Here is a 57165-nt window from a genome sequence, read left to right as displayed (position 1 = left end):
CCGCGAAGGGTTATCAGCAGTTCTTTCTATCTTGGTTCCAGAAGAACATCTTCAGTTTGAAGGACAGACTAAGGACAAACTAGGAAGTCCACTAGCTCGTCCAATCGTTGACAGTATTGTTGCTGAAAAACTGACCTTCTTCCTTATGGAAAATGGGGAATTAGCTTCAAATCTGATTCGTAAAGCTATCAAGGCGCGTGATGCCCGTGAAGCAGCACGAAAAGCGCGTGATGAGAGCCGAAATGGCAAGAAAAACAAAAAAGATAAGGGCTTACTTTCTGGTAAATTAACGCCAGCCCAGTCTAAAAATCCAGCTAAGAATGAACTCTACCTAGTCGAGGGTGATTCTGCCGGTGGATCTGCCAAACAAGGACGTGATCGTAAGTTTCAGGCTATTTTGCCTCTTCGTGGTAAGGTCATCAATACAGCCAAGGCAAAGATGGCGGATATCCTCAAAAACGAAGAAATCAACACCATGATTTATACCATCGGAGCTGGTGTGGGGGCAGACTTCTCTCTTGAAGATGCCAACTATGACAAGATTATTATCATGACCGATGCGGACACCGACGGTGCCCACATTCAAACCCTTCTCTTAACGTTTTTCTACCGTTACATGCGTCCACTAGTTGAGGCAGGACATGTCTATATCGCCCTTCCTCCTCTTTACAAGATGTCCAAAGGTAAAGGTAAGAAAGAAGAAGTGGCATACGCTTGGACGGACGGAGAGCTAGAAGAACTCCGCAAGCAATTCGGCAAAGGTGCCACCCTTCAACGCTACAAGGGTCTTGGTGAAATGAATGCGGACCAGCTCTGGGAAACAACCATGAATCCAGAGACTCGAACTCTCATTCGTGTCACGATCGAAGATTTAGCACGCGCAGAACGGCGTGTCAATGTCTTAATGGGTGATAAGGTCGAGCCACGTCGTAAGTGGATTGAAGATAATGTCAAGTTTACGCTGGAAGAAGCGACAGTGTTTTAAAAACTATAAAGAAATACAAATGGAGGACCAAATATGTCTGAAAATCTTAGTGAAGAGCAAGTGAAAGAAGCACTTGAAAGTGGTTATGCGCAATCTGAAGCCTTATTAAACGATAAAGATGAATTAGATGATTTTTTGTATCATTTAGAGCAAAAAATTAAGGAAATACCAAATGTTGGTGAACAATTATCGATGGTTCCAGTTATGATTTCCTTAGTGAAGAATTATGTTCAAGGCAAATATACGACTGTTCCTTATGGAACTATTTTGGCTATTTTAAGTGCATTAATTTATCTTTTATCTCAGATAGATTTTATTCCAGATTTCTTACCAGGTATAGGCTACTTGGATGATATCGCAGTAGTTGGATTTTGTATAACAATGGTTAAAACGGATATCGAGTCTTATGATGTATGGCGTCAAGCTCAAGGGTTAATTTAATTAAATCATTCTTCTAAATAATTTTTGCTCTCTAAAAGAGGTATACATCATGATAAGTGTTTTGTTCGATACTCCTTTTCTTGTGATAGTCCTGGTACTAGGCGCAGTTATGTATATGATTGCTAAACCAGGAAAACCTGAGAAAATTCGCTTTCTTGAATTCTTATTATTAACTATAGTAACCACAGGTGTCTTTTTATTTGATAATCCTTTAAGGTCTAATCCTTATGCAGGTTTGCTCTTCTATGTTTTTGACTTTTATATTTTCACACCAGTGAGCCTTGCTTTTGGATTCACAGCTATTTATAAGAGCAATAAACATATCAAACATTATCCTAGTGGTTACTCAAAATTTCTTAAGATAAATGCCTGGTTTTTAGCAATATTTTCGATTATTAACTTCCTCTTTTTAATGCTGACTGAAGAAATGGGAATTATGTTGCTGCTACCACTTTTTGGAATCAGTTCAATTATCCAATTTATAGTCGGAGAGCTTGAAAGAAAAAGAGTTCAGAAACTTCTTAAGCAAAGAAATGAAGATGCTGTTATTCAGAACATAGAGACCACTGAGGAAGAACTACATGAGAACTGACCAGGAAATACTTGGACTGATTTTAGAAACAGCTGAAAAGTTACAGGTCAATGCTGTGGCAATATCTGGTTCACGAATTGATACAAAAGCACCAAAAGATGAATTTCAAGACTATGATCTTGTCTATGTCGTAGATGACATAGACAATCTAACGAGTGACCTTGCTTGGTTGGACCAGTTTGGCACACGTATCATTGAGCAACATAATATCCTAGGCAACCGTCGTCTCTATCTCATGCTATTTGAAGATGGCAATCGGATTGATTTAACCCTTTGCCCCAAAGACCACATTCAAGAGTGGGTAGAAAGCGAAGCGGATTTCACGGTGATAGAGGATCCTAAGGGCTTGTTTGTGCCTCATTCTCCCAGTCCAGAGCGCTTCTGGACAAGTCCAGCTAGTGAGACGGATTTTGAAAAATCTTATAATGAATTTTGGTGGGTGTCAGCCTACGTGGTTAAAGGAATTTGTCGCAAGCAAATCATCTATGCAACGGACCATCTCTACGGTATTTGCCAACAAGAACTCTTGAAAATCTTAGCTTGGCAGGTCGCAAGTGATAGAGGAACAGTCGACATCGGTAAAAATTACAAGTACCTCTTTAACTACTTGCTTTCTGAGAAGGAGAATGAATTCTTAGCTCTGCTTGAGTTTTCAAGTGTAGAGAAACTTACTCAGTCATTGTTTGCTACGATGGAACTTTTCCACCGAGAAGCTCAATATCTTGCTCAAAAGATGGGATTTAAGTATGAAAAAGAAGTGGCTGAGAAGATGATTGACTATGCTAAGGAGAAGTTGAAATAGTTTCAGAGACACTTACAAGATGAACAAATTCTTCGGTTTATAATAGCTATTGAGGTGAAATAGTATGTTTGATTTCATGTTTGGAATATTTGCTATGTTATTCCCATTTCTTCCAATTGTGTCCATAATCTTATCAATATATATTGCCTTACAAAATAATAAACTTGGCAAAAGATTTTATGGATTATTTTTTCCTGTAATTATCACCATATGTAATATTTGGTTGTTTCCCATAGATCGGACAGATATGTTTCATGATGCTTTAAGGTTTTATTTTTTTCTAATTGATTTTTGTTTACCTATGCTTATTTCTTCCACAATCTATCACTCAATACGCTTACATTATTTATACAAATCAATCAAGTGGGGAGTCTCCCCTATAAGTATCTGTTATTTATTCGGTTTAATTTTTCATTATCTTAACACAATGCATTGGGAGGAGCTATTTCGAGGGAAAAAGTTTGTATTTGATATCTTGCTGATATCAACTGCTATAATTTCTTATTTACCTTGTCTATATTTGTACATTCTTCAAATAAGAAAGAACAACCTATAGGGAATAGTTGCTTTTGGTTAATCTAAATAAATGACTTAAATAGTATCTAAAGATATTTTTCTCAATACCAATTTTAATGTAAAAATCTACTCAACATTTTTTGAAAGGAGTTGAACACGCCCTAAATACTGTGTGAAAACTCCTGACGCATCTTTTAAAACGTATTTTAAACTACAGAAAGGATAGTTTGGTTACTAGAGGTAACTGAACACGGGACTAAGACTTAGGAAAAAAGATAAATCGTCTAGGGTTCATCGAACCCTGCATCGATTTCCTATTTTTCTACAGAAATTTTCGGCAGGCCGAATCGTCCCTTTGTATCTTATATGAGTAATATCCAAAATATGTCCTTAGAGGACATCATGGGAGAGCGCTTTGGTCGCTACTCCAAATACATCATTCAAGACCGGGCTTTGCCAGACATTAGGGATGGATTGAAGCCGGTTCAACGCCGTATTCTTTATTCTATGAATAAGGATGGCAATACCTTTGATAAGAGCTACCGTAAGTCGGCCAAGTCAGTCGGGAACATCATGGGTAATTTCCACCCACACGGAGATTCTTCTATCTATGATGCCATGGTCCGTATGTCTCAGGACTGGAAAAACCGTGAGATTTTAGTTGAAATGCACGGTAACAATGGTTCTATGGACGGAGATCCACCTGCGGCTATGCGTTATACGGAAGCTCGTTTATCAGAGATTGCAGGCTACCTTCTTCAAGATATCGATAAAAAGACAGTTCCCTTTGCTTGGAACTTTGACGATACCGAGAAAGAGCCAACTGTCTTACCAGCAGCCTTTCCAAACCTTCTAGTCAATGGTTCAACAGGTATTTCAGCTGGTTATGCCACAGATATTCCACCGCATAATTTGGCTGAAGTTATTGATGCGACAGTCTACATGATTGATCACCCAACTGCCAAGGTTGATAAGTTGATGGAATTCTTGCCTGGACCAGACTTCCCTACAGGAGCCATTATTCAAGGACGAGACGAGATCAAAAAGGCCTATGAAACTGGTAAGGGGCGCGTGGTTGTTCGTTCCAAGACTGAAATTGAGAAGTTAAAAGGTGGTAAGGAACAAATCGTTATCACTGAGATTCCTTATGAGATTAATAAGGCTAACTTGGTCAAGAAAATTGATGAAGTCCGTGTCAATAACAAGGTGGCAGGTATCGCTGAGGTTCGAGATGAGTCTGACCGTGACGGTCTTCGCATTGCTATCGAACTCAAGAAAGATGCGAACACTGAGCTTGTTCTCAACTACCTTTTCAAGTATACTGACTTGCAAATCAACTACAACTTTAATATGGTTGCGATTGACAATTTCACCCCTCGTCAGGTTGGAATTGTGCCTATCTTATCTAGCTATATTGCTCACCGTCGTGAGGTCATCTTGGCACGTTCTCGCTTTGACAAGGAAAAGGCTGAAAAACGTCTCCATATCGTGGAAGGTTTGATTCGTGTCATCTCTATTTTAGATGAAGTCATTGCTCTAATCCGTGCTTCTGAGAACAAGGCTGATGCCAAGGAAAACCTCAAGGTCAGTTATGATTTTACTGAAGAGCAGGCTGAAGCTATTGTTACCTTGCAATTGTATCGTTTGACCAACACAGACGTGGTTGTCTTGCAGGAAGAAGAAGCAGAACTTCGCGAAAAAATTGCTATGCTGGCGGCTATCATTGGTGACGAACGGACTATGTACAATCTCATGAAAAAAGAACTTCGTGAGGTCAAGAGACAGTTTGCGACACCTCGTTTGAGTTCTTTAGAAGATACAGCAAAAGTGATTGAGATTGATACAGCTAGTTTGATCGCTGAAGAAGATACCTATGTCAGTGTGACCAAGGCTGGCTATATCAAGCGTACTAGCCCTCGTTCTTTCTCAGCTTCAACGTTAGAGGAAATTGGTAAACGGGATGATGACCGATTGCTATTTATCCAATCTGTTAAGACAACTCAACATCTCTTAATCTTTACGACACTAGGAAATGTTATCTACCGTCCTGTCCATGAATTAGCAGATATTCGTTGGAAGGATATCGGGGAGCACTTGAGCCAAACGATTACCAACTTTGAAACCAATGAAGAAGTGCTATACGTAGAAGTGGTGGATCAGTTTGATGATGCGACGACCTACTTTGCAGCGACTCGCCTTGGACAAATCAAACGTGTCGAACGCAAAGAATTCTCTCCATGGAGAACCTATCGTTCTAAATCTGTCAAGTATGCCAAGTTGAAAGACGATAGTGACCAGATTGTAGCTGTTGCACCAATCAAACTTGATGATGTTTTGTTGATTAGTAAAAATGGATATGCCCTTCGCTTTAATATCGAAGAGGTTCCAGTTGTTGGAGCCAAAGCTGCAGGTGTTAAAGCTATGAATCTGAAAGCAGATGATGAGCTTAAAGCTGCCTTTATCTGCAATACTTCATCCTTCTATCTGTTAACGCAACGTGGAAGCTTGAAACGTGTATCAACAGAGGAAATTCCAGCAACCAGTCGTGCTAATCGTGGTCTTCAAGTTCTGAGAGAATTGAAGAGTAAACCACATCGCGTCTTCTTGGCCGGTGCAGTTTCTGAACAAGGATTTGTTGGAGATCTCTTTAGCACCGAAGTGGAAGATGGCGAACAAACTCTTGTTATCCAATCAAATAATGGAACGATTTACGAAACAATTCTGCAAGATTTGAATCTATCAGAGCGCACAAGCAATGGAAGCTTTATCTCAGATACTATTTCAGACGAGGAAGTTTTTGATGCCTACCTCAAAGAAGTCTTTAAAGAAGAAAAAGATAATTAAGAAGAAAATCAGTCCTAGTGACTGATTTTTTATAAATAAAATTTTCAGAAAATTACAAATAATACTTGAATTTTTAGGAGAATAGTGTAGAATAGAACACAAAGCTTGATTAGAATAAAGGAGATTGTCATGACAGTTACGATCGATTGGGAAAATCTCGGTTTTTCCTATATGAAACTACCTTATCGTTATATCGCTTATTTTAAAAATGGACAATGGACCCAAGGAGAATTAACAGAAGATGCAACCTTGCATATTTCAGAATCATCTCCAAGCCTTCACTATGGACAGCAAGCATTTGAAGGATTGAAAGCCTATCGTACAAAGGATGGCAGTATTCAACTCTTCCGTCCAGATGAAAATGCTAAACGACTCCAACGTACCTGCGACCGTCTCTTGATGCCCCAAGTGCCAACAGAAATGTTTGTAGAGGCTTGTAAGTCAGTAGTTCGAGCTAATGAAGAATACGTACCACCTTACGGAACTGGTGGAACCCTTTATCTTCGTCCGCTCTTGATTGGTGTCGGAGATATCATCGGGGTAAAACCAGCCGAGGAGTATATTTTTACCATCTTTGCTATGCCAGTTGGAAATTACTTTAAGGGTGGATTGGTTCCAACAAACTTCTTGATTCAAGATGAGTTTGACCGTGCTGCACCAAATGGGACAGGAGCTGCCAAGGTCGGTGGTAACTATGCCGCTAGTCTTTTGCCAGGAAAAATGGCTAAATCCCGTCATTTCTCAGATGTTATTTATCTAGATCCCTCAACCCACACCAAGATTGAAGAAGTCGGTTCAGCAAACTTCTTTGGAATTACAGCTGATAATGAGTTTGTAACCCCATTGAGTCCGTCAATTTTGCCATCGATTACCAAGTATTCATTGCTTTACTTGGCAGAGCATCGTTTAGGCTTGAAACCTGTCGAGGGGGATGTACCAATTGATAGTCTGGATCGATTTGTAGAAGCAGGTGCCTGTGGAACAGCAGCGGTAATTTCACCTATTGGGGGAATCCAACACGGTGATGATTTCCATGTTTTCTACAGTGAAACAGAGGTTGGTCCAGTGACTCGTAAACTATACGATGAATTGACAGGTATCCAATTTGGTGACATTGAAGCACCAGAAGGTTGGATTGTAAAAGTAGATTAAAAATTATTAAAGGAGATCTTTATGAAAACGAAAAAGTGGATGTTAACAGCAGGAGTGGTCCTGAGTACAGCAGTTCTTCTTGTGGCTTGTGGTAAAGCTGATAAGGAAGCAGATGCACCTACAACCTTCTCTTATGTCTATGGAGTAGACCCATCATCTTTGGACTACAGTATCGCAACTCGTACTTCAACAACTGATATCATTGGTAACGTTGTTGATGGATTGTTGGAAAACGACGAATATGGAAATTTGGTTCCTTCACTAGCTGAGGATTGGAGTGTCTCACAAGACGGTTTGACCTATACTTATAAACTTCGTAAAGGAGTTAAATGGTACACGTCAGAAGGTGAAGAATACGCTGAAGTAACAGCGCATGACTTTGTTACAGGACTAAAACACGTAGCAGATGGTAAATCAGACGGTGTCACTCTTATTCAAAACTCAATTAAGGGCTTGAATGAATATATGACTGGTGAGACTAATGACTTCTCTACAGTTGGGGTTAAGGCATTGGATGACTACACAGTCCAGTATACTCTTAATGCACCTGAAAGTTTCTGGAATTCGAAAGTGACTTCAGCAACCATGTTGCCGGTAAACGAGGAATTCCTCAAAGCTTCAGGTAAGAACTACGGAGCAGTAAGTCCATCTGGAATTCTTTATAACGGTCCGTATATCCTGAAGACATTGACTTCAAAATCTTTAATCGAATACGAAAAGAACCCAAATTATTGGGATAAAGAGAAGGTTAAAATTGAGAAAGTGAAATTGACCTACTATGATGGTTCAGACCAAGAATCATTAATCCGTAGCTTCTCTTCAGGTGTTTATACAACAGCTCGTATCTTCCCAAGTAGCTCAAACTTTGCTTCTACATTGGAACAATACGGAGATAAAATCACATACAGTCCACAGGATTCAACTAGTTACTACTTTACCTTTAACGTAAACCGTCAATCTTACAATAAGACTGCGAAAACAAGTGAAGAACAGAAAACTTCTACAAAAGAAGCGATGTTGAACAAGGACTTCCGTCAAGCAATCAACTTTGCCTTCAACCGTCATTCATATGCTGCACAACTCAATGGTGAAGATGGTGCGGACAAGATCATTCGTAACAGTCTAGTTCCAGATAACTTTGTACAATCTGGTGGTAAAAACTTTGGTGATATCGCTCAAAAAGAATTGGTCAACTATGGAGACCAATGGAAAGGCGTTGAGCTTGTAGACGGAAAAGATACCATCTACAATCCAGACAAAGCCAAAGCTTCATTCGAAAAAGCTAAGAAAGAATTGGAAGCAAAAGGTGTAACCTTCCCAATTCATTTGGATGTTCCGGTTGAACAAACAGATACCATTGCCGTTCAACAAAGCAATTCCTTTAAACAATCAATCGAATCAACTCTTGGTTCTGAAAATGTCGTGATTGATGTCCTTCAGATGACCGATAACGAAAAGGAAAGCATTACATCGCAGGCGCGTGTTCCAGCTCAAAAAGACTATGACTTGAACAGTACTGGATGGGCTCCAAGCTACCAAGACCCAGCAAGTTATCTTAATATCATGGATCCTAAGACAGGTTCTGCTATGAAACACCTTGGTATTACGAAAGGTAAAGACAAGGAAGTAGTAGCTCAACTTGGTCTGGACGAATATAAGAAACTCTTGGATGATGCAGTTTCTGAGACAAACGATTTGGATAAGAGATATGAAAAATATGCTAAAGCTCAAGCATGGCTCACTGATAGTTCTCTCTTGATGCCAACCGCTTCATCAGGTGGTTCACCAGTTGTCAGCAACGTCGTTCCTTTCTCTAAACCATACTCACAAGTAGGTATTAAGGGTGATCCATATATCTTCAAGGGAATGAAATTACAAAAAGAAATTGTATCTGCTAAAGAATATCAAGCAGCTCTTGAAAAATGGCAAAAAGAAAAATTGGAATCAAACAGTAAATACCAAAAAGAACTAGAAAGTCATGTCAAATAAAACAGACTAGTATTTTTGGAATAAAGGGGCCTATATGGAATGGATTAAACTAATAGGGATAGTTATCATTGTGGTTGGTTTTATCTATAAATTGGATACCATCGCAACGGTAGTCTTAGCTAGTTTAGTTACAGCTCTAGTTTCTGGAGTTTCTCTTGTTGAGTTCTTGGAAATTTTAGGAAGAGAATTTAGCAATCAACGAGTTCTTACGATTTTTATGGTAACCTTGCCACTGGTTGGTTTATCTGAAACTTTTGGCCTCAAGCAACGTTCGATTGACTTAATTCAAAAGATTAAAGGACTGACCGTAGGAAGTTTTTATACAATTTATTTCTTTTTTCGGGAACTCGACGGGTTCTTTGCCATTCGTCTAGGAGGGCAGCCGCAGTTTGTAAGGCCTCTGGTTCAACCCATGGGACAAGCAGCGGCAGAGTCACAATTAGGTAGAAAATTAACGGAGCAGGAGAGCGAAGCGCTAAAAGCGCGTGCAGCAGCAAATGATAATTTTGCAAATTTCTTTGCTCAGAACACTTTCGTTGGTGCAGGTGGTGTCCTCTTAGTTGGGGGCACTCTGGACCAATTAGGTTACGAAAGTAATTATGCAGGGATCGCTTCGGCTTCTCTTATTGTTGCAGGAATTGCCTTACTTGTGGTAGGGATTTACAATTACTTATTTGATAGAAAACTGCTAGCGAATAAGCTTAGTAAAGGAAAAGATGAATGACCAATCTAGCAAGACAGTTATTAGAGTTAACCTATATTGTGATTGGTTGTCAATTTCTTCACACGGCCTATTGTAGCTATAAAGACAAAACAAACCCAGTTCGCTTTGGAACAGCTGGGTTTTGGGTTTTATTGGGTATCAGTTTTATCGGTGGCTCTTATCTACCTTCTATCTGTATTGGAATTATCGTAGTGCTCTTAGCCCTACTAACACTCTTTAAACAGGTTCGTATCGGAACCTTGCCGTCTCTGGATGAAGTAAAGGCAAATATTGAAGCTAAACGGTTGAAGAATAAAATTTTTATTCCGGTCATGTTGATGGCTTTGATTGCTTTAGTATTAGCAAAAATGATCCCTGAGTTTAGTAAGATTGCTATCAGTCTTGCAGCATTTTTAGCAACCATTTCTCTTTTATTGATTACTAAGAGTTCTCCTAAAAGCTTATTATCAGAAAACAATCGCATGGTTCAGCAAGTCTCAACTAGTGGGATTGTTCCCCAACTTTTAGGAGCTTTGGGGGCTATTTTTACTGTAGCTGGAGTTGGAGATTTAATGTCACATCTGATAAGTGGTTTTGTGCCTTCGGGGAGTCGGTTGATGGGTGTAGTGGCTTATGTGTTGGGAATGGTTCTATTTTCAATGATTATGGGAAATGCCTTTGCGGCCTTTACTGTCATTACTGCTGGAATTGGTGTTCCCTTTGTATTTTCCTTGGGAGCAGATCCAATCGTGGCGGGTGCTCTTGCTATGACAGCAGGTTGTTGTGGGACTCTATTAACCCCAATGGCTGCCAATTTCAATACTCTACCTGTAGCCCTTTTGGATATGAAAGATCCAAATGGCGTTATCAAAGCACAAGTAGGAGTAGCTATTGTCATGATTATCATACATGTATTTCTGATGTACTTTTTGGCATTTTAGTAAAGGAAATAAAATGAAAATATTAGTTACAGGATTTGATCCTTTTGGTGGTGAAAAGGTCAATCCAGCTCTAGAAGCAGTTAAATCACTACCGTCTGAAATCAATGGTGCAGAGCTTCATTGGGCAGTAATCCCAACGGTCTTTTATAAATCAGCAGAGGTTTTAGAAGCAGAAATAAATCGATACCATCCAGATGTTGTGCTTTGTATCGGACAAGCAGGAGGAAGAGCGAGTTTGACTCCTGAGAGAGTTGCTATCAATCAAGATGATGCTAGAATTCCTGATAACCAAGGAAATCAACCGATTGACACACCCATTCGCCTAGATGGAGAAGCTGCCTATTTTAGCACACTCCCTATCAAAGCAATGGTACAAGCTATAAAAAAAGAAGGGCTGCCTGCAGCAGTATCCAATACAGCTGGAACCTTTGTTTGCAATCATCTGATGTATCAGGCACTCTATTTAGCGAATAAGAAATTTCCCAATATGCTAGCAGGATTTATGCATATTCCCTATATGACAGAACAAGTGGTAAATAAGCCTAGTACTGCATCCATGTGCTTAAGAGATATTGTCCGAGGTATCGAAGTTGCTATTGCTGCTATCGTGGACCATAAAGATAAAGATTTGAAATTGGTCGGAGGGACGACTCACTAATAATTCAATTTTCAAATTAAAAAATATTCCTTAAACTCTCTGTCAAGATAAGCATGATAGAGAGTTTTTTCTTGCTAGATTAGGGAATTTCTTGTAAAATAGATAAAGTGAAAAGAGGTATGGTATGAGCAAAAAAGATAAAAAAATTGAGATTCAATTGTCAGATGCTAAAGTAGTAGTTGGAAAAGATAAGTACGCTGGTTACACATTAACAATTGGTAAAAAGTTAATCGGTGAAATTGCCGAACTAGATGACCAATTTGCAATCATAAAGAATGGAAATGTCGATAGTTTTTACAAGAATCTTGAAAAAGCTGTGGAAATATTGATTGAGAACTATAATTTAGCAAAATAATGCTTGTTTTTTGCAAATTTTCATGATATAATAGTTTTCGTTGATTGTCGGAGAGATAGCGAAGAGGCTAAACGCGGCGGACTGTAAATCCGCTCCTTCGGGTTCGGGGGTTCGAATCCCTCTCTCTCCATATCATCAATGGGGTATAGCCAAGCGGTAAGGCAAGGGACTTTGACTCCCTCATGCGTTGGTTCGAATCCAGCTACCCCAGTTCTTAGGTAATAAATTCAAGATAAAAAGAAAAATATCTTAGGGTATTTTATTTTTATAATTGAAGGACGTTCGAGATGTTCATGTCGTTGCGGGTGCTTAGGAAAAAAATTATAAGTATGTCAAGTTAAAAAGACTTGATTGTTGGAGGATTTTTTAGATGAATGAATTTGAAGATTTGCTAAATAGCGTTAGCCAAGTTGAACCTGGTGATGTTGTTAGTGCTGAAGTATTGACAGTTGATGCTAATCAAGCTAACGTTGCAATCTCTGGAACTGGTGTTGAAGGTGTCTTGACTCTTCGCGAATTGACAAACGATCGCGATGCAGATATCAATGACTTTGTAAAAGTAGGTGAAGTATTTGATGTTCTTGTACTTCGTCAAGTAGTTGGTAAAGATACTGATACAGTAACATACCTTGTATCTAAAAAACGCCTTGAAGCTCGCAAAGCATGGGACAAACTTGTAGGACGCGAAGAAGAAGTTGTTACAGTTAAAGGAACTCGCGCTGTTAAAGGTGGACTTTCAGTAGAATTTGAAGGTTTGCGTGGATTTATCCCAGCTTCAATGTTGGATACTCGTTTCGTACGTAACACTGAGCGTTTTGTAGGTCAAGAATTTGAAGCTAAAATCAAAGAAGTTGACCCTAAAGAAAACCGCTTCATCCTTTCACGTCGTGAAGTTGTAGAAGCAGCTACTGCAGCAGCTCGTGCAGAAGTTTTCGGTAAATTGGCTGCTGGTGATGTAGTAACTGGTAAAGTTGCTCGTATCACAAGCTTCGGTGCTTTCATCGACCTTGGTGGTGTTGATGGATTGGTTCACTTGACTGAATTGTCACACGAACGTAACGTTTCACCAAAATCAGTTGTAACTGTTGGTGAAGAAGTTGAAGTTAAAATCCTTGACCTTAACGAAGAAGAAGGACGTGTATCACTTTCACTTAAAGCAACAACACCTGGACCATGGGATGGCGTTGAGCAAAAATTGGCTAAAGGTGACGTTGTAGAAGGTACAGTTAAACGTTTGACTGACTTCGGTGCATTTGTTGAAGTATTGCCAGGTATCGATGGACTTGTTCACGTATCACAAATTTCACACAAACGTATTGAAAATCCAAAAGAAGCTCTTACAGTTGGTCAAGAAGTTACTGTTAAAGTTCTTGATGTTAATGCTGATGCAGAACGTGTATCACTTTCTATCAAAGCTCTTGAAGAGCGTCCAGCTCAAGAAGAAGGACAAAACGAAGAAAAACGTGCTCCACGTCCACGTCGTCCAAAACGTCAAGAAAAACGTGACTTTGAACTTCCTGAAACTCAAACAGGATTCTCAATGGCTGACTTGTTCGGAGACATCGAACTTTAATCAATCAGAACTAATTATAAATCCTTTGTTGTAAAACAAGGGATTTTTCTTTTTTCAACTAGTATTTTTTGATATAATGGATTTATGTTACATTCCGAAAAAAAATCAATTTACCAAATTGTAAATGAACAACTCTCTAGTCTTTTAGAAGGTGAGACCAATGTGTTGGCTAATCTATCAAATGCCAGTGCTCTCTTAAAAATGAACTTTCCTCGTACTGTCTTTGCAGGTTTCTATTTATATGACGGAAATGAGCTTATTTTAGGCCCTTTTCAGGGTGGAGTCTCATGTGTTAGAATTGCGCTCGGAAAAGGAGTTTGCGGTGAGTCAGCGGCTGGCCGTCAAACAGTCATCGTTGGTGATGTCAAGACTTATCCAAACTATATTTCTTGTGATAGTAGTGCTCGTAGCGAGATCGTACTTCCAATGGTAAAAAATGGACAGCTTCTAGGTGTATTAGATTTGGACTCATCTCATATTGATGATTATGATGAAATGGATCAGAAGTATTTAGAAGAGTTTGTGTCCATTTTACTAGATAAGACAGAATGGAAATTTTCAATGTTTGAGGAGAAGGCATAATGTATCAGGCGCTTTATCGAAAATATAGAAGTCAAAATTTTTCACAGTTAGTAGGCCAGGAAGTTGTTGCTAGAACTCTTAAACAGGCTGTAGAACAGGATAAGATTAGTCACGCCTATCTCTTTTCAGGGCCTCGTGGAACTGGTAAGACTAGTGTGGCTAAGATTTTTGCTAAGGCTATGAACTGCCCTAATCAAGTAGGGGGAGAACCTTGTAATAACTGTTATATCTGTCAAGCTGTTACGGATGGAAGTTTAGAAGACGTTATCGAAATGGATGCTGCTTCTAATAATGGTGTTGATGAAATTCGTGATATTCGTGATAAATCAACCTATGCTCCAAGTATAGCTCAGTATAAGGTTTATATCATTGATGAGGTTCATATGCTTTCGACAGGTGCCTTTAATGCCCTTTTGAAAACACTGGAAGAACCAACTCCAAATGTAGTCTTTATTTTGGCAACGACTGAGCTTCATAAAATTCCTGCAACTATTTTGTCTCGTGTTCAACGATTTGAGTTCAAGTCCATTAAGACTCAGGATATTCGAGATCATATCTTCCAGATTTTAGAAAAAGAAGGGATTGATTACGAAACAGAAGCTGTTGAAATTATTGCTCGACGAGCTGAAGGTGGGATGCGGGATGCCTTGTCAATTCTAGACCAGGCATTAAGCTTAACCCAAGAAGCTACATTGACAACAGCAGTCTCAGAAGAAATCACTGGTACCATTAGTTTAAGTGCCTTGGATCATTACGTAGCTGCTTTAGCTCAAAAGGATGTACCGGGTTCTCTTCAAAATCTTGATTTGATTTTTGAGAATGGAAAGAGCATGACACGTTTTGTAGTCGATTTGCTGCAATATCTACGTGATATCTTAATTGTTCAAGCAGGTGGAGAAAATACACATCATAGTGATGCATTTGAGAGAAACTTAGCTCTTCCGCAGGATGTCTTGTTTGAGATGATTAGTCTTGCTACTAAAAGTCTAGCTGATATTAAGGCTAGCCTACAACCTAAAATTTATGCCGAAATGATGACTATTCGTTTAGCAGAAATTGATTCTCAACCAGAACTTTCAGGTGAGGTGGCTGAGGAATTGTCTTCTCTTCGAGAAGAAGTTGCACGATTGAAACAAGCTCTTGCAAATGTTGGTTCTAATCCCAAACAAACTGTTTCTACACCAAGTCGTCCGACTAACAGTAAATCAATCTATCGTGTAGACCGAAATAAGGTGCAGTCTATTCTTCAAGAAGCAGTAGAAAATCCAGACTTAGCCCGTCAAAACTTAATCCGTCTTCAGAATGCTTGGGGAGAAGTCATTGAAAGCTTATCTGGTCCAGATAAGGCACTTTTAGCTGGTTCAAATCCTGTAGCAGCTAATGAACATCATGCTATTCTCGCCTTTGAATCGAATTTCAATGCTGGTCAAACCATGAAGCGGGATAACTTAAATCTGATGTTTGGCAATATTCTTAGTCAAGCAGCTGGCTTTTCTCCAGAAATTTTGGCTATTTCACAGGAAGAATGGAAGGAAGTTCGAGCTGCATTTTCAAGCAGAGCTAAAGGTTCTCAAGAACAAGTCAATAAGGAAGAATCCGAAGAGTCCATACTTCCTCAAGGCTTTGAATTTTTAGCAGATAAAGTGACTATAGCTGAAGATTAAAGGAAATTGGTGGTAAAAGACTATGAACAGACAACAATTTATTATCATGGCCTTATTTACTGCTGCTGAGACTTATTTCTTTAATGAATCCATCATGGAGCAACGGTATATCGTGGCCTTGCTTTGGGCTATTTTGATCCTGAGAAATTTTCGCGTGAGTTATATCATGGGTAAAATTGTGAGCGCTATAGATGATCATTTTCAAGGAAAGAAGTAGCTCCTAGCTTCTAGACAAAATCAAAGCCTTTTAGGCTTTTTTTTGTTATACTATTAAGGTATATTTATTGACATTTTACTGTGTTTTTCTAGGGATTTAAAAAGGTTAAATTTCAGGTAAATACAGTAAAAAGGATGAAAAGAAAGGAACAATCATGTCAGTATTAGAGATCAAAGATCTTCACGTTGAAATTGAAGGAAAAGAAATTTTAAAAGGGGTCAATCTGACTCTTAAAACAGGAGAAATTGCAGCCATCATGGGACCAAATGGTACCGGTAAGTCTACTCTTTCAGCTGCTATTATGGGGAACCCAAACTATGAAGTCACTAAAGGTGAAGTCTTGTTTGACGGTGTAAACATCCTTGAATTGGAAGTGGATGAACGTGCGCGTATGGGACTTTTCCTTGCCATGCAATATCCATCAGAAATTCCTGGGATTACCAATGCTGAGTTTCTTCGCGCAGCTATGAATGCTGGTAAAGAAGATGGTGAGAAGATTTCAGTTCGTGAATTTATCACTAAGTTAGACGAAAAAATGGAATTGCTCAACATGAAAGAAGAAATGGCAGAGCGTTACCTCAACGAAGGTTTCTCAGGTGGTGAGAAAAAACGTAACGAAATTCTTCAACTCTTGATGTTGGAACCAACTTTTGCCCTCTTAGATGAGATTGACTCTGGTCTAGATATTGATGCCCTTAAAGTTGTCTCTAAAGGTGTGAATGCTATGCGTGGTGAAGGTTTTGGTGCTATGATCATTACTCACTACCAACGTCTTTTGAACTACATCACACCAGACGTGGTACACGTTATGATGGAAGGTCGTGTTGTTCTTTCTGGTGGTCCAGAATTGGCTGCACGCTTGGAACGTGAAGGATACGCGAAACTAGCTGAAGAACTTGGCTATGACTACAAGGAAGAATTGTAATTCCCTCGTATCTTTTAGGAGAAGTAAATGACTAAAGAAACTATTAAACTTTTTTCAGAAATGCACGCTGAACCAAGCTGGTTGTCAGACCTCCGTCAAAAAGCTTTTGATAAGATTGAGAGTTTGGAATTACCAGTTATTGAGCGTGTCAAATTTCACCGTTGGAATCTTGGTGATGGTACCATCACAGAAAGTGAACCATCAGCAAATGTTCCTGATTTCACTGCTTTAGATAATCACTTGAAATTGGTGCAGGTTGGAACTCAAACTGTTTTCGAACAAATTCCAGTTGAGTTGGCTGAACAAGGAGTGGTCTTTACAGACTTCCATTCGGCTTTAGAAGAAATTCCAGAACTCGTAGAAGAATTTTTCATGTCATCAGTAAAATACGACGATGACAAATTGGCAGCCTACCACACAGCTTACTTTAACAGTGGTGCTGTTCTCTATATTCCAGACAATGTCGAAATCACAGAACCAATCGAAGGAATTTTCTACCAAGACAGTGATAGTGATGTGCCATTTAACAAGCACATTCTGATCATTGCAGGTAAAAACTCTAAAATCAGCTACCTCGAACGTTTAGAATCACGCGGTGAGGGTAGTGCTAAGGCGACTGCTAATATCACAGTTGAAGTGATTGCACGTTCTGGTGCTCAAGTGAAGTTTGCGGCGATTGACCGTCTTGGTGAGAATGTCACTGCTTACATTAGCCGTCGTGGTAAATTAGGCAACGATGCAAGTATTGACTGGGCTATCGGTGTTATGAACGAAGGAAATGTTGTTGCTGACTTTGATAGTGACCTATTTGGAAATGGTAGCCATGCAGACCTCAAGGTCGTAGCTCTTTCAAGTGGTCGTCAGGTACAGGGGATTGATACTCGAGTAACTAACTATGGTTGCAACTCTATCGGTAATATCCTTCAACATGGAGTAATTCTTGAAAAAGCAACTTTGACTTTCAATGGTATTGGCCACATCATCAAGGGTGCTAAGGGAGCAGATGCTCAGCAAGAAAGTCGTGTTCTCATGCTTTCAGACCAAGCGCGTTCCGATGCCAACCCAATTCTTTTGATTGATGAAAATGATGTCACTGCAGGACACGCAGCGTCTATCGGACAAGTTGATCCAGAAGATATGTACTACCTCATGAGCCGTGGATTGGACATGGCAACTGCAGAACGTTTAGTTGTTCGTGGTTTCCTTGGATCTGTAATCGTTGAGATTCCTGTCAAGGAAGTTCGTGATGAAATGATTGCGACGATCGAAGAAAAATTGTCAAAACGCTAAGGGGAATCCTATGTTAGATGCAGAAGCTATTCGCAAGGATTTTCCAATTTTAGATCAGATTGTTAATGACGAACCTCTGGTTTATTTGGATAATGCTGCGACGACACAAAAACCACTAGCTGTTCTGGAAACCCTTAACCGCTACTATGAACAGGACAATGCCAATGTCCACCGAGGGGTTCATACTTTGGCAGAGCGTGCGACAGCATCTTATGAAGCTGCTCGCGAAACCATTCGCAAGTTCATCAACGCAGGTTCGACAAAGGAAGTACTCTTCACTAGAGGAACTACGACTAGTCTCAACTGGGTGGCACGTTTCGCTGAGGAAATCTTGACTGAGGGAGATCAGGTCTTGATTTCAGTCATGGAACACCATTCCAATATTATTCCATGGCAGGAAGCTTGCCGAAAGACTGGGGCAGAGCTTGTTTATGTCTATCTCAAAGATGGAGCTCTGGATATGGATGACTTGCGTACTAAATTGACTGAAAAAGTTAAATTTGTTTCACTAGCTCACGCATCAAACGTTCTTGGAGTGGTTAATCCTATCAAAGAAATCACTCAATTGGCTCACCAAGTTGGAGCCATTATGGTGGTGGATGGCGCTCAGTCTACGCCTCATATGAAGATTGATGTCCAGGACTTGGATGTGGACTTCTTCGCCTTTTCAGGTCACAAGATGGCTGGTCCGACTGGTATTGGTGTTCTTTACGGTAAAGAAAAGTATCTGGAACAAATGTCACCAGTTGAATTTGGCGGTGAGATGATTGATTTTGTTTACGAGCAATCTGCTAGCTGGAAGGAGTTACCTTGGAAATTCGAGGCTGGAACTCCTAATATGGCTGGTGCTATTGGACTTGCAGCTGCCGTGGATTATCTTGAAAAGATTGGTATGGACGTCATTGATGCCCATGAACAAGATTTGATTGCATATGTCTTTCCAAAATTACAGGCAATTGAAGGATTGACCATTTACGGTTCGCAAGATTTGGCTCAACGTTCAGGTGTCATTGCCTTTAACCTAGGTGACCTTCATCCTCACGACCTTGCGACAGCTCTGGATTATGAAGGGGTAGCAGTTCGTGCGGGTCACCATTGTGCCCAACCATTGCTCCAGTATTTGGAAGTCCCTGCAACAGCTCGTGCAAGTTTTTATATCTACAATACCAAGGCTGATTGCGACAAGCTGGTCGATGCCTTACAAAAGACAAAGGAGTTTTTCAATGGCACTTTCTAAACTAGATAGCCTTTATATGGCAGTGGTAGCAGACCATTCGAAAAATCCCCATCACCAAGGGAAGTTAGAAGACGCTGAGCAAATCAGTCTCAACAATCCAACCTGTGGGGATGTCATTAACCTCTCTGTCAAGTTTGATGCTAATAATCGTTTGGAAGATATCGCTTTTCTAAACTCTGGTTGTACCATCTCAACTGCCTCTGCTAGTATGATGACGGATGCAGTTTTAGGTAAGACCAAGCAAGAAATTTTAGAACTTGCGACCATTTTTTCTGAAATGGTTCAAGGTCAAAAGGATGAGCGTCAAGATCAACTTGGAGATGCAGCTTTCTTATCAGGAGTTGCCAAATTCCCTCAACGAATCAAATGCGCAACCCTAGCTTGGAATGCCCTTAAAAAAACAATTGAAGACCAAGAAAACAAATAAGACAAGCTTTCTTTGTCTTATAAATCATTAGAAATAAAGAATGAAAGAAAGGATATTATGGCTGAAGAAAGAGTAGAACCAAAACCAATTGATCTTGGTGAATATAAATTTGGTTTCCATGACGATGTAGAGCCTGTCCTATCGACAGGAAAAGGATTGAATGAAGATGTCATTCGTGAACTATCAGCTGCTAAGGGAGAACCTGAGTGGATGTTGGAATTCCGTTTGAAATCTTATGAAACCTTCAAAAAAATGCCCATGCAAACTTGGGGAGCAGACTTGTCAGAGATTGACTTTGATGACTTGATCTACTACCAAAAACCTTCTGATAAACCAGCCCGTTCTTGGGATGATGTACCTGAAAAGATTAAAGAAACCTTTGAACGGATTGGGATTCCTGAAGCTGAGCGTGCTTATCTAGCTGGAGCTTCTGCCCAGTATGAGTCCGAAGTAGTTTACCATAACATGAAGGAAGAATTTGAGAAGTTAGGAATTATCTTTACAGATACAGATTCTGCCCTCAAGGAATACCCAGACTTGTTTAAACAATACTTCGCTAAGTTAGTACCGCCGACAGATAACAAGTTGGCCGCCCTCAACTCAGCAGTATGGTCTGGTGGAACCTTTATCTATGTACCAAAAGGTGTCAAGGTAGATATTCCGCTTCAAACTTATTTCCGTATCAATAACGAAAATACTGGACAGTTTGAACGTACCTTAATCATCGTTGATGAGGGAGCAAGTGTTCACTACGTAGAAGGATGTACAGCGCCAACTTATTCAAGCAACAGCTTGCACGCTGCTATTGTAGAAATCTTTGCTTTGGACGGAGCTTATATGCGTTATACGACTATTCAAAATTGGTCAGATAACGTTTATAACCTAGTAACAAAACGTGCCAAAGCGTTGAAAGATGCGACAGTTGAGTGGATTGATGGAAACTTGGGTGCCAAAACGACTATGAAATATCCATCTGTTTACCTAGATGGAGAAGGAGCGCGTGGTACCATGCTTTCGATTGCCTTTGCCAATGCAGGGCAACACCAAGATACTGGTGCCAAAATGATCCACAACGCTCCACATACGAGCTCGTCTATTGTCTCTAAATCCATCGCTAAAGGTGGAGGTAAGGTAGACTACCGTGGACAAGTAACCTTTAATAAAAACTCTAAGAAATCTGTTTCTCACATCGAGTGTGACACCATTATCATGGATGACTTGTCAGCATCAGATACCATTCCATTTAATGAAATCCACAACTCGCAAGTTGCACTGGAGCACGAAGCCAAGGTATCTAAGATTTCTGAAGAGCAACTCTATTACCTCATGAGCCGTGGTCTGTCAGAATCTGAAGCAACTGAGATGATTGTCATGGGATTTGTAGAGCCCTTCACCAAAGAACTTCCAATGGAATACGCAGTTGAGCTCAACCGCTTGATTAGCTACGAAATGGAAGGATCAGTTGGATAATCATTATAAAAAAAACTGAGCAAATATTACATTTGTTCAGTTTTTTTAGATACAATTTTATAAATATTCACAAAATACATTATCTGTGGTAAAATAAAACAATTATTGTTAGTGGAGATGAAGAATGAATATTTTTAGAATAAAAGACTTCAGTCTAAGTAAAACAGAAATGCATCGTCATTTGAAATTATGGGATTTAATTCTTTAAGGAATTGGGGCCATGGTGGGAACTGGTGTTTTTACCATTACAGGAACAGCTGCAGCAACACTAGCAGGACCTGCTCTTGTGGTATCTATCGTGATTTCTGCGATCTGTGTGTCCTTTATGCTTCAATACACTCTTGAAACTTGGATAGCATTTGTATTAGCCTTAGTAGTAGGAGTTATTACTTACTTTACTTATGGCTATAAAAACTCTACACTATCAAAAAATTAATAAAGAAAAAATCGCGATTTCTCGCGATTTTTTATAATTTTTCATTTACAAATCGAACGAAACGATTCCACCATACTTTTAAGAAGAAGGCTTTCTCTACATTTTTATCAGCAACCATTTCAAAGGTCGGTTTGTCAGTAGTGATATAACCTTGACCGACTATGTCTTTGTCATCGTAAGTCAGATGTCCAATGACTGTACCTGCTTCTAGAGGAGCAACATGCTCAGTAGCATCAGGTGTGTATGTAACACTTGATTCCGCTCGACTACCAAGACGTTGAACGATTTTTATATCTTCTTTAGCGACTGCTGTAACCGTATCTTGCTTCCCGTCATAAACTGGAGATTTACTATCTTGGTAGCTTTCCCCCTGCTTAACGATTGTTTGGAGAGCAAAATTAGATGAGATATAGTCCAGAAGAGCTGAAGTTGCTGTGAAACGAGCGTAAGGATTGGTATCTTGGTTGTCAGCGTTGAGGACAACTGTAATAATACGCATTCCTTTTTCTACAGTTGTTCCAACAAAGGATGCTCCTGCCTTATCAGTAGTTCCAGTTTTTAGGCCGTCAATTCCCCCACGGTAGGCAGGCATACCATCTAACATTGAGTTTGTAGAATGAATAGTCATTCCTGCAAAAGTGGAAGAAGGTTTCTTTGTGATTTCTAAGACCTGAGGATACTTGAGGATGAGGTTGCGAGCAACGACAGCAACATCATAAGCGCTCAATTTATTTTCATCATCTTTCTTAGAACCAGGATAGATATTATTCCCAAGAGTTTCATTGTTAAGACCAGTTGTATTGACGAGGGTAGCATCTTGAATCCCCCATTCCAGTAGTTTGGCCTTCATCATATCAACGAAGTCTTTTTCAGAGCCAGCAATTTTTTCAGCTAGGGCAATGGCTGCACTGTTAGCACTGGATACCAGAGTAGCTTCTAGCAATTCTTCAACAGTGTAGTTACGAGCTTCCATGGGAACGTTACTTGCTTCGGAGTTGGTTGTAAGCTGGTAGGGGTAATCTGAAATTTCCACTGGGGTAGAAAGGGTGATTTTGCCTTGCTCTAGAGCTTCATATACTAGGTAAACAGTAAGTAGTTTACTGATAGAGGCAATTTCAACCGGTTGGGTCGCATCTTTTTCATATAAAATCTTACCACTGTTAGCCTCAACAGCGATGGCGTGTTTTGCAGCGACATCAAAATCTTGAGCAAAAACAGTAGTAGCAGAACCAAATGAAATAAGCGTGATAAATGTTAAAAATAATTTCTTCATAGTAACTTTATTCTATCATAAAGACAAAAAATATTCTTGTTTTTATAATGTAGGTTATCAATCTTTTTGGAAATATGGTAAAATAGGAAAAAGAGGAGGTGGCTTATGTTTCGGAGAAATAAATTATTCTTCTGGACCACTGAGATATTATTAATAACCCTTATTTTCTACTTATGGCGAGAAATGGGTGCTATTATTACACCGTTTGTAAGTGTCGTAAATACAATCATGATTCCCTTTTTACTAGGTGGATTTCTATACTACTTAACAAATCCAATCGTCATCTTTTTGGAGAAGGAATGTAAAATTAATCGAATCATTGGTATTTTGTTAACACTTTGTGTTCTCTTTGGAACCATAGTGATAGCTGTCGTCTATCTCTTGCCGATTTTAATCAATCAGTTGAGTAGCTTGATTAATTCTAGCCAAGATATCTATTCTCGAATCCAAGATTTAGTGATAGAATTATCGAAATATCCTACTTTCCAAGAGCTAGATATTCAACAAACAATCCAACAATTAAATCTTTCTTATGTCGATATTTTACAAAATATCTTAAATAGTGTGACAAATAGTGTGGGGAGTGTCCTTTCAGCTTTGGTAAGCACTGTTTTAATTATCATTATGACACCGGTTTTCTTGATTTATTTCCTTTTAGATGGTCATAAATTCTTACCGATGCTAGAAAGAACTATTTTAAAGCGAGACAAACTTAATATATCTGGTTTAATAACAAACTTGAATGAGACTATTTCCCGTTACATAAGTGGAGTATCAATCGATGCATTTATTATCGGGTGTTTGGCTTTTATCGGTTATAGTGTGATTGGCTTAAAATATGCTTTAGTTTTTGCTATTTTCTCAGGTTTAGCAAATTTGATTCCTTATGTTGGACCGAGTATTGGACTAATTCCGATGATTATTTCAAATCTGTTTACGGATCCTCAAAAGATGATTATAGCAGTTATCTATATGCTGATTATCCAACAAGTAGACGGGAATATCCTATACCCTCGTATTGTTGGTGGAGTCATGAAAGTTCATCCGATTACAATTCTCGTGCTATTATTGTTGTCAAGTAATATCTATGGTGTCGTAGGTATGATCGTTGCCGTTCCTACCTACTCAATTCTCAAAGAAATTTCCAAATTCCTAGTCCGACTTTATGAAAAACATAAAGAAGTACAAGAAGTGGGAGAAAAATAAAGATTTTAAAAAGAAACGGATTCATCTGTTTCTTTTTTTATCAATAAATCGACAACTTATAGTAAGAATAAGAATAATTAATAAAAACTTTGTAAAACACTTGCAATTTAGCTAAAATTTGATAAAATAGTAAGGAAAGTTAGACTGTATTGCCTACTGTCTATCTATAAAATATATTTTATTGGAGGCTTTTACTCAAATGGCAAAAGAAAAATACGATCGTAGTAAACCACACGTTAACATTGGTACTATCGGACACGTTGACCACGGTAAAACTACCCTAACTGCAGCTATCACAACTGTTTTGGCACGTCGCTTGCCTTCAGCAGTTAACCAACCTAAAGACTATGCGTCTATCGATGCTGCTCCAGAAGAACGCGAACGCGGTATCACTATCAACACTGCGCACGTTGAGTACGAAACTGAAAAACGTCACTATGCTCACATCGACGCTCCAGGACACGCGGACTACGTTAAAAACATGATCACTGGTGCCGCTCAAATGGACGGAGCTATCCTTGTAGTAGCTTCAACTGACGGACCAATGCCACAAACTCGTGAGCACATCCTTCTTTCACGTCAGGTTGGTGTTAAACACCTTATCGTCTTCATGAACAAGATCGACTTGGTTGACGATGAAGAATTGCTTGAATTGGTTGAAATGGAAATCCGTGACCTTCTTTCAGAATACGACTTCCCAGGTGACGATCTTCCAGTTATCCAAGGTTCAGCTCTTAAAGCTCTTGAAGGTGACTCTAAATACGAAGACATCATCATGGAATTGATGAACACTGTTGATGAGTACATTCCAGAACCAGAACGTGATACTGACAAACCATTGCTTCTTCCAGTCGAGGACGTATTCTCAATCACTGGACGTGGTACAGTTGCTTCAGGACGTATCGACCGTGGTACTGTTCGTGTCAACGACGAAATCGAAATCGTTGGTATCAAAGAAGAAACTTCAAAAGCAGTTGTTACTGGTGTTGAAATGTTCCGTAAACAACTTGACGAAGGTCTTGCAGGAGATAACGTAGGTGTCCTTCTTCGTGGTGTTCAACGTGACGAAATCGAACGTGGACAAGTTATCGCTAAACCAGGTTCAATCAACCCACACACTAAATTCAAAGGTGAAGTTTACATCCTTACTAAAGAAGAAGGTGGACGTCACACTCCATTCTTCAACAACTACCGCCCACAATTCTACTTCCGTACTACTGACGTTACAGGTTCAATCGAACTTCCAGCAGGTACTGAAATGGTAATGCCAGGTGATAACGTGACAATCGACGTTGAGTTGATCCACCCAATCGCCGTAGAACAAGGTACTACATTCTCTATCCGTGAGGGTGGACGTACTGTTGGTTCAGGTATGGTTACAGAAATCGAAGCTTAATTCGATTTAGTTCCCAGAAGAACAATTATTTAAGTCAGACATTAAAAGAATCTTGCTATGCAAGATTCTTTTTTTCTAGTTATACAAAGAGAAAATAAGACAGTATGGTAGTTGATTACGAATATAGAAACTTAATTAAATAATTACCTTATTTATTAACGAATGTATATCCGAGTTTTTCAGAATAAATTTTTATTAGGTTAAAAAGCTTTTCACAAATGCCTGTTTTTTTGATAGAATAGAAGGAAGAAAAAAAGAAATGAGTTCGTCATGTCAAAAGGATTTTTAGTCTCTTTAGAGGGGCCAGAGGGAGCTGGTAAAACGAGTGTGCTTGAAGCTATCCTTCCTTTGTTAGAAGAAAAGAATATTGAGTTTTTAACAACACGTGAGCCAGGTGGTGTTTTGATTGGTGAGAAGATTCGAGAAGTCATTTTAGATCCTAGTCATACTCAGATGGATCCAAAGACAGAGTTGCTTCTCTATATTGCAAGTCGTAGACAGCACCTAGTAGAGAAGGTCTTGCCAGCACTTGCAGCTGGAAAATTGGTCATCATGGATCGTTTTATTGATAGTTCAGTTGCTTATCAAGGCTTTGGTCGTGGTTTGAATATTGAAGCTATTGACTGGCTCAATCAATTTGCGACAGATGGACTCAAGCCAGATTTGACACTTTATTTTGATATTGAAGTGGAGAAGGGGCTTGAAAGAATCGCGGCAAACAGCGATCGCGAAGTCAACCGTTTGGACTTGGAAGGTTTAGACCTACACAGAAAAGTTCGTAAAGGCTATCTTTCCCTTCTTGAGAAAGAAGGTGAGCGTATTGTAAAAATCGATGCGAGTTTACCACTAAATCAAGTGGTTGAAAATACTAAACAAGTTTTATTTGACAGAATGGGGCTGACAGAATGAATCAAGAGCAATTAAAAGCTTGTCAACCCCAGCAATTTGACCGTTTTGTTCACATCTTAGAACAAAGACAGCTGAATCATGCCTATCTCTTTTCAGGGTATTTCGGAAGCATGGAGATGGCCTTATTTCTGTCTAAGAGTTTGTTCTGTACAGAAAAACAGGGTGTCTTACCTTGCGAGTCTTGCCGAAATTGTAAGTTGATTGATCAGGAAGAATTTCCTGATGTCACCATTATTCGTCCGATGAATCAAATCATTAAAACGGAACGAATCCGAGAATTAGTTGGCCAATTTTCTCAATCAGGAATCGAAAATCAACGTCAGGTTTTTATTATTGAACAAGCAGAAAAAATGCATGCCAATGCCACCAATTCATTACTAAAGGTCATTGAAGAACCGCAAAGTGAAACCTATATTTTCTTTTTAACCAATGATCAAGAGCAGATGTTACCAACTATTCGAAGTCGGACACAGATTTTTCAATTTAAGAAACAAGTCGAAAGCCTTAGGAATCAACTTGAACAAGCAGGATTGGTCAAAAATAAAGCAAGGCTTTTAGCTGAGTTTAGTCAATCGCAAGCAGAAGCCGAAAAACTGACAAATCAAACAAGTTTTTGGACTCTACTTGAAGAAAGTGAACGATTCTATTCTTGGTTAGATGCTGGGAAAAAGGAATCTTATTTACAGGTTGCAAAATTAGCTAGTTTAGCAGATGACAAAGAAAAACAAGACCAAGTCTTTAGAATTTTAGAAGTTTTAGCAGGCCAAGAGATTCAAAAAAATGTAGCACGTACAATATTGCAAAAACTTCTCGAAGCCAGAAAAATGTGGAAAGCAAATGTGTCTTTCCAGAATTCTTTGGAATACCTAGTTTTACAATAAAATGAACATGAAAACAGAAAAAGAAAGGGCTGTTCATGAACAAGAAAGAATTATTTGATGCCTTAGATGATTTTTCTCAACAGTTGTTGGCAACCTTGGCAGATGTCGAAGCCATCAAAAAAAATCTCAAGAGTGTTGTAGAAGAGAATACAGCTCTTCGTTTAGAGAACGATAAACTGAGAGAGCGCTTGAGTGAGGAAGAAGAAACAGCTCCAACTAAGACCAAGCATGTTAGAGAAAACGTGAGCCGAATCTATGACGACGGTTTTCATGTGTGTCGCGATTTTTACGGCCAACGTCGTGAACAAGATGCAGAATGTATGTTTTGTGATGAATTGTTGTTTAGGGAGTAAGCATGCAGATTCAAAAAAGTTTTAAAGGTCAGTCACCTTATGGTAAGTTATATCTTGTCGCAACTCCAATTGGGAATCTAGAGGATATGACTTTTCGTGCTATTCAGACTTTGGAAGAAGTGGACTGGATTGCTGCCGAGGATACTCGTAATACTGGTCTATTGCTGAAGCATTTCGATATTTCAACCAAACAAATCAGTTTTCATGAGCATAATGCCAAGGAAAAGATTCCAGATTTGATTGGTTTCTTGAAAACAGGACAAAGTATTGCTCAAGTTTCTGATGCGGGTTTACCAAGTATTTCAGACCCCGGTCATGATTTAGTCAAGGCTGCAATTGAAGAAGATATAGCAGTTGTCACAGTTCCAGGTGCTAGCGCAGGAATTTCTGCCTTGATTGCCAGTGGTTTAGCTCCACAACCCCATATTTTTTATGGATTCTTACCTCGAAAATCGGGACAACAAAAGCAATTTTTCGAATCAAAAAAAGATTATCCTGAGACCCAGATTTTCTATGAATCTCCACATCGTGTGGCTGATACTCTAGAAAATATGCTAGAGGTCTACGCTGATCGTTCAGTTGTCTTAGTTCGAGAATTGACTAAGATTTATGAAGAATACCAACGGGGGAAAATCACTGAGTTGCTTGAAAGTATCTCTGAAACTCCACTTAAGGGGGAGTGTCTTCTGATTGTAGAAGGTGCTAGTCAACAAGTAGAAGATAAGGATGAAGAGGATTTATTCTCAGAAATACAAGAGCGCATCCAACAAGGTGTTAAGAAAAATCAAGCCATTAAGGAAGTCGCTAAAATTTATCAGTGGAACAAAAGCCAGCTCTATGCATCTTATCATGAATGGGAAGAGAATCAATCGGATGACTAAACAGGGAAGTTTGCCTTCTTCCCTTTTTTTGTTATACTAGTAAAAGAAAAATTAGAAAGATTTGTGGGTGTTAAACAGTCCAGTATCTTGTTTTTATTTGGACCTAGGTTCCACCCAAAGAGGTATTAGTGTCATGTCTCAATCTTATATCAATGTTATCGGTGCTGGTTTAGCAGGTTCGGAAGCAGCCTACCAAATCGCTGAGCGTGGTATTCCAGTTAAACTCTATGAAATGCGTGGTGTCAAATCAACACCTCAGCATAAAACAGATAATTTTGCAGAATTAGTGTGTTCCAACTCATTACGAGGGGATGCTCTTACAAATGCTGTCGGCCTCCTCAAGGAAGAAATGCGTCGTCTTGGTTCTGTGATTTTAGAATCAGCAGAAGCAACCCGTGTTCCTGCTGGTGGAGCGCTTGCGGTTGACCGTGACGGTTTTTCTCAAATGGTTACTGAAAAAATTGCCAATCACCCTTTAATTGAAGTGGTTCGTGATGAAATTACAGAATTGCCGACAGATGTTATTACGGTTGTCGCTACTGGTCCCTTGACTAGCGATGCCCTGGCTGAGAAAATTCATGCCCTTAATGACGGCGATGGCTTTTATTTCTACGATGCGGCAGCGCCTATTATCGACGTCAACACCATCGATATGAGCAAGGTCTATCTCAAGTCTCGTTATGACAAGGGAGAAGCTGCCTACCTCAATGCTCCGATGACCAAGCAAGAATTTATGGATTTCCATGAAGCTTTGGTCAATGCAGAAGAAGCACCCCTTAATTCTTTTGAAAAAGAGAAGTACTTTGAAGGTTGTATGCCAATTGAAGTTATGGCTAAACGTGGTATCAAAACCATGCTCTATGGCCCTATGAAACCAGTTGGTCTAGAATATCCAGAAGACTATAAAGGGCCTCGTGATGGCGACTTTAAAACACCGTATGCAGTTGTTCAGCTTCGTCAGGACAATGCGGCTGGAAGTCTCTATAACATCGTTGGTTTCCAAACTCACCTCAAATGGGGAGAGCAGAAGCGTGTTTTCCAAATGATTCCAGGACTAGAAAATGCTGAGTTTGTCCGTTATGGTGTCATGCATCGTAATTCCTATATGGATTCGCCAAATCTTCTTGAGCAAACATACCGTTCTAAGAAACAGCCAAATCTCTTCTTTGCTGGTCAGATGACAGGTGTGGAAGGGTATGTTGAGTCGGCTGCTTCAGGATTAGTTGCGGGGATAAACGCTGCTCGTCTTTTCAAGGGAGAAAGTGAGGCTATTTTCCCAGAGACTACAGCTATCGGTAGTTTAGCTCATTATATCACTCATGCTGATAGCAAGCATTTCCAACCCATGAATGTCAACTTCGGGATTATCAAGGAGTTAGAAGGTGAGCGTATTCGTGATAAAAAGGCTCGTTATGAGAAAATTGCAGAACGTGCCTTGTCTGATTTAGAGAAATTTATATCTGTCTAATTTTTTTGAAAGAATTGCTCATGATACTATAAAAATCCTTGAAATTGTGATAAAATAGGTAGGATGAAAAAAGGAGAGAGAAAATGGTAGAACCTAAGTATAAACGTATCTTAATCAAGCTATCTGGTGAAGCCCTTGCTGGCGAACGTGGTGTCGGTATTGATATCAAAACCGTCCAAAGTATGGCCCAAGAAATCAAGGAAGTTCACGAGCTAGGAATTGAAATCGCCTTGGTTATCGGTGGTGGGAACCTTTGGCGTGGAGAACCTGCAGCAGAAGCTGGTATGGATCGTGTTCAAGCGGATTATACTGGAATGCTTGGGACAGTCATGAATGCTCTTGTGATGGCAGATTCGTTGCAACAAGCTGGTGTTGATACTCGTGTACAAACAGCTATTGCCATGCAACAAGTAGCAGAGCCTTATATTCGTGGACGTGCCCTTCGCCACCTTGAAAAAGGGCGTATCGTTATCTTTGGCGCGGGAATTGGTTCACCTTACTTCTCTACAGATACAACAGCGGCTCTTCGTGCAGCCGAGATTGAAGCGGACGCTATTTTGATGGCTAAGAATGGTGTAGATGGTGTCTACAATGCGGATCCTAAGAAAGATAAAACGGCTGTTAAATTTGAAGAATTGACTCACCGTGATGTTATTAATAAAGGTCTCCGTATCATGGATTCAACAGCTTCAACTCTATCAATGGATAATGACATTGACTTGGTTGTCTTTAATATGAACCAACCTGGCAATATCAAACGTGTTGTATTTGGTGAAAATATCGGAACAACAGTTTCAAACAATATCGAAGAAAAGGAATAAGAAAAATTATGGCTAACACAATTGTAGAAAAAGCTAAAGAGAGAATGACTCAATCTCACCACTCACTTGCTCGTGAATTTGGTGGTATCCGTGCAGGTCGTGCTAACGCTAGCTTGCTTGACCGTATTACTGTTGAATACTATGGTGTCGAAACACCTCTTAACCAAATCGCTTCTATCACAATTCCTGAAGCGCGTGTCTTGTTGGTAACACCATTTGATAAATCTTCATTGAAGGATATCGAGCGTGCTTTGAACGCTTCAGATCTTGGTATTACACCAGCTAACGATGGTTCTGTTATTCGCTTGGTAATTCCAGCTCTTACAGAAGAAACTCGTCGCGACCTCGCTAAAGAAGTGAAAAAAGTTGGTGAAAATGCTAAAGTAGCGATCCGTAATATTCGTCGTGACGCTATGGATGAAGCTAAAAAACAAGAAAAAGCTAAAGAAATCACTGAAGATGAATTGAAGACTCTTGAAAAAGATATTCAAAAAGCGACAGACAATGCTGTTAAACACATCGACGACATGACTGCCAATAAAGAAAAAGAAATCTTGGAAGTCTAAGAAATAAACAGAAAAACTCAGTTGGCATTGCTGGCTGAGTTTTATTCGAAAGAAGGAAACATGAATACAAATCTTGCAAGTTTTATCGTTGGACTTATCATCGATGAAAATGACCGTTTTTACTTTGTTCAAAAGGATGGTCAAACATACGCTCTTGCTAAGGAAGAAGGTCAGCATACAGTTGGTGATACTGTTAAAGGTTTCGCCTACATAGACATGAAGCAAAAACTTCGCTTGACAACTCAAGAAGTAACTGCAACTCAGGATCAATTTGGTTGGGGAACGGTAACAGAGGTTCGTAAGGATTTGGGTGTTTTTGTTGATACAGGGCTTCCTGACAAGGAAATCGTAGTGTCACTGGATATCCTACCTGAACTGAAAGAACTTTGGCCCAAGAAGGGCGATAAACTCTATATTCGTCTAGAAGTAGACAAGAAAGACCGTATCTGGGGAGTTTTGGCTTATCAGGAAGACTTCCAACGTTTGGCGCGTCCAGCATACAACAACATGCAAAATCAGAACTGGCCTGCAATCGTTTATCGTCTTAAGTTATCAGGAACTTTTGTCTATCTACCAGAAAACAACATGCTTGGATTTATCCATCCAAGTGAGCGCTATGCAGAGCCACGTTTGGGGCAAGTGTTAGATGTGCGTGTCATTGGTTTCCGTGAAGTTGACCGAACTCTTAATCTATCACTAAAACCTCGCTCTTTTGAGATGTTAGAAAATGATGCACAAATGATTCTGACTTACTTGGAAAGTAATGGTGGATTTATGACCTTAAATGACAAATCATCACCAGATGACATCAAGGCTACCTTTGGTATTTCTAAAGGTCAATTTAAAAAAGCGCTTGGTGGTTTAATGAAAGCTGGAAAGATTAAACAAGACCAGTTTGGTACTGAGTTAATTTAGGGAGGCTTATGCGAAAATCATTTTATACTTGGCTTATGACAGAGCGTAATCCTAAAAGTAATAGTCCCAAAGCAATTTTAGCGGATCTTGCCTTTGAGGAGTCAGCCTTCCCAAAACATACGGATGATTTCGATCAGGTGAGTCGATTTTTAGAAGAACATGCTAGTTTTTCCTTTAATATGGGAGACTTCGATCGTATCTGGCAAGAATATTTAGAACATTAAAGATACCATAGGTGTTAGGGATAGCAATTTCTAATTGCCTTTGCTATAATAAAAAGAAATTAAAGAGTTAGAGAGGTTCTTTATTTGAAGGAACATTCAATAGACATTCAGTTAAGTCATCCAGATGATCTGTTTCATCTTTTTGGTTCCAATGAACGCCATCTTCGCTTGATGGAGGATGAGTTAGATGTTATCATCCATGCTCGTACAGAGATTGTACAAGTCTTGGGAGAGGAGTCTTCTTGTGAAGAAGCACGACAAGTAATTCAAGCCTTGATGGTCTTGGTCAATCGTGGCATGACAGTAGGAACTCCGGATGTGGTGACAGCCATCAATATGGTTAGAAACAATGAAATCGATAAGTTTGTTGCCCTCTATGAAGAAGAAATCATCAAAGATAATACTGGTAAACCAATCCGCGTTAAAACTTTGGGGCAGAAGCTTTATGTAGATAGTGTTAAGAACCATGATGTTACCTTCGGGATTGGGCCAGCGGGGACAGGAAAAACTTTCCTCGCAGTGACCTTGGCTGTTACAGCTCTCAAACGTGGCCAAGTCAAGCGTATTATCCTGACTCGTCCAGCAGTAGAAGCTGGAGAAAGCCTAGGATTTCTACCTGGTGATTTGAAAGAAAAAGTAGACCCTTATCTTCGACCAGTCTATGATGCTTTGTACCAAATTCTTGGGAAGGACCAAACAACTCGTCTCATGGAGCGAGAAATTATTGAAATTGCGCCTTTGGCCTATATGCGTGGACGTACCTTGGATGATGCCTTTGTCATTTTGGATGAAGCCCAAAATACAACTATCATGCAGATGAAGATGTTCTTGACACGTCTTGGATTCAATTCTAAAATGATTGTCAATGGGGATATTAGCCAGATTGACCTGCCGCGTAATGTTAAATCAGGTTTGATTGATGCCCAGGAAAAACTTAAGAACATTCATCAGATTGATTTCGTTCATTTTTCAGCCAAGGATGTGGTCCGCCATCCAGTCGTTGCTCAGATTATCAGAGCCTATGAACCTCGACCTGTCAAAGCTGAAGAAAATCAAGAAGAAACAGAATAAAGAAAAAGAGCAGTTGAAAAACTGCTCTTAATTTTTTGAATTTCTTATTAGACAAGTTCACTGATAGGTGTGAAGTCACGTTCTAAACCTTCAGCAACTGGTTGGCTGGTGAGTTGACCTTGATAAGTTGTTACACCTTCAAGCAAGCCTGCGTCTTCAAGGATTGCTTTCTTAAATCCTTTTCCTGCCAAGGCTTCGATATATGGAAGAGTCACATTTGTAAGGGCGATAGTAGAAGTACGAGCAACTGCTCCAGGAATGTTAGCAACTGCATAGTGGAGAACACCGTGTTTTTCATAGACAGGCTCATCATGGGTTGTCACACGGTCAGCTGTTGCAATAACACCACCTTGGTCTACAGCAACGTCTACGATGACAGAACCAGGACGCATTTGTTGAACCATGTCATCTGTCACTAATTTTGGAGCTTTGGCACCAGGAATCAATACTGCACCGATAACAACGTCTGCTTCACGCACACTTGCTTCGATATTAAATGGGTTAGACATGAGTGTTTGGATTTGGTGACCAAAGACATCTTCAAGTTCAGAGAGACGTTTAGCGCTGATATCAAGAATAGTTACTTGAGCTCCTAAACCAAGAGCGATACGTGCTGCGTGTGTACCAACGACACCACCACCGATAATGGTTACTTTTCCTTTTGGTACACCTGGGACACCACCTAAAAGAACTCCAGAACCACCAGCTTGTTTCGTCAAGAAGTGAGCTCCGATTTGGACAGCCATACGACCTGCAACCTCACTCATTGGAACCAATAGAGGAAGTTGACCTTCAGTATTGCGTACAGTTTCATAAGCAACACCAGTTGTTTTCGCTGCAAGCATAGCATCCGCTAATTCTGGGGCTGCTGCCATGTGCAAGTAGGTGAAGAGAAGTAAATCGTCACGCAAGAACTGGTACTCATTAGCAAGGGGTTCCTTGACTTTAACAACTAACTCTGCAGCCCAGGCTTCAGCAGCAGTTGCGACAATCTCAGCTCCTTGCTTTTCATAGTCAGCATCAGCAAAACCAGATCCAAGTCCAGCATTTGTTTCAATGAGGACACGGTGACCACGACCAACAAGACTCTGTACACCAGCAGGTGTCAAAGCAACACGATTTTCATTATTTTTAATTTCCTTTGGAATTCCAATTAACATAGGATAACTCACTTTCTATTAAGTTGTTTCAATTTATGTATCACATCATTCGTCAGAGTTTTTGTGATGACTTTATTGTATATAAAACCGTTTTAAAAGGCAAGGAAAATTATTGATTTGTATTGTATTTTTTGTTAAGCTTTTAGAAAATAAATTTAATTTAGTGAGGGACAAGCTACGTGATTATTTATGAAGATGCCAATATAGATTCTTCTCTTATTCACTTTACATCTGAATTTAATGTCTATGTGAGACGTTGGGAGATTATTGGTGACTATAGAAGAAGGGAGGAGTATTTACAGTATTTGATTTCGCAACTATATGATTATTCAACTAAAAATAAATTCAATCTATATTTAGTATTAGGAGATGATCGCTTTAATGATAATACTAGAATAATCCAATATTATAAACTTTGGAAATTGCTAAAAAAGCAAGACCTAGAAGTTAGGAATGCAAATTATTCTGATGAGATTATGATTAAGAAGAATAATAAAGTGAAATTTTTTGGTGGAATTCAAGTATTAGGTAGAGAGTCTGTTTCAGACATTGTTTCAATCTTGCTAGCAAAACAAACGGCTCATTTATTATTGTTGCCAGAGGAACTTAAAGTTACAATTTTTTTACAGTCAGGTTTTTCAAAGATAATAGCTGAAAATAGTGAGTATATTGAGAATGTGGTTGGTAGTGGTGGAATAGTTTTATTTCGTGAAGGTTATTTTGATGATAGGAACACAGGTTTTATAGGTTTTGGTGGATTGTCCTTAATTACTAAAGATTTATTTGGAAAATAGGTAACTATAATTGGATGTTTATGAATGAAACTAAGAGAGTAACATTTATGTTATTCTTCTAGCAACCTATTTTAGGAGGTACAATCATGGAATCACTATTTATCAAACTAGCGAAGCATATCGTTATCGAAACAGAGCGCTTAGTACTTAGACCTGTAACACTTGATGATGCAGAAGCCATGTTTGAGTATGCTTCAGATAAAGAAACTACGCGCTACACTTTTCCAACCAATCAAAGTTTAGAGGAAACAAAGAATAATATTGCCCAGTTTTATTTAGCCAATCCATTGGGTCGATGGGGAATTGAACTAAAAAGTACTGGAGAGTTTATCGGAACCATTGACCTGCACAAGTTGGATACTGTTCTTAAGAAGGCAACCATTGGTTATATTATCAATCAAAAATATTGGAATCAAGGTTTGACAACTGAAGCCAATCGAGCTGTAATTGAACTGGCTTTTGAAAAGATAGGAATGAATAAGTTAGATGCCTTTCATGATAAGGATAATCCCGCATCAGGAAAGGTCATGGAGAAATCAGGAATGCGTTTCTCTCACGAAGAACCATATGCTAGAATGGATAAAAGTGAACCTGGAAGATTCGTAACAGATGTCCATTATGTCTTGACCAAGGAAGATTATTTTGCAAATAAGTAAGCAGTTGAAAAGATTTTTCAGCTGTTTTTTCTTTCTCTTACGAATAAGCTAAGAGAGGAGAAAATATGGAAGAACTTATAGAAAAAATCAAAGAATATAAAATCATTGTTATCTGTGCTAGTTTGGGCATGGTCTTAGGCGGATTTTTCATCCTAAAGCCAGTTGCTCAAACACCGGCTAAGGAAAGCAATTTGCAAACAGAAGTTACAACTGTTTCAAAGGATTCGACGGATGAAAAGGAAGATAAAAATCAGAAGGAAGAAGCGGTAGAGCAAGATCTAATTACTGTCGATGTCAAAGGTGCTGTCAAATCACCTGGAATCTATGACTTGCCAGTTGGAAGTCGGATCAATGATGCTGTTCAAAAAGCGGGTGGACTGACAGATAATGCTGATAGTAAGTCTATCAATCTTGCCCAGAGAATTAGTGACGAAGCGCTTGTCTATGTTCCAACTAAGGAAGAAGCTACCAGTCAAGAGGCGCATTCAAATGCTTTCAATACCAAAGAAAATAAGAAAGTTAATCTCAATAAAGCCAGTTTAGAGGAGCTGAAACAAGTCAAGGGGTTGGGAGCCAAACGTGCTCAGGATATCATCGACCATCGTGAGTCTAACGGTAAGTTTAAGTCAGTTGATGAACTAAAAAAGGTTTCTGGTATTGGTGCAAAAACGATAGAAAAGTTAAAAGAGTATGTCACAGTGGATTAGTCGATTTCCCATCCCAAAAATCTATCTCAGTTTTCTCCTGCTTTGGCTCTACTATGCTATCTTTTCAGCAAGCTTTTTAGCACTTTTGGGCTTTGTCTTTTTACTGCTCTGCCTCTTTTTTCAATTTCCATGGAAGACTGTGGTCAAGGTTCTCTTTGTTTGTGGTCTTTTTGGAAGCTGGTTTATATTTCAAAAATGGCAACAAGAAGAAGCGAGTCAACATCTTGTTGACTCAGTTAATACGGTACGAATCTTGCCTGATACTATCAAGGTCAATGGAGATAGTTTATCCTTTCGTGGGAAGGCTGATGGCAGACTCTTTCAGGTCTATTATAAATTCCAGTCAGAGGCTGAGAAGGAAAAGTTTAAAGAGTTATCTGAACTGCATGAGATGGTAGTAAAAGGAAAGCTAGCTATTCCTCAAGGAGCAAATAATTTTGCGGGATTTGATTATCGAAACTATCTCAAAACGCAGGGAATCTATCAGACCTTAACGATATCGGAAATGGTCGAATTAAAGAAAACATCCAGCTGGGATATAGGAGATAATCTATCCAGTTTGCGGAGAAAAGCAGTTGTCTGGATAAAAAGGAATTTTCCTGACCCCATGCGCAATTATATGACGGGTCTTTTATTAGGGCACTTGGACACAGATTTTGAGGAAATGAATGAACTCTATTCCAGTCTAGGGATTATTCACCTTTTTGCTCTGTCAGGAATGCAGGTCGGTTTCTTCATGAATGCTTTTAAAAAATCACTCTTACGATTAGGTTTGACGCAAGAGAAGTTCAAATGGCTTGCCTATCCCTTTTCTTTGGTCTATGCAGGTTTGACAGGATTTTCAGCCTCTGTTATTCGTTGTCTCTTACAAAAACTTTTGGCTCAGCATGGCTTCAAGGGGCTGGATAACTTTGCTTTGACAGTCCTTGTCTTGTTTATCGTGATGCCGAATTTCTTCCTAACTGCTGGTGGAGTGCTCTCCTGTGCCTATGCCTTTATCCTGACCATGACTGGTGAAGAAGTAGCAGGGATAAAAGGTCTGGTGAGAGAAAGTTTCATTATTTCCTTAGGAATTCTGCCGATTTTATCATTCTATTTTTCTGAATTTCAACCTTGGTCCATACTCTTAACCTTTGTCTTTTCTTTTTTATTTGATATGGTCTTTCTACCACTTTTATCAATGCTCTTCTGTCTGTCATGGATATATCCTGTTACTCAGTTTAACTTTCTCTTTGAATGGCTAGAGAACATCATACGCTATGTTTCTCAGCTATCTACTAGACCCTTTGTTTTTGGTCAACCAAGTCTTTGGGTTTTGGTATGTCTATTAGTCTCTTTAGCGCTAATTTATGATTATCGTAAAAATTTGAAGAAAGCACCTTTGCTTATCCTATTTATCGTTTCCCTTTTCTTAGTAACCAAACATCCACTGGAAAATGAAATCACAGTTCTAGACATGGAGCAGGGATGTAGCATTTTCCTAAGAGACATGACAGGAAAGACAATATTACTGGATGTCGGTGAAAAGTTAGCAGTTGAGAAAAAAGAAGCTTGGCAGGAGAAAGTCACCTCGAGTGTTGCCAAACGGAGTTTAATTCCCTATCTGAAAAGTAGAGGAGTGGCAAAGATTGATCAGCTTGTTTTAACGGATAGTGAACCTAAGCAGCTAGACCATCTACTAGAAATTAGTAAAGCCTTCAATCTTGGAGAGATTCTAGTAACTGAAGAAACTCTATCTAAAAGAGAATTTATGGATAAATTAAAAGAAAGTAACTTGAAAATACGTCCTATTAAAACAGGAGAGCAGTTAGTTATTTTTGGGAGTAGTTTAGAAGTAATCGAAAATCAAAACAGGGATAGTAAAGCCTCAATAGCAATGTATGGAAAGCTACTAAATCAAACTTTTCTAGTCACTGGAAATATAGAGGAGAAGTTCTTAAACAAGTCTTATCCAAAAATCCAAGCAGATGTGGTGCTAACACATCAGCAAGTATCGAAGAAAAAGACAGATGTCCAAGTCTTCGAAATCTTTCAGCCTAAAATCACTGTCATTTCTGTTGACAAGAAGAATAAATTTAAAGAAAAAAATGGGGAGAATAACCAAGAACTTGGGAATTCGATTTACAAAACGGATCAAAAGGGGGCCATTCGTTTTAAAGGTTGGAGTGCTTGGCAAATAGAAACAGTTCGCTGAGCTTAACTTTTCAAGAAAATTAAAATTGTCTAAACAATCAATCAAAACTTGATTTTAGAACCTTTTTGCTATAAAATGGTAAAGATTAGTGTCAAACTTTTATATTGCAAATAGGAGAAAACATGACAAAAACTTTGAAACGTCCTGAGGTTCTATCACCTGCAGGAACACTTGAAAAACTAAAAGTAGCTGTTCAATATGGAGCAGATGCTGTCTTTATCGGTGGTCAGGCCTATGGTCTTCGTAGCCGTGCAGGGAACTTTACTTTCGAACAAATGGAAGAAGGAGTACAGTTCGCGGCTAAGCATGGAGCTAAGGTATATGTAGCTGCTAATATGGTCATGCACGAAGGAAACGAAGAAGGGGCCGGCGAATGGTTCCGTAAATTACGTGATATTGGAATTGCAGCGGTCATCGTGTCTGATCCAGCCTTGATTATGATTGCGGCAACAGAAGCACCTGGGCTTGAAATCCACCTTTCAACACAAGCAAGTGCGACCAACTATGAAACTCTAGAATTCTGGAAAGAACTTGGTTTGACTCGTGTCGTTTTAGCGCGTGAGGTTTCCATGGAAGAATTGGCAGAGATTCGCAAACGTACAGATGTGGAAATTGAAGCCTTCGTTCACGGAGCTATGTGTATCTCATACTCTGGTCGTTGTACTCTTTCTAACCACATGAGTATGCGTGACGCCAACCGTGGTGGATGCTCTCAGTCTTGCCGTTGGAAATATGACCTTTACGATATGCCGTTCGGTAAGGAACGTAAGAGTCTCAAGGGAGAAATTCCTGAAGAATTCTCTATGTCTGCGGTTGATATGTCTATGATTGACCATATCCCAGATATGATTGAAAATGGTGTGGACAGTCTGAAGATTGAGGGCCGTATGAAGTCTATCCACTATGTTTCAACAGTAACAAACTGCTACAAGGCTGCTGTTGATGCCTATCTTGAGAGTCCTGAAAAGTTTGAAGCTATCAAGCAAGACTTGATTGATGAAATGTGGAAGGTTGCCCAACGTGAGTTGGCTACAGGTTTCTACTACGGAACACCATCTGAAAATGAGCAACTTTTCGGAGCTCGTCGTAAGATTCCAGAATACAAGTTTGTTGCTGAAGTAGTAGCTTATGATGCTGCAACTCAAACAGCAACCATTCGCCAACGTAACGTTATCAATGAAGGTGACCAAGTTGAGTTCTACGGACCAGGATTCCGTCATTTTGAAACTTTTATCGAAGACCTTCACGATGCCAAAGGAAATAAAATCGATCGCGCCCCAAATCCAATGGAACTTTTGACTATCAAGGTTCCTCAACCAGTAGAAGCTGGTGACATGGTACGTGCCCTGAAAGAAGGTCTCATCAATCTTTACAAAGAAGATGGAACAAGCGTCACAGTTCGTGCCTAGATAAGGAAAAAGAATGGTTCAAGCTCAGGGCTTACTAGTAGATCATGAAAGCAGATGTGTTCATTACCATAGTGATAAGGATATCGTAGCCTTACAGTGCTATGAGTGTCAGAAATACTATGCCTGTTATCAGTGTCATAATGAACTGGAGTCGCACATATTTTCTCCCTATCCTTTAAATCTGAAAGAGGATAGACCTATCTTATGTGGATCCTGCAGGAAAACACTAACGTATGAGGAGTATACAGAGACGGGCACATGTCCATTTTGTGATGCTGCATTTAATCCAGCTTGTCAAAATCATTACTCAATTTATTTCAGATAAGAACTGACAAATCTGAGTTGTAAAACTCGGTTTTTTGTTTTCAGAAAACAAGGAAAGATAGTGAAAGTAGTATGAAAAGACAATAAAATTTTCTATATAATTGTCTTGAAAATCCCAAAATTAGAAATAAATGATTCGAAACGCTTTCATTACTAGTAAAAAGTTGACAAAAGCAAATTTTAGGACTAAACTAGGGAGGTAAATTTAATTTAAAAAAGGAGAATTCGTCATGAATTTAACATTTTTCGGACTTTGTCTTGCCTGTATGGGTGTATCTATTGCTGAAGGATTGATTATGAGTAATCTCTTCAAGTCTGCCGCTCGTCAACCTGAAATTATTGACCAATTACGCAGCCTTTTAATTCTTGGTGTTGCCTTTGTAGAAGGTACCTTCTTTGTAACCCTAGCGATGGCATTTGTCATTAAATAGACAACTCTATTTAGAAATGGAGGTGTCAAACCATGGAAGAAAGTTTGAATCCAACTGTTAATATTGGACCAATATCCTTTGATTTGACCCTGCTTGCCATGTCTCTTGTAACTGTTTTGATGGTTTTTGCCTTTGTCTATTGGGCAAGTCGAAAAATGACCATCCGTCCCAAGGGCAAACAAAATGCTCTTGAGATGATTTATGACTTTGTGGTTAGTTTTGCAAAACCAAACATTGGAGATTCATACATCAAGGACTATTCCTTGTTCCTATTTTCTCTATTCTTGTTTATCTTGGTTGCCAATAATATTGGTTTAATGGCAAAAGTACAAACAACAAACGGTTATAACTTGTGGACTTCTCCAACAGCCAACCTTGGATACGATTTATCCCTCTCATTATTGATCACTTTGATCGCTCATGTAGAAGGAGTTCGTCGTAGAGGCGTTAAAGAATATTTGAGAGCATTTGTTACACCTGGCTTCATGACTCCGATGAACATTTTAGAAGAGTTCACCAATTTTGCCTCTTTGGCGATTCGGATTTACGGAAATATTTTTGCCGGTGAGGTTTTAGCAGGATTGCTATTGGCCTTGTCACAACATGCCTTGTATTGGTATCCTTTTGCCTTTATTGCAAACATGTTATGGACAGCATTTTCGATTTTCATTTCATGTATTCAAGCTTATGTATTTACCATGTTGTCATCTATGTACATTGGTAAAAAAATAAATGAAGGGGAAGAGTAAGTAGAGGAGGATTAGAAGATGGATTTAACTATTAGTACCATTATTGGTGACTTTATTCTGATCGCTGGTTCCTTCCTTTTATTGATCTTTTTAGTGAAGAAATATGCTTGGGGAAATATTACCAGTGTCTTAGATGAACGCGCTGAAAAGATTTCTTCAGATATTGATGGTGCCGAAGAAGCCCGTAAAAAGGCAGAGGAACTTGCTAGCAAACGCGAAGCTGAGTTAGCAGGCAGCCGTACCGAAGCTAAAACGATTATCGAGAATGCAAAGGAAACAGCTGAGAAAAGTAAAGCTGATATTTTGGCCGAAGCTAAACTTGAAGCTGGGCGCTTAAAAGAAAAAGCCAACCAAGAAATTGCTCAAAATAAAGCTGAAGCTTTACAAAGTGTTAAGGGAGATGTGGCAGACTTGACAATCAGTCTAGCTGGAAAAATTATCTCCCAAAACCTTGACAGTCAGGCCCATAAAGAACTCATTGATCAGTATATCGATCAGCTAGGAGAAGCTTAATGGACAAAAAGACTCTAAAGGTAATTGAAAAATACAGCATGCCTTTTGTCCAATTAGTGATTGAAAAAGGAGAAGAAGACTCTATTTTTTCAGACTTGTCTCAAATCAAGCAAGTAGCTGAAGAAACAGGCTTACCTTCTTTTTTAGCTCAGGTGGCAGTAGATGAGTCGGATAAAGAAAAAACGGTTCGTTTTTTCCAAGATTCTGTGTCACCTTTAGTACAAAACTTTATCGAGGTTCTACTTTACAATCACAGATCAAACCTGTTTTATGATGTGATTGTAGATTGCTTGAATCGTCTTGAAAAAGAAACCAATCGTTTTGAAGTGACTATTTTGTCTGCACATCCTTTGACTGGTGAACAGAAAGAACGACTAATTCCTCTCATCGAGAAAAAGATGTCTCTAAAAGTTCGTAGCATTAAGGAAAAAATTGACGATAGTTTAATCGGTGGTTTTGTTATTTTTGCCAATCACAAGACAATTGATGTGAGTATTAAACAACAACTTAAAGTTGTTAAGGAAAATTTGAAATAGAAAGTGGTGTTCTTTTGGCAATTAACGCACAAGAAATCAGCGCTTTAATTAAGCAACAAATTGAAAATTTCAAACCCAATTTTGATGTGACTGAAACAGGTGTTGTAACCTATATTGGTGACGGGATTGCGCGTGCTCATGGTCTTGAAAATGCCATGAGTGGTGAGCTGTTGATTTTTGAAAATGGCTCTTATGGTATGGCGCAAAACTTGGAATCAACAGATGTCGGTATTATCATCCTTGGGGACTTTACAGATATCCGTGAAGGCGATACAATTCGTCGTACAGGGAAAATCATGGAAGTTCCAGTTGGTGATAGCTTGATTGGACGTGTTGTCGATCCCCTTGGTCGTCCTGTAGACGGTTTGGGTCCGATTAACACAGATAAGACTCGTCCAGTTGAAGCACCAGCTCCTGGTGTTATGCAACGTAAGTCTGTATCAGAACCATTGCAAACAGGTTTGAAAGCTATTGACGCCCTTGTTCCAATCGGTCGTGGCCAACGTGAGTTGATCATTGGTGACCGTCAAACAGGGAAGACAACTATCGCTATTGACGCTATCTTGAACCAAAAAGGTCAAGATATGATTTGTATCTATGTAGCGATTGGACAAAAAGAATCAACAGTTCGTACACAAGTAGAAACACTTCGTCAGTACGGTGCCTTGGATTACACAATCGTTGTGACAGCCTCAGCTTCACAACCTTCTCCATTGCTCTTCCTTGCTCCTTATGCAGGGGTTGCTATGGCAGAAGAATTCATGTACCAAGGGAAGCATGTGTTGATCGTTTATGATGACCTATCTAAACAAGCGGTAGCTTATCGTGAACTTTCTCTCTTGCTCCGTCGTCCACCAGGTCGTGAGGCCTTCCCAGGGGATGTTTTCTACCTTCACAGCCGTCTACTTGAGCGTTCTGCTAAAGTTTCAGATGAGCTTGGCGGTGGATCTATCACGGCTCTTCCATTTATCGAGACCCAAGCAGGAGATATCTCAGCCTATATCGCGACAAACGTAATCTCTATTACGGATGGACAAATCTTCCTAAGTGATAGTCTCTTTAATGCGGGTATTCGTCCAGCTATTGATGCGGGTTCTTCTGTATCTCGTGTTGGTGGTTCAGCTCAGATTAAAGCCATGAAGAAAGTTGCTGGTACTCTTCGTATCGACCTTGCTTCATACCGAGAGTTGGAAGCCTTCACTAAATTTGGTTCAGACTTGGATGCTGCTACTCAGGCTAAATTGAACCGTGGTCGTCGTACTGTAGAAGTATTGAAACAACCTGTTCATAAACCACTACCTGTTGAGAAACAAGTAACCATTCTGTATGCCTTGACTCATGGATTCTTGGATACTATATCAGTTGATGATATTGTTCGTTTTGAGGAAGAATTCCATGCCTTCTTTGATGCGCAACATCCAGAGATTTTGGAAACTATTCGTGAAACAAAAGACTTGCCAGAAGAAGCAGTCTTGGATGCTGCGATTACTGAGTTTCTCAACCAATCCAGCTTCCAATAAGAATAGAGGTGTCAGATGGCAGTATCTCTAAATGATATTAAAACAAAAATCGCCTCAACGAAAAATACTAGTCAAATTACTAACGCCATGCAGATGGTTTCTGCAGCTAAGTTAGGTCGTTCTGAAGAAGCTGCACGCAACTTCCAGATTTATGCTCAAAAAGTCCGTAAACTCCTTACAGACATCCTTCACGGTGATGGTGCTGGCGGATCAACAAATCCAATGTTGATTAGTCGCCCTGTCAAAAAAACAGGCTATATCGTCATTACATCTGACCGTGGTCTTGTTGGAGGATATAACTCTTCAATCTTGAAGGCTGTCATGGAACTGCAACAAGAATACCATCCTTCAGGTGATGATTTTGAAGTCATCTGTATCGGTGGTATGGGAGCAGACTTCTTTAAAGCTCGTGGTATTCAGCCAATTTATGAATTGCGTGGTCTAGCCAGTCAACCAAGCTTCGATGAAGTTCGCAAGATTATTTCAAAAACCATTGAAATGTATCAAAATGAACTTTTCGATGAGCTCTATGTTTGCTACAACCACCACGTGAATACACTGACAAGTCAAATGCGTGTGGAGCAGATGCTTCCAATTGTCGACTTGGACCCAAATGAAGCAGATGATAACTACAGCTTGACATTTGAGCTTGAAACAAGTCGTGAAGAAATCTTGGATCAACTATTGCCACAGTTTGCAGAAAGTATGATTTACGGTGCTATTATTGATGCCAAGACAGCTGAAAATGCGGCAGGGATGACAGCTATGCAAACAGCTACAGATAATGCTAAAAAAGTTATCAATGATTTGACTATCCAGTATAACCGTGCCAGACAGGCGGCGATTACACAAGAAATTACAGAAATTGTAGCAGGAGCTAGTGCTTTAGAATAGGCTCTAGTCCAGCTCGTATGAAAATGAACTTATACTCAATGAAAATCAAAGAGCAAACTAGGAAGCTAGCCGCAGGCTGTACTTGAGTACGGTAAGTCGACGCTGACGTGGTTTGAATTAGATTTTCGAAGAGTATTAGGACCTAGTTGAGCTAGGAACCGATAGTATCTTATACAGAATAGGAGAAGTAGATGAGTTCAGGTAAAATTGCTCAGGTTATCGGTCCCGTTGTAGACGTCATGTTTGCAGCAGGTGAGAAACTACCAGAGATTAATAATGCACTTGTCGTCTACAAAAATGACGAAAGAAAAACAAAAATCGTCCTTGAAGTAGCCTTGGAGTTGGGAGATGGTATGGTTCGTACCATCGCTATGGAATCAACTGATGGCTTGACCCGTGGTTTGGAAGTATTGGACACAGGTCGTCCAATCTCAGTACCAGTTGGGAAAGAAACTCTAGGACGTGTCTTCAACGTTTTGGGAGATACCATTGACTTGGAAGCTCCTTTTGGTGAAGATGCAGAGCGTCAGCCAATTCATAAAAAAGCACCAACTTTTGATGAATTGTCAACCTCTTCAGAAATTCTAGAAACAGGGATCAAGGTTATCGACCTTCTTGCCCCTTACCTTAAAGGTGGTAAAGTCGGACTCTTCGGTGGTGCCGGAGTTGGTAAGACCGTATTGATTCAAGAATTGATTCACAACATTGCCCAAGAACACGGTGGGATCTCAGTATTTACTGGTGTTGGGGAACGTACTCGTGAAGGGAACGACCTCTACTGGGAAATGAAAGAATCAGGTGTTATCGAAAAAACAGCCATGGTATTTGGTCAAATGAATGAGCCACCAGGAGCACGTATGCGTGTTGCCCTTACTGGTTTGACAATTGCTGAATACTTCCGTGATGTAGAAGGTCAAGACGTTCTTCTCTTCATTGACAACATTTTCCGTTTCACACAAGCTGGTTCAGAAGTATCTGCCCTTTTGGGTCGTATGCCATCAGCCGTTGGTTACCAGCCAACACTCGCAACTGAAATGGGTCAATTGCAAGAACGTATCACGTCAACTAAGAAGGGGTCTGTAACCTCTATCCAGGCCATCTACGTGCCAGCGGATGACTATACTGACCCAGCGCCAGCAACAGCTTTCGCTCACTTGGATTCAACAACCAACTTGGAACGTAAATTGGTTCAATTGGGGATCTACCCTGCCGTTGACCCTCTTGCTTCAAGTTCACGTGCCTTGGCACCTGAAATCGTTGGAGAAGAGCACTATGCAGTAGCTGCAGAAGTGAAACGTGTGCTTCAACGTTACCATGAGTTGCAAGATATCATCGCCATCCTTGGTATGGATGAACTTTCTGATGAAGAAAAGACTTTAGTTGCTCGTGCACGCCGTATTCAGTTCTTCCTGTCACAAAACTTCAATGTTGCGGAACAATTTACTGGTCAACCAGGATCTTATGTTCCAGTAGCTGAAACAGTTCGTGGATTTAAGGAAATTCTTGACGGTAAACACGATCACCTTCCAGAAGATGCCTTCCGTGGAGTAGGTTCAATCGAAGATGTTATTGCTAAGGCTGAAAAAATGGGATTTTAAGAGGTGATCTATGGCACATTTAACTGTCCAGATCGTGACACCAGATGGCCTCGTCTATGATCACCATGCCAGCTTTGTATCGGTACGAACTCTGGATGGTGAGATGGGGATCTTGCCACGACATGAAAATATGATTGCGGTTCTAGCAGTTGATGAAGTAAAGGTTAAACGCATCGATGATGATACTCATGTGAACTGGATTGCAGTAAACGGAGGAATTATTGAGATTGCTAATAATGTCATTACCATTATTGCTGACTCAGCTGAACGTGCGCGCGATATTGATGTTAGTCGTGCAGAACGTGCTAAACTTCGTGCAGAACGTGAAATCGAAGAAGCACATGACAAACACTTAATCGACCAAGAGCGCCGTGCTAAAATTGCATTGCAACGTGCTATTAACCGTATCAATGTCGGAAATAAATTATAAAATAAAAAATGAACTTGTAAAACAAGTTCATTTTTTATGCCCTATTTATTGAAACTTATGCAGACTGCTTCAGGAACATGAAATTCATTAGAGAGTTCTGCCAGTCTACCAGTTTCAGGATTGCGCTTAAAGACAGTCGCGTTATCAGAATCCTGGTGAACAGCGATAAGGAATTCTTGGTCAGGTGACAAATCAAAATCACGTGGATTTTTCCCATTGGTTGGAACAATCTCTAATAATTCCAAGCTTCCATCTGCTAAAATGCTATAAACAGCGATAGAATCATGGCCTCGGTTAGAAGCGTAGAGGAATTTGCCATCTTTAGAAAGACGAATAGCCGCAGTACCATTAAAGCCACTATAGTCATCTGGTAAGGTTGAAATGACCTGCATTTGTTCAAATTCTCCAACACCATCGTAAATCAATACTTCAATCGTACTGTTGAGTTCACAGATGAGATAAGCAATCTTGTAGTGGTGGTGGAAAACAAGGTGACGAGCACCAGCACCAGGATTACAATTATAAGTTGCTAGTTTAGTCAACTTTCCTTCTAGATTGACATCATAGGTAATGACCTCGTCAGTACCTAAGTCACAAGTTACCAAATATTGGTCTGGTGTTAAATCGGTGTAGTGTACGTGGGGAGAAGCTTGGTTTTCATGTGGACCATGGCCAGTGTGTTGAACTTTGTCTGCCAATTCAAGACAGCCATCTTCTTTACGTTTATAGACTAGAACTTGACCTTTATGATAGTTAGCGCCATAGACTAGACTTCGTGTCTCATCGACTGCAACATAGCAGTGAGGAGCACCTTCTTCAACGACGTGATTAAGGAGGACACCATCAGTTTTGTATGCTGTGATTCCACCTTTGCCATCATGGCTTCCGACAGTATAGAGATGCTGATGCTGATCGAAGGCTAGGTAGGTTGGACTTGGCTCGGTTGCAAATAGTTCTAGATTTGAGAGTTTGCCAGTCTCAGTATCAAAATCAGCCTTGTAAATCCCTTGAGAAATACGTCGTGTATAGGTTCCAAAATATACTATTTCTTTCATATTCATACCTCTAGAAAAAGATAATTCAATTATAACATAAAAAGGCTTGCTAGATGAAAAATCTAAGTCAGTAAAATAGCTCGTCCCTTGTCGAGAATACAAATTTATCCCTTGCTAAAAGACTATAAAAAGCCTTATTTTTTTAAAACATGGTATAATGTTAGAACAAAGGAAAGGAAGAAAAAATGGAACAAAAAGAGAAACACTTTACCTTATCTTGGTTTTTTAAATGGTTTTTAGACAATAAAGCGATCACTGTTTTCTTGGTGACCTTGTTATTAGGTCTCAATATTTTTATTCTCAGTAAAATTAGCTTTTTATTTTTCCCAGTTATAGACTTTTTATCAGTAGTGATGTTGCCGGTTATCTTATCGGGTCTACTTTTTTACCTCTTAAATCCACTAGTAGATCTGATGGAGAAGTACAAGATTAACCGTGTCTTAGCCATTAGTATTATCTTTGTCATTATTGCAATACTCTTGATTATTGGACTAGCCGTTGCCATTCCAAACCTTCAACGTCAAGTAGTAATTTTTGCGCAAAATGTCCCAAGTTATCTCGAGGATGCTGATAGAGTCATTGATGACCTTGTAACCAAGCGTTTGCCAGATGACTTTAGACCACAACTGGAGCAAGTTTTAGCTAATTTTTCAACACAAGCAACTGCTTGGGCAAGTAATATTTCTTCTAAGGCTGTTAACTGGGTGAGTGCTCTTATCAGTGGAACGTCACAGGTCATTGTCGCTCTGATCATCATGCCATTTATGCTCTTTTATCTCCTTCGAGATGGAAAAGGACTTAGAGACTATATTACTCAATTCTTACCAAATAAATTGAGAGAACCAGTTGGTAAGGTTCTTTCAGAAGTCAATCAACAACTTTCTAATTATGTTCGAGGGCAAATTACAGTGGCTGTAATCGTAGCTATCATGTTTATTATCTTCTTTAAGATAATTGGGCTTCGATATGCTGTTACTTTAGGTATCACAGCTGGTATTCTCAATTTAGTTCCTTATCTAGGTAGTTTTCTTGCAATGATTCCAGCCCTTGTTTTGGGTTTGATTGCTGGTCCTGTTATGCTCTTAAAAGTTATTATCGTTTTCATTGTAGAGCAAACTATAGAGGGACGTTTTGTTTCTCCACTGATTTTGGGTAGTCAATTAAATATTCACCCAATTACTATTCTTTTTGTACTGTTAACTTCAGGATCCATGTTTGGTATTTGGGGTGTATTGCTAGGTATTCCAATCTACGCTTCCGCAAAAGTAGTCATCTCAGCGATTTTTGATTGGTATAAAGGAGTTAGTGGACTTTATGAACCAGTAGAGGAGACTGAAGGTGAACAATAGTCAACAAATGCTCGAGGCCTTGGAGCAACAAGATTTATCAAGAGCTGATTCTTTTTTCCAAAAAGCCCTAGAGGAAGATTCAGATGAAGTTCTTCTTGAACTTTCTGCTTATTTGGAAGGGATTGGTTTCTTCCCACAAGCTGCACAAATCTATGAGAAACTAGCACCGAAATTTCCAGAAGTCTACATAAATCTAGCTGCAATAGCTGGTGAGGATGGATTGATTGAGGACGCTTTTGATTATTTAGAGAAGATTGGTCCAGAAAGCGAATGGTACGTATCAGCTCTTGCCTTAAAAGCAGATTTATATCAGATGGAAGGATTGACAGATGTTGCGCGTGAGAAGCTCTTAGAAGCTCGTAGCTACTCTGATGACCCTCTCCTGATATTTGGACTAGCCGAGCTAGATAGCGAGCTAGGAAACGATTTAGAAGCCATTAAGGGCTATGCTCAATTAGATAATCGAGTTATCTATGATCAAACTGGAATTTCGACCTATCAGAGAATTGGTCTTGCTTATGCACGTTTAGGTAAGTTTGAATCTGCAATAGAATTTTTAGAAAAAGCCTTAGAATTAGAATATGATGACCAAACAGCCTATGAACTTGCGAGTCTCTATTTTGACCAAGAGGATTATCAAAAAGCAGCTTTATACTTTAAACAACTAGACACTATTTCTCCAGATTTTGAGGGTTATGAATATGGTTATAGTCAAGCACTGCATAAGGAGCATCAGACAGAAGAGGCTCTTAAAATAGCTCAACAGGGCTTGTCAAAAAATCCTTTTGAAACTCGGCTCTTACTTCTTGCATCTCAGCTATCTTATGAGTTGCATCAACCTGAGCAAGCAGAAGCTTATCTGATTCAAGCACAAGAAAACGCTGATGACCAGGAAGAAATTTTGCTACGCTTAGCTACCATATACCAAGAACAAGAAAGATACGAAGATATTCTAGCTTTAGCAGTCTATGAACCTGAGAACCTCTTGACTAAATGGATGATTGCTCGAAGCTATCAAGAGACTGAAGAATTAGATGCAGCATATGATTTCTATAAGGAGCTTGCTACTGAACTCAAGGACAATCCAGGGTTTTTGGAACAGTTTATTTATTTGTTAAGAGAACTCGGTAAGCTAGAAGAAGCAAAAGACTACATTCAATCCTATCTACAATTAGTACCCGATGATTTACAAATGCAAGATTTGTATGATTATTTATCTTAAATACAAAAGATAATCACCAACTATAGGTGATTTTCTTTTTTTATTAAAAAGAAGTATAAATTGCTTTAAATTTAGATGGATTGAGTATGAACTTTTAGCATTTTTTTGATATAATTGTTATAGTTATAAGTTGAATAATCAACAATAGTAAAAATAGAAAGATTAGCAAAATGACAAAAGTAAAAATTGTAACAGATTCTTCGGTTACTATTGAACCGGAAGTGGTTAAAGAATTTGATATTACTGTTGTTCCACTATCTGTAATGATTGATAGCGTCCTTTATTCAGATGCAGATCTTGAAGAAGGAGAATTTCTTCGCTTGATGCAAGCTAGTAAAAATCTTCCTAAGACTAGTCAACCACCAGTGGGACTCTTTGCAGAAATTTTTGATGATTTGGGTAAGGATGGTAGTCAGATTCTAGCTATTCACATGTCCCATGCTTTATCAGGAACTGTTGAAGCGGCTCGTCAAGGAGCAAGTTTGTCAACAGCAGATGTCACTGTTTTGGATAGTTCATTTACAGATCAGGCCTTGAAGTTCCAAGTTGTGGAAGCTGCTAAACTAGCTCAAGAAGGAAAAGACCTTGAAACTATTCTAACCCATGTAGAGGACGTAAAAAATCACACTGAACTCTACATCGGTGTTTCAACTTTAGAAAATCTTGTAAAAGGTGGTCGAATTGGCCGTGTTACTGGTTTGCTGAGCTCTTTACTTAATATTCGAGTAGTTATGCAAATGAAAGACCATGAGCTTCAACCGATTGTCAAAGGACGTGGTTCAAAAACCTTTAAGAAATGGTTGGATGAGTTAGTAGCCACTCTTTCAAATCGTTCAGTAGCTGAGATTGGTATTTCTTATGCAGGTACAAATGAATTTGCAAACGAGATGAAAGCTGTTCTACAACCTTACGTTGAAAAACCGATTTCAGTCCTAGAAACAGGCTCAATTATCCAAACTCACACCGGAGAAAACGCCTGGGCGATCTTAATTCGCTATAATTCCTAAAAAAATGAAGAAAAATTGAGATAAAAGGTGTTTTTGACTTGACCTAAAAGGAATTTTAGGTTATGATTATAAGTGTTAATTAGAAATAATTTTGGAGGATTCATTAACATGGCAAACAAACAAGATTTGATCGCTAAAGTAGCAGAAGCTACAGAATTGACTAAGAAAGATTCAGCAGCAGCAGTTGACGCTGTATTCGCAGCTGTAACTGAATTCCTTTCAGCTGGTGAAAAAGTTCAATTGATCGGTTTTGGTAACTTCGAAGTTCGTAAACGTGCAGCTCGTAAAGGTCGCAACCCACAAACTGGTAAAGAAATCAAAATCAAAGCTTCTAAAGTTCCAGCATTCAAAGCTGGTAAAGCTCTTAAAGAAGCCGTTAAATAATGATTTTATAAAAAACCTATTAATCAAGCGTCAAGCTTGGTTAGTAGGTTTTTTTGCTTTATAGAGGAATTGTAACGAAAGTAGAAGTAGAAATAAGAATTGGGACTATTATAAGCTATAAAAAAATTAAAGCTTGAAAAAATAAAAGAAACAAAAAAACAACTCCGAATCGAAGTTGTTTTCGTTTGACCGTATACAAGTGATGCGGTTGATTATTTGAGACCGTATTTTTTGTTGAAACGATCCACGCGTCCATCTGCTTGAGTGAACTTTTGACGTCCAGTGTAGAATGGGTGTGAGTCTGATGAAATTTCCACACGGATCAATGGGTAAGTTTCGCCTTCGAACTCAACTGTTTCGCTAGAGCGTTTTGTTGAACCGCTAAGGAATTTGTAACCAGTAGTTGTGTCCATAAAGACAACTGGGCGATATTCTGGATGGATATCTTTTTTCATTTTGCAATATTTCCTTTCTGCCATGGTCTCTTTGCGAGCCATAGATTGTTACCATACTAGTCTATCAGATTCTGAAAAGTTTGGCAAGCTTTTTATCTATTTTTCAGCAAGTTTTTTAATTTTTGGTAGATGAGCTCGTTCTCTTCTAAACTATAGGAATTAGCTCCGCTGGCAAGAGGATGGCCACCGCCATCATATTCTTTTGCGACACCGTTTATAGGGACAAATTTACTGCGAAGACGTACGCGGTAGTGACCATCTGCTTGCTCCACAAAGATTCCCCAAAGGCTAACAGTATCAATACGGCCTGGAGCTCCAACGATGGCTGCTGTTTCCGCATCAGTAACGTCGTATTTCTTCAAGATTTCTTGGGTGAGAATAACACGTGCAGCACCATTTTCATCAACTTCTAAGTGGTCATAAACATAACCCTGGAGTTTAGCAATCTTAAAGCTCATAGTATCCATTTTACGAGTTAATTCAGCGTAGTCAAAGTTATGTTCTCTGAGTTGACTTGCGATACGAAGCGTGCGTGCAGAAGTAGAAGGGTAGAGAAAACGACCGGTATCACCAATAATTCCAGCGCAGAGCATTTTAGCAGCGTAGTCGGATAATTCTAAGTTAGTTGCTTCAGCAAAGAGAGCAATCATCTCACTCGCACTACTAGAGTTCGTGTCTACCCAAACAAGATCGCCGTAGACTTCGTCATTTGGATGGTGGTCAATTTTGATAATAGTCTCAGCATTAAGATAACGTTTATCATCAATACGTGCTGTGTTTGCTGTATCACAGATAATGGTAAGTGCACCTTGATAGTCTGTGTCCTCTACCTGATCCATTTTAGCAAGCCAAGTTAAGGTTGGTTCATTAAAACCAACTACTTTTATCGTTTTTTCTGGAAAATGTTGCTCAAGCAAGGCTTTTAAACCTACCTGACTCCCCAGAGCGTCAGGATCTGGTTTCATATGACGGTGGATGATAATAGTATTGTATGCTTTGATTTTTTCTAAAATTTGCTGACAAATTTCCATAATGAACCTCAATTCTTTCTCATTTCATTTTAGCACAAGAGTTTTTATTTTTAAAATGAAAAAGATGTGATATAATGGAGAAAGATTAATTGAGGAGGACCTTATGGCATTAGCAAAAATTGTATTTGCCAGTATGACCGGTAATACTGAAGAAATCGCTGATATTGTAGCAGATAAATTAAGAGAATGTGGTTTAGAAGTGGATGTTGATGAGTGTACAACCGTTGACGCTTCTGACTTTTTAGAAGCAGACATCGCCATTGTCGCAACCTATACCTACGGAGATGGTGAATTACCAGATGAGATGATGGACTTCTACGAAGATCTAGCAGACCTCAACTTGAGCGGTAAAATCTATGGTGTAGTCGGATCAGGTGATACTTTCTACGATGAATTCTGTAAAGCTGTTGATGACTTCGACCGAGTATTTATCGCTACTGGAGCTGAAAAGGGTTCAGAGTGCGTTAAAGTTGACCTTTCTGCCGAGGAAGAAGATATTGAACGCTTGGAGCAATTCGCTGAAGAATTAGCTGCTAAAGTAGGATAAGCATGAAGTGCACTGATGAAAATTGTCAGTGCAGTTTTTATTAAATAGGATTAGGAATTTACTAGCCTATTTAGTGCTTTTTTTGGTACAATAGTTCAATTAAAAAGGAGACTCTATGGATTTAGATAATATTCGACAAGAAATCGATAAAATCGATGACAAGATCGTTCAACTTTTAGAAGAGAGGATGCATTTAGTTGAAGGAGTAGTTGCCTATAAAAAAGCTTCAGGAAAACCTATTCTAGATACTAAAAGAGAAGAAGTTATCTTTGAGAAAGTCAAAAGTCGTGTAGGCAATAAAAAATACGAAGATACAATTGTTGCGTCTTTTTCAGATATTCTCAAACGTTCACGTGATTATCAGGATAAAACGATCAAATGAAAAAAGAAAAATTTTACCCTCTAGGAATCTTTCTAGCTGGTATGCTGGGAGGAATTGTGCGTTTTCAGATTTCGAGATGGTTGCCATCTAGTCCAGACTTCCCATGGGGAACACTAGTAGTCAACTATTTAGGAATTTTTTTCCTTGTCTACCTTGTAAAAGGTTATCTGGTTTATAAGGGAAGTAGTAAAGGCACTATTCTAGCGCTTGGAACAGGATTCTGTGGCGGCTTAACGACATTTTCTAGTCTCCTATTAGATGCAGTGAAATTGCTGGACACAGGGCGCTACCTTAGTTTGGTGACCTATTTGCTTTTGAGCATCGGCGGTGGACTTCTTTTTGCTTATTGTCTAGGGAGGAAGAAATGGTAGTATTTTATCTAGCGCTTGCTTGTGGACTGGGTGCTCTTGTTCGTTATTTCTTTTCCAGTTATAATCAGGGTTCAGTACTGCCTCTAGGAACTCTCATAGCTAATATTCTTGGCTGTTTTCTGATTGGCTTATTTTATAATCATGTGGAAACAAAAGAAGTCTATCTTATTCTTGCAACTGGTTTTTGTGGTGGTCTGACGACATTTTCAACCTTGAATGATGAACTCCAAAGACTGCTCAATGACAAGAAGGCATTTTATAGTTATTTACTTGTGACTTACTTGGGTGGTTTGCTTGCGATTTTTTTGGGAATTTTGCTTTAAATTTCTTTACTTTTTCTAGGAAATTTGATAAACTGTATCTTGTGTGTAATGGACGCACAAAAATACAGTTTATCCGCTGAGGAAGTTTCCTCAAGATTGACAAAGATAGGAGAATAAAATGAATCCATTAATCCAAAGCTTGACTGAAGGTCAACTTCGTACAGATATCCCTTCATTCCGTCCTGGTGACACTGTTCGTGTACACGCGAAAGTTGTCGAAGGAAACCGTGAACGTATCCAGATTTTTGAAGGTGTTGTTATTGCACGTAAAGGTGCTGGCATCTCAGAAAACTACACAGTTCGTAAAATCTCTAACGGTGTAGGTGTTGAACGTATCTTCCCAATCCACACTCCACGTGTTGAAAAGATCGAAGTTGTTCGTTACGGTAAAGTACGTCGTGCGAAATTGTACTACTTGCGTGCTCTTCAAGGTAAGGCAGCTCGTATCAAAGAAATCCGTCGTTAATTCGATGATAAAAAACTCTGCTTATACGGCAGGGTTTTTCTCTAGCTCTCTTAGTTCAATGGATATAACAACTCCCTCCTAAGGAGTAGTTGCAGGTTCGATTCCTGCAGGGGGCATTTTAAGAAGCGTAAAGAAACATAAAGAATATTCAAAGTCTTTATTTATAGGCAATCATCACAATTTAGTTTTTTAAAATAGTATAGTATATTTTGTTTTTTTGACCAAACGTTGACCAAAATTTGACTAAATATTTGTTTTGATTTTGATGATTATGAGGTTAAGTAGATCATAGGAGTAAGTCTTTATAGGTATAAGTTATTTATGCTCGCTATGTTAGTTAAATAATTAATTTTTGACTGATTTATCTCTGTTTAATGTAAATTAGTTATGAGGAATATTGTCTTATTTATATACGAATATATAAAATAATGATACAATAATATTATATAGAAAATTGTAGATATTAGACTGACTATAAAAAATGGAGGTAATTTATGAATAGCAAGGAATGGATTATGGAATTTGAATCTTTAAATGTATGATTACTATAACCGTTATAAAATCAATAAGAAACGTTGTGGTCGGAATTTTTGATATCTTCTAAGAGTAGTCAGAGGATTATTGATTTAATAACAGAAGTACACGAAGACATATATTTAACATCTATTATTTTACCCATCCCGAAGATTTTAGCTCAATCTTTAGCATTTTGGTAAAGTATGGAAAAAGTACAAGTAAATATATTTTATCGAAAGGAGAGATATATGAGTGAAATAGTTATTAATGCTCAGAATTTATCTAAAAATTTTTATAATTTTGATTCAAGACTCCCATTTATCAAGAGATTTTTGAAACGTAATCAAATAACGATTCGAGCTGTTCAAGATATTAGTTT

Annotated in this window: 61 protein-coding genes, 3 tRNA genes and 1 pseudogene (2 of these 65 only partly in view); 60 read left to right on the top strand and 5 right to left on the bottom strand. The window is 39.1% G+C overall.

Translation table 11 applies throughout. The features are described 5' to 3' along the window. The 23 genes and pseudogenes from parE to ACESNQ_RS02105 form a co-directional block, all read left to right on the top strand. Positions 1-985, top strand: partial view of a DNA topoisomerase IV subunit B gene (parE, locus tag ACESNQ_RS02215; RefSeq protein WP_373074662.1) — the 3' portion only. The gene continues 959 nt to the left of window position 1, outside the view; the window shows 985 of its 1944 coding nt (coding positions 960-1944); its start codon lies beyond the left edge, outside the window; the stop codon is at positions 983-985. A gap of 33 nt (positions 986-1018) precedes the next feature. Then, entirely contained in the window at positions 1019-1426 is a 408-nt protein-coding gene (locus ACESNQ_RS02210; RefSeq protein WP_373074660.1) for a YkvA family protein, read from the top strand. A 49-nt stretch (positions 1427-1475) separates the two neighbouring features. Next, positions 1476-2018 carry a hypothetical protein gene (locus tag ACESNQ_RS02205; protein ID WP_373074658.1) on the top strand — a complete coding sequence of 181 codons (543 nt, stop codon included), beginning with the start codon at positions 1476-1478 and terminating at the stop codon, positions 2016-2018. Beyond that, the gene (locus ACESNQ_RS02200; RefSeq protein ID WP_373074656.1) at positions 2008-2820 is read left to right on the top strand and encodes an aminoglycoside 6-adenylyltransferase; all 813 of its coding nucleotides are present in this window, start codon (positions 2008-2010) and stop codon (positions 2818-2820) included. Before ACESNQ_RS02205 ends, ACESNQ_RS02200 begins: the two co-directional genes overlap by 11 nt. Before the next feature lie 882 nt (positions 2821-3702). Further along, positions 3703-6180: a DNA topoisomerase IV subunit A gene (gene parC / locus ACESNQ_RS02195; protein WP_373074654.1), complete on the top strand. Its 2478-nt coding sequence runs from the start codon at positions 3703-3705 to the stop codon at positions 6178-6180. Positions 6181-6309: 129 nt separating this feature from the next. Further along, positions 6310-7332 (top strand): branched-chain amino acid aminotransferase, encoded by a 1023-nt coding sequence (locus ACESNQ_RS02190; RefSeq protein ID WP_373074652.1) that lies wholly within the window; start codon positions 6310-6312, stop codon positions 7330-7332. 21 nt (positions 7333-7353) lie between these two features. After that, entirely contained in the window at positions 7354-9321 is a 1968-nt protein-coding gene (locus tag ACESNQ_RS02185; protein ID WP_036754551.1) for a peptide ABC transporter substrate-binding protein, read from the top strand. Positions 9322-9355: 34 nt separating this feature from the next. Next, positions 9356-10045 carry a DUF969 domain-containing protein gene (locus ACESNQ_RS02180; protein WP_373074649.1) on the top strand — a complete coding sequence of 230 codons (690 nt, stop codon included), beginning with the start codon at positions 9356-9358 and terminating at the stop codon, positions 10043-10045. Continuing rightward, a complete protein-coding gene (locus ACESNQ_RS02175) occupies positions 10042-10965 on the top strand; it encodes a DUF979 domain-containing protein (protein ID WP_373074647.1) in 924 nt (307 codons plus the stop codon). The genes ACESNQ_RS02180 and ACESNQ_RS02175 overlap by 4 nt, the downstream gene beginning before the upstream one ends. A gap of 13 nt (positions 10966-10978) precedes the next feature. Beyond that, positions 10979-11623, top strand: a complete 645-nt coding sequence (gene pcp / locus ACESNQ_RS02170) for a pyroglutamyl-peptidase I (RefSeq protein ID WP_373074645.1) — start codon at positions 10979-10981, stop codon at positions 11621-11623. 124 nt (positions 11624-11747) lie between these two features. Continuing rightward, complete coding sequence (locus ACESNQ_RS02165; RefSeq protein WP_006153263.1) at positions 11748-11978, top strand: DUF2969 domain-containing protein; 231 nt, start codon at positions 11748-11750, stop codon at positions 11976-11978. A 49-nt stretch (positions 11979-12027) separates the two neighbouring features. Continuing rightward, a tRNA-Tyr gene (locus ACESNQ_RS02160) sits at positions 12028-12108 on the top strand. Positions 12109-12117: 9 nt separating this feature from the next. Then, positions 12118-12189, top strand: a tRNA-Gln gene (locus ACESNQ_RS02155). 159 nt (positions 12190-12348) lie between these two features. After that, a complete protein-coding gene (rpsA, locus tag ACESNQ_RS02150) occupies positions 12349-13551 on the top strand; it encodes a 30S ribosomal protein S1 (RefSeq protein WP_004253232.1) in 1203 nt (400 codons plus the stop codon). 84 nt (positions 13552-13635) lie between these two features. After that, positions 13636-14133, top strand: coding sequence for a free L-methionine (R)-S-oxide reductase MsrC (gene msrC / locus ACESNQ_RS02145; RefSeq protein ID WP_254724081.1), 498 nt, complete (start codon positions 13636-13638; stop codon positions 14131-14133). After that, complete coding sequence (gene dnaX / locus ACESNQ_RS02140; RefSeq protein ID WP_373074643.1) at positions 14133-15797, top strand: DNA polymerase III subunit gamma/tau; 1665 nt, start codon at positions 14133-14135, stop codon at positions 15795-15797. The genes msrC and dnaX overlap by 1 nt, the downstream gene beginning before the upstream one ends. Positions 15798-15819: 22 nt before the next feature. Further along, a complete protein-coding gene (locus ACESNQ_RS02135) occupies positions 15820-16014 on the top strand; it encodes a DUF3272 family protein (RefSeq protein WP_004253242.1) in 195 nt (64 codons plus the stop codon). Between the two features lie 154 nt (positions 16015-16168). Then, positions 16169-16939 carry a Fe-S cluster assembly ATPase SufC gene (gene sufC, locus ACESNQ_RS02130; RefSeq protein WP_049511439.1) on the top strand — a complete coding sequence of 257 codons (771 nt, stop codon included), beginning with the start codon at positions 16169-16171 and terminating at the stop codon, positions 16937-16939. A 27-nt stretch (positions 16940-16966) separates the two neighbouring features. Then, entirely contained in the window at positions 16967-18229 is a 1263-nt protein-coding gene (gene sufD / locus ACESNQ_RS02125; RefSeq protein ID WP_373074640.1) for a Fe-S cluster assembly protein SufD, read from the top strand. Positions 18230-18239: 10 nt separating this feature from the next. Next, entirely contained in the window at positions 18240-19466 is a 1227-nt protein-coding gene (locus ACESNQ_RS02120) for a cysteine desulfurase (protein ID WP_373074638.1), read from the top strand. Further along, complete coding sequence (sufU, locus tag ACESNQ_RS02115; RefSeq protein WP_373074636.1) at positions 19453-19893, top strand: Fe-S cluster assembly sulfur transfer protein SufU; 441 nt, start codon at positions 19453-19455, stop codon at positions 19891-19893. The genes ACESNQ_RS02120 and sufU overlap by 14 nt, the downstream gene beginning before the upstream one ends. Positions 19894-19950: 57 nt before the next feature. Then, the gene (gene sufB, locus ACESNQ_RS02110; protein WP_000797046.1) at positions 19951-21363 is read left to right on the top strand and encodes a Fe-S cluster assembly protein SufB; all 1413 of its coding nucleotides are present in this window, start codon (positions 19951-19953) and stop codon (positions 21361-21363) included. A 124-nt stretch (positions 21364-21487) separates the two neighbouring features. Beyond that, positions 21488-21709: pseudogene (locus ACESNQ_RS02105) on the top strand (amino acid permease); the annotation flags it as partial. Between the two features lie 121 nt (positions 21710-21830). Here ACESNQ_RS02105 and pbp3 read toward each other — a convergent pair. After that, on the bottom strand, positions 21831-23072 hold the full coding sequence (gene pbp3 / locus ACESNQ_RS02100) for a D-alanyl-D-alanine carboxypeptidase PBP3 (protein WP_373074633.1): 1242 nt from the start codon (positions 23070-23072) through the stop codon (positions 21831-21833). A 105-nt stretch (positions 23073-23177) separates the two neighbouring features. Here pbp3 and ACESNQ_RS02095 point away from each other — a divergent pair, with 105 nt between their 5' ends. From ACESNQ_RS02095 to ACESNQ_RS02040, 12 genes are all read left to right on the top strand, one after another. Next, entirely contained in the window at positions 23178-24278 is a 1101-nt protein-coding gene (locus ACESNQ_RS02095) for an AI-2E family transporter (RefSeq protein WP_006153242.1), read from the top strand. Between the two features lie 199 nt (positions 24279-24477). Then, positions 24478-25674 carry an elongation factor Tu gene (tuf, locus tag ACESNQ_RS02090; RefSeq protein WP_004253262.1) on the top strand — a complete coding sequence of 399 codons (1197 nt, stop codon included), beginning with the start codon at positions 24478-24480 and terminating at the stop codon, positions 25672-25674. Positions 25675-25944: 270 nt separating this feature from the next. Beyond that, positions 25945-26583, top strand: coding sequence for a dTMP kinase (gene tmk, locus ACESNQ_RS02085; RefSeq protein ID WP_373074631.1), 639 nt, complete (start codon positions 25945-25947; stop codon positions 26581-26583). Beyond that, positions 26580-27464, top strand: coding sequence for a DNA polymerase III subunit delta' (locus tag ACESNQ_RS02080; RefSeq protein WP_373074629.1), 885 nt, complete (start codon positions 26580-26582; stop codon positions 27462-27464). Before tmk ends, ACESNQ_RS02080 begins: the two co-directional genes overlap by 4 nt. 35 nt (positions 27465-27499) lie before the next feature. Then, positions 27500-27817, top strand: a complete 318-nt coding sequence (yabA, locus tag ACESNQ_RS02075) for a DNA replication initiation control protein YabA (protein ID WP_004253267.1) — start codon at positions 27500-27502, stop codon at positions 27815-27817. A gap of 2 nt (positions 27818-27819) precedes the next feature. Then, positions 27820-28698 (top strand): 16S rRNA (cytidine(1402)-2'-O)-methyltransferase, encoded by an 879-nt coding sequence (gene rsmI / locus ACESNQ_RS02070; protein ID WP_373074627.1) that lies wholly within the window; start codon positions 27820-27822, stop codon positions 28696-28698. A gap of 133 nt (positions 28699-28831) precedes the next feature. Continuing rightward, a complete protein-coding gene (trmFO, locus tag ACESNQ_RS02065; protein WP_373074625.1) occupies positions 28832-30166 on the top strand; it encodes a methylenetetrahydrofolate--tRNA-(uracil(54)-C(5))-methyltransferase (FADH(2)-oxidizing) TrmFO in 1335 nt (444 codons plus the stop codon). 83 nt (positions 30167-30249) lie between these two features. After that, positions 30250-30987 carry a UMP kinase gene (pyrH, locus tag ACESNQ_RS02060; protein ID WP_004253279.1) on the top strand — a complete coding sequence of 246 codons (738 nt, stop codon included), beginning with the start codon at positions 30250-30252 and terminating at the stop codon, positions 30985-30987. A gap of 8 nt (positions 30988-30995) precedes the next feature. Next, the gene (frr, locus tag ACESNQ_RS02055; protein ID WP_373074623.1) at positions 30996-31553 is read left to right on the top strand and encodes a ribosome recycling factor; all 558 of its coding nucleotides are present in this window, start codon (positions 30996-30998) and stop codon (positions 31551-31553) included. Between the two features lie 60 nt (positions 31554-31613). After that, on the top strand, positions 31614-32468 hold the full coding sequence (gene cvfB, locus ACESNQ_RS02050) for an RNA-binding virulence regulatory protein CvfB (protein ID WP_373074621.1): 855 nt from the start codon (positions 31614-31616) through the stop codon (positions 32466-32468). Between the two features lie 8 nt (positions 32469-32476). Further along, positions 32477-32692 (top strand): YozE family protein, encoded by a 216-nt coding sequence (locus ACESNQ_RS02045; RefSeq protein ID WP_001232087.1) that lies wholly within the window; start codon positions 32477-32479, stop codon positions 32690-32692. 84 nt (positions 32693-32776) lie between these two features. Further along, a complete protein-coding gene (locus tag ACESNQ_RS02040; RefSeq protein WP_036752940.1) occupies positions 32777-33763 on the top strand; it encodes a PhoH family protein in 987 nt (328 codons plus the stop codon). A 47-nt stretch (positions 33764-33810) separates the two neighbouring features. Here the strand turns inward: ACESNQ_RS02040 and ald are convergent, their stop codons facing one another. Further along, entirely contained in the window at positions 33811-34923 is a 1113-nt protein-coding gene (gene ald / locus ACESNQ_RS02035) for an alanine dehydrogenase (RefSeq protein WP_373074618.1), read from the bottom strand. A gap of 179 nt (positions 34924-35102) precedes the next feature. Here ald and ACESNQ_RS02030 point away from each other — a divergent pair, with 179 nt between their 5' ends. From ACESNQ_RS02030 to ACESNQ_RS01965, 14 genes are all read left to right on the top strand, one after another. Continuing rightward, positions 35103-35717 (top strand): hypothetical protein, encoded by a 615-nt coding sequence (locus ACESNQ_RS02030; RefSeq protein ID WP_373074616.1) that lies wholly within the window; start codon positions 35103-35105, stop codon positions 35715-35717. Between the two features lie 86 nt (positions 35718-35803). Continuing rightward, a complete protein-coding gene (locus ACESNQ_RS02025; RefSeq protein WP_373074614.1) occupies positions 35804-36373 on the top strand; it encodes a GNAT family N-acetyltransferase in 570 nt (189 codons plus the stop codon). Positions 36374-36438: 65 nt separating this feature from the next. Then, positions 36439-37080, top strand: coding sequence for a helix-hairpin-helix domain-containing protein (locus tag ACESNQ_RS02020; RefSeq protein WP_373074612.1), 642 nt, complete (start codon positions 36439-36441; stop codon positions 37078-37080). Further along, complete coding sequence (locus tag ACESNQ_RS02015; protein WP_373074610.1) at positions 37064-39274, top strand: ComEC/Rec2 family competence protein; 2211 nt, start codon at positions 37064-37066, stop codon at positions 39272-39274. The genes ACESNQ_RS02020 and ACESNQ_RS02015 overlap by 17 nt, the downstream gene beginning before the upstream one ends. A 122-nt stretch (positions 39275-39396) precedes the next feature. Then, positions 39397-40683 (top strand): peptidase U32 family protein, encoded by a 1287-nt coding sequence (locus tag ACESNQ_RS02010; protein WP_373074608.1) that lies wholly within the window; start codon positions 39397-39399, stop codon positions 40681-40683. 13 nt (positions 40684-40696) lie between these two features. Further along, positions 40697-41008 (top strand): CHY zinc finger protein, encoded by a 312-nt coding sequence (locus tag ACESNQ_RS02005; protein ID WP_373074606.1) that lies wholly within the window; start codon positions 40697-40699, stop codon positions 41006-41008. A gap of 229 nt (positions 41009-41237) precedes the next feature. Continuing rightward, entirely contained in the window at positions 41238-41438 is a 201-nt protein-coding gene (locus ACESNQ_RS02000; protein ID WP_004253309.1) for a F0F1 ATP synthase subunit C, read from the top strand. 32 nt (positions 41439-41470) lie between these two features. Then, entirely contained in the window at positions 41471-42187 is a 717-nt protein-coding gene (gene atpB / locus ACESNQ_RS01995) for a F0F1 ATP synthase subunit A (RefSeq protein ID WP_004253312.1), read from the top strand. An 18-nt stretch (positions 42188-42205) separates the two neighbouring features. Beyond that, positions 42206-42700, top strand: a complete 495-nt coding sequence (atpF, locus tag ACESNQ_RS01990; RefSeq protein ID WP_004253314.1) for a F0F1 ATP synthase subunit B — start codon at positions 42206-42208, stop codon at positions 42698-42700. Then, entirely contained in the window at positions 42700-43236 is a 537-nt protein-coding gene (locus tag ACESNQ_RS01985; RefSeq protein WP_281137293.1) for a F0F1 ATP synthase subunit delta, read from the top strand. The genes atpF and ACESNQ_RS01985 overlap by 1 nt, the downstream gene beginning before the upstream one ends. 14 nt (positions 43237-43250) lie before the next feature. Next, positions 43251-44756, top strand: coding sequence for a F0F1 ATP synthase subunit alpha (atpA, locus tag ACESNQ_RS01980; RefSeq protein WP_004253321.1), 1506 nt, complete (start codon positions 43251-43253; stop codon positions 44754-44756). 15 nt (positions 44757-44771) lie between these two features. Continuing rightward, positions 44772-45650 carry a F0F1 ATP synthase subunit gamma gene (locus ACESNQ_RS01975; RefSeq protein ID WP_004253324.1) on the top strand — a complete coding sequence of 293 codons (879 nt, stop codon included), beginning with the start codon at positions 44772-44774 and terminating at the stop codon, positions 45648-45650. Between the two features lie 191 nt (positions 45651-45841). Further along, entirely contained in the window at positions 45842-47248 is a 1407-nt protein-coding gene (gene atpD / locus ACESNQ_RS01970; protein WP_373074602.1) for a F0F1 ATP synthase subunit beta, read from the top strand. 10 nt (positions 47249-47258) lie between these two features. Next, positions 47259-47678: a F0F1 ATP synthase subunit epsilon gene (locus tag ACESNQ_RS01965; RefSeq protein WP_373074600.1), complete on the top strand. Its 420-nt coding sequence runs from the start codon at positions 47259-47261 to the stop codon at positions 47676-47678. Positions 47679-47719: 41 nt separating this feature from the next. Here the strand turns inward: ACESNQ_RS01965 and ACESNQ_RS01960 are convergent, their stop codons facing one another. Next, positions 47720-48733 (bottom strand): lactonase family protein, encoded by a 1014-nt coding sequence (locus ACESNQ_RS01960; protein ID WP_373074598.1) that lies wholly within the window; start codon positions 48731-48733, stop codon positions 47720-47722. A 185-nt stretch (positions 48734-48918) separates the two neighbouring features. On the opposite strand from ACESNQ_RS01960, the gene ACESNQ_RS01955 reads away from it, so the two are divergent. The 4 genes from ACESNQ_RS01955 to hbs all read left to right on the top strand — a co-directional run bounded on the left by ACESNQ_RS01955 (position 48919) and on the right by hbs (position 52695). Next, entirely contained in the window at positions 48919-50082 is a 1164-nt protein-coding gene (locus ACESNQ_RS01955) for an AI-2E family transporter (protein WP_373074596.1), read from the top strand. Next, a complete protein-coding gene (locus tag ACESNQ_RS01950; protein ID WP_373074594.1) occupies positions 50072-51304 on the top strand; it encodes a tetratricopeptide repeat protein in 1233 nt (410 codons plus the stop codon). The genes ACESNQ_RS01955 and ACESNQ_RS01950 overlap by 11 nt, the downstream gene beginning before the upstream one ends. Positions 51305-51474: 170 nt before the next feature. Beyond that, complete coding sequence (gene fakB / locus ACESNQ_RS01945; protein WP_049495720.1) at positions 51475-52311, top strand: DegV family protein; 837 nt, start codon at positions 51475-51477, stop codon at positions 52309-52311. Positions 52312-52419: 108 nt separating this feature from the next. Further along, positions 52420-52695 (top strand): non-specific DNA-binding protein Hbs, encoded by a 276-nt coding sequence (hbs, locus tag ACESNQ_RS01940; protein ID WP_004253345.1) that lies wholly within the window; start codon positions 52420-52422, stop codon positions 52693-52695. Between the two features lie 212 nt (positions 52696-52907). Here the strand turns inward: hbs and ACESNQ_RS01935 are convergent, their stop codons facing one another. Continuing rightward, positions 52908-53150: a type B 50S ribosomal protein L31 gene (locus tag ACESNQ_RS01935; RefSeq protein ID WP_004253349.1), complete on the bottom strand. Its 243-nt coding sequence runs from the start codon at positions 53148-53150 to the stop codon at positions 52908-52910. Between the two features lie 92 nt (positions 53151-53242). Continuing rightward, complete coding sequence (locus ACESNQ_RS01930) at positions 53243-54181, bottom strand: DHH family phosphoesterase (RefSeq protein ID WP_373074591.1); 939 nt, start codon at positions 54179-54181, stop codon at positions 53243-53245. Between the two features lie 103 nt (positions 54182-54284). Between ACESNQ_RS01930 and ACESNQ_RS01925 the strand changes: the two genes are divergently transcribed. The 7 genes from ACESNQ_RS01925 to ACESNQ_RS01895 all read left to right on the top strand — a co-directional run. Then, on the top strand, positions 54285-54728 hold the full coding sequence (locus ACESNQ_RS01925) for a flavodoxin (protein WP_004253355.1): 444 nt from the start codon (positions 54285-54287) through the stop codon (positions 54726-54728). A gap of 115 nt (positions 54729-54843) precedes the next feature. Beyond that, positions 54844-55110 (top strand): chorismate mutase, encoded by a 267-nt coding sequence (locus ACESNQ_RS01920; protein WP_314945304.1) that lies wholly within the window; start codon positions 54844-54846, stop codon positions 55108-55110. Next, positions 55107-55481: a fluoride efflux transporter CrcB gene (crcB, locus tag ACESNQ_RS01915; protein WP_373074588.1), complete on the top strand. Its 375-nt coding sequence runs from the start codon at positions 55107-55109 to the stop codon at positions 55479-55481. The genes ACESNQ_RS01920 and crcB (ACESNQ_RS01915) overlap by 4 nt, the downstream gene beginning before the upstream one ends. After that, the gene (gene crcB / locus ACESNQ_RS01910; protein WP_373074586.1) at positions 55475-55804 is read left to right on the top strand and encodes a fluoride efflux transporter CrcB; all 330 of its coding nucleotides are present in this window, start codon (positions 55475-55477) and stop codon (positions 55802-55804) included. The genes crcB (ACESNQ_RS01915) and crcB (ACESNQ_RS01910) overlap by 7 nt, the downstream gene beginning before the upstream one ends. 118 nt (positions 55805-55922) lie before the next feature. Continuing rightward, the gene (rplS, locus tag ACESNQ_RS01905; RefSeq protein WP_001068669.1) at positions 55923-56270 is read left to right on the top strand and encodes a 50S ribosomal protein L19; all 348 of its coding nucleotides are present in this window, start codon (positions 55923-55925) and stop codon (positions 56268-56270) included. Positions 56271-56314: 44 nt separating this feature from the next. Next, positions 56315-56386 (top strand) — tRNA-Arg (locus tag ACESNQ_RS01900). A gap of 648 nt (positions 56387-57034) precedes the next feature. Continuing rightward, positions 57035-57165: the start of an ABC transporter ATP-binding protein gene (locus ACESNQ_RS01895; RefSeq protein WP_003010129.1), read on the top strand. Its footprint extends 856 nt past the window's final position; 131 of the gene's 987 nt are visible here — the first part of the coding sequence; it begins with the start codon at positions 57035-57037; its stop codon lies off the right edge, out of view.

It is taken from the genome of Streptococcus infantis, from assembly GCF_964243025.1.
Lineage (GTDB): Bacteria > Bacillota > Bacilli > Lactobacillales > Streptococcaceae > Streptococcus > Streptococcus infantis_N.
This window is presented reverse-complemented; position numbering and strand designations above follow the sequence as displayed.

Excerpts from the sequence above, each read along its gene's own strand:
- ACESNQ_RS02210 (WP_373074660.1), top strand. The coding sequence starts at position 1,019 with ATGTCTGAAAATCTTAGTGAAGAGCAAGTGAAAGAAGCACTTGAAAGT.
- ACESNQ_RS02205 (WP_373074658.1), top strand. The coding sequence starts at position 1,476 with ATGATAAGTGTTTTGTTCGATACTCCTTTTCTTGTGATAGTCCTGGTA.
- ACESNQ_RS02200 (WP_373074656.1), top strand. The coding sequence starts at position 2,008 with ATGAGAACTGACCAGGAAATACTTGGACTGATTTTAGAAACAGCTGAA.
- parC (WP_373074654.1), top strand. The coding sequence starts at position 3,703 with ATGAGTAATATCCAAAATATGTCCTTAGAGGACATCATGGGAGAGCGC.
- ACESNQ_RS02190 (WP_373074652.1), top strand. The coding sequence starts at position 6,310 with ATGACAGTTACGATCGATTGGGAAAATCTCGGTTTTTCCTATATGAAA.
- ACESNQ_RS02185 (WP_036754551.1), top strand. The coding sequence starts at position 7,354 with ATGAAAACGAAAAAGTGGATGTTAACAGCAGGAGTGGTCCTGAGTACA.
- ACESNQ_RS02180 (WP_373074649.1), top strand. The coding sequence starts at position 9,356 with ATGGAATGGATTAAACTAATAGGGATAGTTATCATTGTGGTTGGTTTT.
- ACESNQ_RS02175 (WP_373074647.1), top strand. The coding sequence starts at position 10,042 with ATGACCAATCTAGCAAGACAGTTATTAGAGTTAACCTATATTGTGATT.
- pcp (WP_373074645.1), top strand. The coding sequence starts at position 10,979 with ATGAAAATATTAGTTACAGGATTTGATCCTTTTGGTGGTGAAAAGGTC.
- ACESNQ_RS02165 (WP_006153263.1), top strand. The coding sequence starts at position 11,748 with ATGAGCAAAAAAGATAAAAAAATTGAGATTCAATTGTCAGATGCTAAA.
- rpsA (WP_004253232.1), top strand. The coding sequence starts at position 12,349 with ATGAATGAATTTGAAGATTTGCTAAATAGCGTTAGCCAAGTTGAACCT.
- msrC (WP_254724081.1), top strand. The coding sequence starts at position 13,636 with ATGTTACATTCCGAAAAAAAATCAATTTACCAAATTGTAAATGAACAA.
- dnaX (WP_373074643.1), top strand. The coding sequence starts at position 14,133 with ATGTATCAGGCGCTTTATCGAAAATATAGAAGTCAAAATTTTTCACAG.
- ACESNQ_RS02135 (WP_004253242.1), top strand. The coding sequence starts at position 15,820 with ATGAACAGACAACAATTTATTATCATGGCCTTATTTACTGCTGCTGAG.
- sufC (WP_049511439.1), top strand. The coding sequence starts at position 16,169 with ATGTCAGTATTAGAGATCAAAGATCTTCACGTTGAAATTGAAGGAAAA.
- sufD (WP_373074640.1), top strand. The coding sequence starts at position 16,967 with ATGACTAAAGAAACTATTAAACTTTTTTCAGAAATGCACGCTGAACCA.
- ACESNQ_RS02120 (WP_373074638.1), top strand. The coding sequence starts at position 18,240 with ATGTTAGATGCAGAAGCTATTCGCAAGGATTTTCCAATTTTAGATCAG.
- sufU (WP_373074636.1), top strand. The coding sequence starts at position 19,453 with ATGGCACTTTCTAAACTAGATAGCCTTTATATGGCAGTGGTAGCAGAC.
- sufB (WP_000797046.1), top strand. The coding sequence starts at position 19,951 with ATGGCTGAAGAAAGAGTAGAACCAAAACCAATTGATCTTGGTGAATAT.
- pbp3 (WP_373074633.1), bottom strand. The coding sequence starts at position 23,072 with ATGAAGAAATTATTTTTAACATTTATCACGCTTATTTCATTTGGTTCT.
- ACESNQ_RS02095 (WP_006153242.1), top strand. The coding sequence starts at position 23,178 with ATGTTTCGGAGAAATAAATTATTCTTCTGGACCACTGAGATATTATTA.
- tuf (WP_004253262.1), top strand. The coding sequence starts at position 24,478 with ATGGCAAAAGAAAAATACGATCGTAGTAAACCACACGTTAACATTGGT.
- tmk (WP_373074631.1), top strand. The coding sequence starts at position 25,945 with ATGTCAAAAGGATTTTTAGTCTCTTTAGAGGGGCCAGAGGGAGCTGGT.
- ACESNQ_RS02080 (WP_373074629.1), top strand. The coding sequence starts at position 26,580 with ATGAATCAAGAGCAATTAAAAGCTTGTCAACCCCAGCAATTTGACCGT.
- yabA (WP_004253267.1), top strand. The coding sequence starts at position 27,500 with ATGAACAAGAAAGAATTATTTGATGCCTTAGATGATTTTTCTCAACAG.
- rsmI (WP_373074627.1), top strand. The coding sequence starts at position 27,820 with ATGCAGATTCAAAAAAGTTTTAAAGGTCAGTCACCTTATGGTAAGTTA.
- trmFO (WP_373074625.1), top strand. The coding sequence starts at position 28,832 with ATGTCTCAATCTTATATCAATGTTATCGGTGCTGGTTTAGCAGGTTCG.
- pyrH (WP_004253279.1), top strand. The coding sequence starts at position 30,250 with ATGGTAGAACCTAAGTATAAACGTATCTTAATCAAGCTATCTGGTGAA.
- frr (WP_373074623.1), top strand. The coding sequence starts at position 30,996 with ATGGCTAACACAATTGTAGAAAAAGCTAAAGAGAGAATGACTCAATCT.
- cvfB (WP_373074621.1), top strand. The coding sequence starts at position 31,614 with ATGAATACAAATCTTGCAAGTTTTATCGTTGGACTTATCATCGATGAA.
- ACESNQ_RS02045 (WP_001232087.1), top strand. The coding sequence starts at position 32,477 with ATGCGAAAATCATTTTATACTTGGCTTATGACAGAGCGTAATCCTAAA.
- ald (WP_373074618.1), bottom strand. The coding sequence starts at position 34,923 with ATGTTAATTGGAATTCCAAAGGAAATTAAAAATAATGAAAATCGTGTT.
- ACESNQ_RS02025 (WP_373074614.1), top strand. The coding sequence starts at position 35,804 with ATGGAATCACTATTTATCAAACTAGCGAAGCATATCGTTATCGAAACA.
- ACESNQ_RS02020 (WP_373074612.1), top strand. The coding sequence starts at position 36,439 with ATGGAAGAACTTATAGAAAAAATCAAAGAATATAAAATCATTGTTATC.
- ACESNQ_RS02015 (WP_373074610.1), top strand. The coding sequence starts at position 37,064 with ATGTCACAGTGGATTAGTCGATTTCCCATCCCAAAAATCTATCTCAGT.
- ACESNQ_RS02010 (WP_373074608.1), top strand. The coding sequence starts at position 39,397 with ATGACAAAAACTTTGAAACGTCCTGAGGTTCTATCACCTGCAGGAACA.
- ACESNQ_RS02005 (WP_373074606.1), top strand. The coding sequence starts at position 40,697 with ATGGTTCAAGCTCAGGGCTTACTAGTAGATCATGAAAGCAGATGTGTT.
- ACESNQ_RS02000 (WP_004253309.1), top strand. The coding sequence starts at position 41,238 with ATGAATTTAACATTTTTCGGACTTTGTCTTGCCTGTATGGGTGTATCT.
- atpB (WP_004253312.1), top strand. The coding sequence starts at position 41,471 with ATGGAAGAAAGTTTGAATCCAACTGTTAATATTGGACCAATATCCTTT.
- atpF (WP_004253314.1), top strand. The coding sequence starts at position 42,206 with ATGGATTTAACTATTAGTACCATTATTGGTGACTTTATTCTGATCGCT.
- ACESNQ_RS01985 (WP_281137293.1), top strand. The coding sequence starts at position 42,700 with ATGGACAAAAAGACTCTAAAGGTAATTGAAAAATACAGCATGCCTTTT.
- ACESNQ_RS01975 (WP_004253324.1), top strand. The coding sequence starts at position 44,772 with ATGGCAGTATCTCTAAATGATATTAAAACAAAAATCGCCTCAACGAAA.
- atpD (WP_373074602.1), top strand. The coding sequence starts at position 45,842 with ATGAGTTCAGGTAAAATTGCTCAGGTTATCGGTCCCGTTGTAGACGTC.
- ACESNQ_RS01965 (WP_373074600.1), top strand. The coding sequence starts at position 47,259 with ATGGCACATTTAACTGTCCAGATCGTGACACCAGATGGCCTCGTCTAT.
- ACESNQ_RS01960 (WP_373074598.1), bottom strand. The coding sequence starts at position 48,733 with ATGAAAGAAATAGTATATTTTGGAACCTATACACGACGTATTTCTCAA.
- ACESNQ_RS01955 (WP_373074596.1), top strand. The coding sequence starts at position 48,919 with ATGGAACAAAAAGAGAAACACTTTACCTTATCTTGGTTTTTTAAATGG.
- fakB (WP_049495720.1), top strand. The coding sequence starts at position 51,475 with ATGACAAAAGTAAAAATTGTAACAGATTCTTCGGTTACTATTGAACCG.
- hbs (WP_004253345.1), top strand. The coding sequence starts at position 52,420 with ATGGCAAACAAACAAGATTTGATCGCTAAAGTAGCAGAAGCTACAGAA.
- ACESNQ_RS01935 (WP_004253349.1), bottom strand. The coding sequence starts at position 53,150 with ATGAAAAAAGATATCCATCCAGAATATCGCCCAGTTGTCTTTATGGAC.
- ACESNQ_RS01930 (WP_373074591.1), bottom strand. The coding sequence starts at position 54,181 with ATGGAAATTTGTCAGCAAATTTTAGAAAAAATCAAAGCATACAATACT.
- ACESNQ_RS01925 (WP_004253355.1), top strand. The coding sequence starts at position 54,285 with ATGGCATTAGCAAAAATTGTATTTGCCAGTATGACCGGTAATACTGAA.
- ACESNQ_RS01920 (WP_314945304.1), top strand. The coding sequence starts at position 54,844 with ATGGATTTAGATAATATTCGACAAGAAATCGATAAAATCGATGACAAG.
- crcB (WP_373074588.1), top strand. The coding sequence starts at position 55,107 with ATGAAAAAAGAAAAATTTTACCCTCTAGGAATCTTTCTAGCTGGTATG.
- crcB (WP_373074586.1), top strand. The coding sequence starts at position 55,475 with ATGGTAGTATTTTATCTAGCGCTTGCTTGTGGACTGGGTGCTCTTGTT.
- rplS (WP_001068669.1), top strand. The coding sequence starts at position 55,923 with ATGAATCCATTAATCCAAAGCTTGACTGAAGGTCAACTTCGTACAGAT.